Here is a 57350-nt window from a genome sequence, read left to right as displayed (position 1 = left end):
GAACATGCCATTGAACGGCCTGTTTTGAGACCATTTTCCTCCGGGGAATTGCGGGCCGATGACTGCGTTCCTATTTCAGGGCTCCGCCGACCCGCCTTTCCGAGTGGGTTCGACGTTCCCCTTTCCCTCCCCAGCCCGCCGGCCATCATGTCTTCCATCATTTCCGTCGCCAATCTGTCGAAGACCTATGGGTCCGGCTTCAAGGCGCTCAAGAACGTCAATCTCGACATCAAACGTGGCGAGATTTTTGCGCTGCTCGGCCCCAACGGGGCCGGCAAGACCACGCTGATTTCGATCATCTGCGGCATCGCCAACCCGAGCCAAGGCAAGGTCTTGGTGGGCGGCGAGGACATCCAGACCTCCTACCGCAAGGCGCGCTCGCTGATCGGCCTCGTGCCGCAGGAATTGCACACCGACGCCTTCGAGAGCGTGTGGGCGACCGTGAGCTTCTCCCGCGGCCTGTTCGGCAAACCGAAGAACCCCGAACATATCGAGAAGGTGCTGAAGGACCTCTCGCTGTGGGACAAGAAGGACAACAAGATCATCACGCTCTCCGGCGGCATGAAGCGTCGCGTGATGATCGCCAAAGCGCTGTCGCACGAGCCGCAGATCCTGTTCCTGGACGAGCCCACCGCCGGCGTCGACGTCGAGCTGCGCAAGGGCATGTGGGAGGTGGTGCGCGGGCTTCAACAGTCCGGCGTCACCATCATCCTCACCACCCACTACATCGAGGAAGCCGAGGAGATGGCCGACCGCATCGGCGTCATCAACAAGGGCGAGATCGTGCTGATCGAGGACAAGACAACCTTGATGCAGAAGCTCGGCAAGAAGCGCCTGACGCTGCATCTGCAGGGCAAGATCGCCTCGCTGCCGGAGAGCCTTCGCCATTACGAGCTCGAACTCTGCGATAGCGGCGCGACGCTGGTCTACGACTACGACACCAAGGGCGAGCGCACCGGCATCACCAGCCTGCTCGGCGATCTCCGCGCCGCCGGCATCCGCTTCAACGACCTCGACACGACGCAATCGTCGCTCGAGGACATCTTCGTCGACCTCGTGAGGACGTCATGAACCACCGCGCCATCCGCGCCATCTATCTGTTTGAAATGGCGCGCACCTGGCGCACGCTGCTGCAAAGCATCGTCTCGCCGGTGGTCTCGACCTCGCTCTATTTCGTGGTGTTCGGCGCCGCGATCGGCTCGCGCATCAGCCAGGTCGAGGGCGTCAGCTACGGCACCTTCATCGTGCCGGGCCTGATCATGCTCTCGGTGCTGACCCAGAGCATCGCCAACGCCTCCTTCGGCATCTACTTCCCGAAATTCACCGGCACGATCTACGAAATCCTGTCGGCGCCGATCTCCTATTTCGAGATCGTGCTCGGCTATGTCGGCGCCGCCGCGACCAAGTCGATCATCCTGGGCCTCATCATCCTGGCGACGGCCGGCCTGTTCGTGCCGCTGCACATCCAGCACCCGGTCTGGATGCTGACCTTCCTGGTGCTGACCGCGGTGACGTTCAGCCTGTTCGGCTTCATCATCGGCATCTGGGCCGACGGCTTCGAAAAGCTGCAGATGATCCCGATGCTGGTGGTGACGCCGCTGACCTTCCTCGGCGGCAGCTTCTATTCCATCGACATGCTGCCGCCGACCTGGCGCACGGTCGCGCTGCTCAATCCGGTCGTCTATCTGATCTCCGGATTCCGCTGGAGCTTCTACGAGATCGCAGACGTCAGCATGGCCGTCAGCATCGGTATGACGCTGGCGTTCCTGGTGATCTGCCTGGTCGTGATCTGGTGGATTTTCCGCACCGGATACCGGCTGAAGAACTGATTGCCGCCGTCATTCCGGGGTGCGCTTAGCGCGAGCCCGGAATCCCTCGTGCGGCAGAGTTCGTGGACAAATGGATTCCGGGCTCGCCCTTCGGGCGCCCCGGAATGACTACGGTCGACTCACCGATAACAACGGAAACGGTGATGGCTGTCGTAATATCCGCGACAGCGGTGCCGGTAATGGCGGTGGGGAACGCCGAGCACGCCCTCGACTGCACCGACAGCCCCGCCAACGCCGGCACCGACGACACCGCCGACCGCGCCGCCCACGGGCCCGGCGATGCGGTTGCCTTCATAAGAGCCCTCCTGTGCGCCGCGCACGATGCCCTGGGCATGACTGACTTGCGGCAACGACGATAGCGCCAGCAGGATGGCGGCGGCGAACAGCAGGCGGACGGGCAGACTGGCCGGCAATGGCGCAGCGGCGAGACGGGCTTTGTTCATTTTCGGGTCCCCAGGGAAGGTAAAGAGGTAAACGGCGGCAAACGTGCCGCCTGCCGAGAGAGGCCATCACCAACGCGCCGCGCGGCGGAATGGTTGCGCGCCTTTGTGACGAATTGTCGGTGTTGTGAACGCGCCTCCGCTCGCGAAAATGTCAGCGCTGCCGCGCGTGGCGCGGCACGAAGCGGCCTTGCTTAGATCAGGCATCGCGTTAACGATGGGCCGGCAGCTCGCTGGAACGAAAGCCGGATTGCAGGCATATTGCACGCCGGGGACGGAGAGCCGCGGCGCCTAGCGTGAACAGGCCGGAGGCCGAGATTGATATGCGTTTCCAGATGCGTTCGTTTTTCATTGCTTTCACCTCATCGCTGCTGTTGAGCGCGGGCGCCGCGCAGGCCAAGGTCGAGATCACCGTCGACAAGGACAACCAGCAGATGACCGTCGCCGTCGACGGCGTGGCGCGCTATCACTGGCCGGTGTCGACCGGCATCCCCTCGCGCGAGACGCCGAACGGCGCGTTCCGCGCCTTCCGCATGGAAGAGGATCACTACTCCAAGGAATTCGACGATGCGCCGATGCCGCACGCGATCTTCTTCACCAAGGTCGGGCACGCCATCCACGGCACGGACTCGGTCGGCCGGCTCGGCTCGCCCGCCTCCCATGGCTGCGTGCGGCTGTCGCGCCAGAATGCCTCGACGCTCTATGCGCTGGTTCAGCAGCAGGGCGTGCTCAATACCACGGTGACGCTGACCGGCTCGGCGCAGGTGGCGCTGGCCCGCAATCCGCGCGGCCGCAACGCCAATGCGGTGGCCCGTGCACCGCAGCCGGCTGAGGAGCAATACGCGACCGCCGGTGACCCCGTGAACCTGGCGCCGCCGGCGCAGCCCGCGCGCCGCTACATGCCGCAGGACGACAACTACATCTATCCGGCCGACGGCAGCGACACCGGCGCGCGCTATCCGGCGCCGCGCTCGGCCACCCGCCCGCTCTACGACACGCAGGTCTATCAGCAGCAGCCACGGACGTATTACGACCAGGGCTACGGCCAGCAGGGCTACTACTATCAGCCGCAGCCGCGGCAGTATTATCAGCCGCGCGGCTATTACTATCAGAACTGACGCGACCGCCATCAGCCGCCCTCGCCGGCCGAGGCACCATGAAGCCACGTGCCACGACCATTCTGATCGTGCTCTGCGCTCTGATGGCGGGACGGGCCATGGGATCTGATGTGGCCTTCGATCTCGAGGCGCATCGCGGCGGGCGGGCGCTGTTGCCGGAGAACACCCTGCCCGCCTTCGCCAATGCGCTGTCGATGGGCGTGGACACGCTGGAACTCGACGTCGGTGTCACCGCCGACGGCGAAGTCATCCTGTCGCATGAGCGCGGGCTCAATCCCGATCTCGCACGGAGGCCCGATGGAGCCTACATCGCTCCGCCCGGCACGCCTTTCGTGAAGCTGCGGCTCGACGAGGTCAGGACCTATGACGTCGGCCAGATCCGGCCGGACAGTGCCTACGCAAGACAATTCCCCGACCAGCGTGCGCTGCCGGGGACGCGCATTCCCACCTTGAGGGAGCTGTTCGCGCTGGTGCGCAAGTCCGGCAACACGCAGGTGCGCTTCAACATCGAGACCAAGATCGATCCGAACCGTCCGGATGAAGCGCTTGATCCGCAGTCCTTCGTCGCGAAGCTGCTCGGAGTGATCGAGGCCGAAAAACTCTCCGACCGCGTCACGATTCAGTCGTTCGACTGGCGAACCCTGCTTCTCGTCCAGCAGCAGGCGCCGAAGATTCCGACCGTGTACCTGACGCTCCAGCGCGGCTCGAGCCCGACGGTGGCACGCGACAAGGCGACCAACTGGACGGCGGGTTTCAACCCGGCCGATCACGGCGGCTCGCTGCCACGGACGGTCAAGGCGGCGGGCGGCGCGATCTGGTCGCCTTACTTCGGCGATGTGACCGCGTCACTGGTCGCCGAGGCCCACGAACTCGGATTGCGTGTCGTGGTCTGGACGGTCAACAAGCCCGAAGACATGGCGCGCATGATCGAGCTCGGCGTCGATGGGATCATCTCGGACAGGCCGGACCTGTTGCGCCAGATCGCCGGCGGGAAGGGGATCGCGCTGCCGGCAGGGACGCCGGTAGCGCCTTAGGACCGGTCTCGTGTCCCGGACGCGGCGCGGCATGAAATGACGCGACGCAGAGCCAGGACCCAGAATTGTGGGCCCCGGCTCTGCAGCGCACCGCTGAAGATGCGCTGCGTCCGGGGCACGAGACCATTCGTGGCGCGCCCCCTACTCCCCGTCCCGCAAACGCCGATACAGCGCGCCCATGATATTCGAATAGTCGTCGGTCCAGACCCTCACCCTGTCGTCGGCCTCGGTCTGTACCCATTGCTTGGAGGATGCGAGCCTGCCGATGTCGGCCTCCTCGCGCGCGGAGATGACGACGTCGGTCGAGAAGATGTAGTCGGAATCGCGCCCGGAATCCTCGTTGAAGACCCAGCTCGTGAGATCGTTGGCATCCGCAATGCCGACAACGACCGTCTCGAGATCCAGATGCCGGTTAGAGACGTGCATCACCACCGCGCCGTGGGGCGCGAGCTTGTCCTTGTAGATCTTCATCGCCTCTTCGGTGGCGAGATGAATCGGGATCGCATCGGACGAATAGGCATCGACGATGATGAGATCGTAAGCGCCATCGGGCTCCTTCGCGAAGGTGAGGCGCGCATCGCCGATCACGGGCTTCATGTCCGGCATGCAGCTCGAGATATAGCGGAAATTCCTGGGGTCACGCGCCGCGTCGACCATGGACTGGTCGATCTCGAAAAAGGTCCAGCTCTCCCCCGGCTCGGCTGCGCAGGCGAGCGTGCCGGAGCCGACGCCGATCGCGGCGACCTTGAGCGGCGTGCCCTTGCGCTCGCGGATGGCGCTGACGGCCTGACCGATGCCGCCGTCCTTGTGATAATAGGTGATCGGCTCGGGCCGGCCGATGACCGGCGTGCCGTCATTGTTGCGGAAGCGCTCGGCGCCATGAATGGTGGTGCCGTGCATCAGCACATGGAAATAGCCGCCCGGCGTCACCACGATCTTGTGCACGCCGAAGAAGCTGCGCACCGTCGTGACGCGGCCCTCGTCCGCGGGATAAACACGGATCAACGCCAGCGCGAGCGCGACGGTGGCAAAGATCTTCCAGCGGCCGGCATTGAGGATCAGCGCGAGCAGCGCGGCGAGCACGCCGACGGCGCCGGCGACCCAGACGCGGTGATCCTCGAACCAGGTCGAGAGGTCGCCAGTCATATATGACGGCGCAATGAGCGCCACCGCGAGCGCGGCGAGCGCCAGCCAGTACCATTTGACGATGCCGGCGAGACGTTCGTTCGCGGAGGGGCGGCACAGCGCGGCAAACGCGATCAGGATCGGATATTCGGCGATCCATGAGAAGGTGAATGGAGCAACGAGCCCCGCGAACAGGCCGCCGACCATGCCGCCGAACGACAGCGCGACGTAGAAGCCGGTGAGATATCTGGCGGCCGGCCGCGTCCGCGCCAGTTCGCCGTGGCAGGCCATGGCAATGACGAAGAAGCACAATTGATGGCCGCCGAGCGTCAGCAGCAGATTCTGCTCGCCGCCGAACGCCAGCAGCACCACGACGCCAGCGATGGCGACCGGCTGGAGCATCAGCATCCATTTGTGCGGCAGCAGCGGACGCGACTGGAACACGACGACCCAGGTCAGCAGATACAGCGACAGCGGCAGCACCCACAGCAGCGGCGCCGCGGCGACGTCGGTGGAGATGTGTGCGGTCACCGCGATGAGCAGGCCGGACGGCACCGCGGCCAGGAAGATCCAGCGCAGCCGCGTGACAAGCCCGGGCGCCGATGCGTTCACCTCCTCGTCTCGCGCGTCGACGACTGCCAGCCTCGGCGAACGCAACAACAGCACGCCGCAGGCGGCGATGAGAAGGATCAACAGGCCATAGCCTGCCGTCCAGAACCGGTTCTGCAGGTGCAGCGTGAACATCGGCTCCAGCAGGAACGGATAGGACAACAGTGCGAGGAAGCTGCCGATGTTGGAGGAGGCATAGAGGAAATAGGGATCATGCCCGGCGGGGTGGCCGGAGCGGACGAACCAGGCCTGCAGCAGCGGATTGTTGGCGGCGAGCGCGAAGAACGGCAGCCCGATCGAGACCGCGAACAGGCCGAGCAGCCAGAACGCATAGCCGGAAGCAGGCGGCTCGCCATAGGCGGAGGCGATGCCGAGCGGCAGCGTGGCGAAGGACGCGATCAGCAGCACCAGATGCACCGCGACCGGAACGATACGGCTTTTGGCCTGCATCAGCAGATGCGCATAGGCGTAGCCCGCGAGCAGCAGCGACTGGAAGAACACCATGGCCACCGACCACACCGCCGGCGAGCCGCCGAGCCGCGGCAGCACCATCTTCGTGAACAGCGGCTGCACCGAGAACAGCAGCAGCGCGCTGACGAAGATCGCAGCCGTGTAGACGGCCAGCAGCAGCCGGTTGCGCGACGACGAAGGCTGCTCCGTGGCGGCGGGTTGCACGATGGAATCCATGGATGCTCCGGCAAGACTCCGGCGGGCGCCGGACGCGCGCAATGGAGCACAAGGCGCCTGATCGGGCAATAAAGGGGGCGCGTGATGTTGCAGCGTGAATTGCTTGATATAGAGATGTCATTCCGGGGCGATGCGGAGCATCGAACCCGGAACCTCGAGATTCCGGGTTCTCGCTTCGCGAGCCCCGGAATGACGGTAGACTGGGCCTTGCATCTTCATGAGCGAAACGGACATCGTCATCATCGGCGCTGGCCACAACGGCCTCACCTGCGCGGCCTATCTCGCGATGGCGGGTCTGCGCGTGCGCGTGGTCGAACGGCGCAAGGTGGTCGGCGGGGCGGCGGTGACGGAGGAGTTTCACCCCGGCTTCCGCAATTCGGTCGCAGCCTACACCGTGAGCCTGCTCAATCCGCGGGTGATCCGTGACCTCAAGCTCGCCGAACACGGCCTGCGGATCGTCGAACGGCGCGCGCAGAATTTTCTGCCCGCGCCAGATGGCAGCTATCTCCTCACCGGCGAGGGGCGGACGAAAGCGTCAGTCGCCCGTCTCAGCGCGCATGATGCGGAAGCCCTCGACGGCTTCTCGCGCGAGCTGGAAGACATCGCCGACGTGCTCAGGCAGTTCGTGCTGCGCGCGCCGCCGAACCTGCTCGACGGATTCGGCACGAACGCGATCCGCGAGGCCGTGAACGCGCTCCAGAGCGCCAACATCCTGCGCGGCCTCACGCTGGAGCAGAGCCGCAGCCTGCTCGATCTCTTCACCCGTTCCGCCGGCGAGATGCTGGACGAACGTTTCGAACATGAACTGGTCAAGGCGCTGTTCGGCTTCGACGCCATCGTCGGCAATTATGCCAGCCCCTATGCGGCCGGCTCGGCCTATGTGATGCTGCATCACGCCTTCGGCGAGGTAAACGGCAAGAAGGGCGTCTGGGGCCACGCCATCGGCGGCATGGGCGCGATCACGCAGGCGATGGCGCGCGCGGCCCGCGACCACGGCGTTGTCATCGAAACCGATGCCGGCGTCCGCGAGATCATCGTCGAGCGCGACCGCGCCGTCGGCGTCGTGCTGGAGAACGGCTCGGCCATCCGCGCAAGATATGTCGCGGCCAACGTCAATCCGAAGCTGCTCTACACGCAACTGATCGCGGCCGACGCTCTCCCTGCGGACTTCCTCGCCCGCATCCGGCACTGGAAGAACGGCTCCGGCACCTTCCGCATGAACGTGGCGCTGGACCGCCTGCCGTCCTTCACGGCGCTGCCGGGCGAGGGCGATCATCTCTCTTCCGGCATCATCCTGGCGCCGAGCCTTGGCTACATGGACCGCGCCTTTCTCGATGCGCGAGCGGAGGGCTGGAGCCGCGAACCCGTCGTCGAGATGCTGATTCCCTCGACGCTCGACGACACGCTGGCGCCGGCCGGCAAGCATGTCGCGAGCCTGTTCTGCCAGCATGTCGCCCCCGCGCTTCCCGATGGAACGTCGTGGGACGATCATCGCGAAGAGGTCGCCGATCTCATGATCGCGACGGTGGACAAATACGCGCCCGGCTTTGCGGCGAGCGTGCTCGGCCGCCAGATCCTGTCCCCGCTCGATCTCGAACGGCAGTTCGGACTGTTGGGAGGCGACATCTTCCACGGCGCTCTGACGCTGAACCAGCTGTTCTCGGCGCGGCCGATGCTTGGCCATGCCGATTATCGCGGCCCGCTGAAGGGCCTGTACCATTGCGGCTCCGGCGCCCATCCCGGCGGCGGCGTCACCGGAGCCCCCGGCCACAACGCGGCGCAGGCGATCCTGCGGGATCACCGGTCGCTGTTCGGAAGCCGTGGATAGGTCTGTGGATTGCTTGTGGACAGCCTGTCGAAAGGTCTGTGGTCGGGCGGTGGATGCCTGGGGCCAGACCGCCGCGCCGAAGCTGGGGAAGGTCGGTGGAAAATCGCAGGGATAATTGCGGGAAATGCAGTGGATAAGGACCCGGCGAGCCGGCGGATAACCTGTTGAAGATCCGCAGAGCCGACGCCGCGGAAACGACCTCGCCCGCCAGGGAAATCCCTGGCGGGCGGTGATCGAAACAGCCTCTGAAGAAAAACAGCCCCCGCTGGGAAATGCAGGCGGAAATTACTTCAAGGAGGTGCTAATCGAAGTGAACTTCTCATTCATGGCGGTGCCCAGGCCGTTCACCACGGTGATGATCGCCAGGGCGATACCCGCGGCAATCAGACCGTACTCGATCGCGGTTGCACCGGACTCGTCCGACCAGAACTTCTGAATCATGCGCTTCAAGACTCGCCTCCGTTTCAACTCCAAGCTGTGCTAGCTGGATCCAACACTTGAGAATGTATCGGGTGGAACCTTCGTCCCAGTTAACCCGGGAACCGTAACTTGACGGGAAATTGGTACCAAAAGTTCCAAAAATTGAACCCAACGGAACCCTAAATGCAGCCTTCGCCCACCCATCGCGCCAGCTTTTCAATCGGCAGCGAGACCGACGCCAGGCGCGTCGTCGACGTGCTCACCGAGGTGTTTTTCGACGGCGATGCCGCGGTCGCCGCCTTCGAGCGGCCGGACGGACAATGGGACGTCACGCTCCATTTCGCCGAGGCGCCGGATCAGGCATGGCTGCACGAACTCATTGCAACTTCAGCAGGAAATGAGATCGCCGCGACCCTCGCCTTCGACACCGTCGAGGCCAGGGACTGGGTCAAGGCCAGCCTTGAGGATCTCGTGCCGGTCCCGGCCGGGCGCTTCGTCGTGCACGGCAGCCATGACCGTGACCGTGTGGCGCCAAACAAGCTCGCCATCGAGATCGAGGCGGCGCTCGCCTTCGGCACCGGTCACCACGGCACGACGCGCGGCTGTTTACTGCTGCTTGACCATGTCCTGAAGAGTTCCCGACCGCAGAACGTGCTCGACCTCGGCACGGGGACCGGCGTGCTGGCGATCGCAGTGGCGAAGGCGCTGCATCGCGCCGTGCTCGCCTCCGACATCGATCCGCCCTCGGTGCGGGTGGCGGCTGAGAACGCCTCCCTGAACGAAGCCGGCAACCAGGTCCGGGTGATCCGCGCCACCGGGTTTGCGGCGCCGGACTTTGCGCGCGCCGGCCCGTTCGACCTGGTACTCGCGAACATCCTTGCCAATCCCTTGCGGCAATTGGCGGGCCCGATGGCACAGCACCTTGCGCCCGGCGCCCGCGTCGTCCTTTCCGGCCTGCTGACTCACCAAGCCCCCGCCGTGATCGCCGCCTATCGCGCGCGCGGCCTCGTGCCCCTGAAGCATCTGCGGATCGAGGGGTGGAGCAGCCTGTTGCTGCGGAAGGTCGGGTGAACTGGGGCGAGGTGACGACGCCGTCACCGCTGAGGCTACTCTGCCGGCTTCTCGTCGCGGCGCATCGCGCGCTGCTGCTGCAAGGTGCGCCTCGCGCGGCGCTCGGCTAAACGGTCGATCATTTGGCTGATGAGGCCGCGCGGCTTCTTCGGTGGTGTTGCAGCCGGGCCGCGGCGCACTGGCGGCGAAATCTTCTCAAACGTGAACGCTGGCATCGTGTGTCCCCTCGCCGTTGAGATGAACCACTTGCTCGAATTTCCCTGTTATCCGGACGAAGCGCAGCTGCCGCATCCTTACTCCACTCGATTCGAATGGAACTATTTCAAGCACACTCCATGCCACATGCGACGCAAATGCGTCGAGATTGCGGACCGATCCCCATGATCCTAAAGTGATCCACCATGTTCGAAGCACACTTCCAGACATTCGAGGAGCCGGAGGCCGGTGTCGCATTGACGGCACGGCTGGCCGCACTTCGCGAAGAACTCGCCCGTCGCAAGCTGACCGGCTTCGTGATCCCGCGCGCCGATCAGCAGCAGAACGAGTATGTGCCGCCATCGGAAGAGCGGCTGGCCTGGCTGACCGGCTTTACGGGCTCGGCAGGACTGGCGGTGGTGCTGTCCCGGGAAGCTGCGGTGTTCGTCGATGGCCGCTACACGCTTCAGGCCGCCAAGCAGGTCGACGCAAAGGCCTGGACCGTGGAATCGCTGATCGACCCGCCGCCGGAGAGCTGGGTGGCGGCGCATCTGAAAGCCGGTGACCGCCTCGGATTTGATCCGTGGCTGCACACTTTTGCGGCAGCCGAACGCCTGTCCGCAGCCTGCGCCAAGGCCGGCGCCGAGCTGGTGGCCGTCGACCGCAATCCGATCGACGCGATCTGGCAGGACCGGCCGCAACCGCCGCTCGCTCCCGTCGCCGTGCACGGTCTCCAGCATGCCGGCGTCACCGAAGCCGAGAAGCTGACGCAGATCAGGGGCGAGATCGCCAAGCTCGGAACCGATGCGCTGGTGCTGTCCGACAGCCACGCGGTGGCCTGGACCTTCAACATCCGCGGCGCCGACGTCGCGCATACGCCGCTGCCGCTGTCCTACGCGCTGGTGCCGAAGGAGGGACGGCCGACCGTCTTCATCGACCATCGCAAGCTCTCCAACCTGACGCGCGACCATCTCGAGCAGTCCGCCGACGTGCGCGAGCCCGATGCGATGGCGCCGACACTGATGGCGCTCGCCAAAAGCGGCGCGGCGATCGCGCTCGACAATGCCACCGCGGCCGACGCGCTGAGCCGGCTGATCGCGGGCGCCGGCGGCAAGCCGGTGCGCGGCAGCGATCCGGTCGCACTGCTCAAGGCGGTCAAGAACGCAACCGAGATCAAGGGCACCAAGACGGCCCATGTGCGCGACGCCGTGGCGCTGGCGCGCTTCCTCGCATGGATCGATCGCGAGGCGCCAGGCGGCAAGCTGACCGAGATCGACGCGGTGGAGGCGCTGGAAACGTTCCGCCGCGATACCGGCGCGCTCAAGGACGTGTCGTTTCCGACCATCTCCGGCACCGGCCCGAACGGCGCCATCGTGCATTACCGCGTCACCCGCAAGAGCAACCGGCGGATCGTGCCCGGCGATCTCCTGCTGATCGATTCCGGCGCGCAATATGAAGACGGCACCACCGACGTCACGCGCACCATGGCGGTCGGCGAGCCCACGGACGAGATGCGCGACCGCTTCACCCGCGTGCTGCGCGGCCATATCGCGATCGCGCGCGCGGTCTTCCCCGACGGCACCACGGGCGCGCAGCTCGACACGTTGGCGCGGCAATATCTCTGGGCTGCCGGCGTCGATTTCGAGCACGGCACCGGCCACGGCGTCGGCAGCTATCTCTCGGTGCACGAAGGGCCGGCGCGGATCTCGAAGCTCGGCACCACGCCGCTGAAGCGCGGCATGATCCTCTCCAACGAGCCCGGCTACTACAAGACCGACGGTTTCGGCATCCGTATCGAGAACCTCGAGCTGGTCGTCGCCGCCGACATCAAGGGCGCCGAGAAGCCGATGAATGCGTTCGAGACGCTGACCCTGGCGCCGATCGACCGGCGGCTGATCGATGCGGCGATGCTGAGCCGCGATGAGCTCGACTGGCTCAACGCCTATCACGCCCGCGTCCGGGCCGAGGTGCGGCCGGCGCTGGACGAGGCGACGAAGGCCTGGTTCGATCAGGCGACCGCGGAGCTGAAGGCGTAAGGTCGTCGTTCCGCCGCGCATGGCACTACGCGATTTGCGCAATGCTTTTTCCTCCACCACCGCCGTCATGCCCCGCAAAGGCGGGGCATCCAGTACGCCGCAGCGTCTCGATTCAATCACTACCGCCTCTGGAATACCGGATTCCCCGCCTTCGCGGGGAATGACACCTGCTTTTGTGGCACAAACAACGCGCCCAATCGGTCGCCATCGCGCTGTCATTATAACCGTCCCGAAATCCGAATAGCCGCATTCCGAAACGCCGATATCCGTCTTGCGCGAGCAAGCTACAGTCGATTCGGATTTCGACGAGACGGACACTTATGCACGGCATGATCAGCAGGCCGCCGGAAGCGGCAACGAAGACCATCGCGACATCGCGCGTGGTGTTGCTGCTGCTGGTCGTCATGACCGGGATCGCGCCGATCTCGCTCTACATGCTGGTTCCGGCGCTGCCGGTGCTGGCGACGAATTTCAGCAGCGACATCTCGATCGCGCAGATGACGGTCTCGCTCTACATGGTCGGCATCGCGCTGTCGCAGCTGATCATGGGACCGCTGTCGGACCGGTTCGGACGGCGCCCGGTGCTGCTCGGAGGGCTGGCGCTGATGATCGCGGCCAGCATCGCCTGCATCTTCGCGCAGAACCTGCCGCAACTGATCGCCGCGCGCTTCTTCCAGGCGCTGGGCGGCGCCGCCGGCATGGTGGTGAGCCGCGCCATCATCCGCGACATCTACGAGCGCGACCGTGTCGCCTCGATGATCAGTCTCGTTATCGCCGCGCTGATGATCGGACAGATGGTGTCGCCGCTCACCGGCGGCCTGATCGAGACCGCGTTCGGCTGGCGCGCAATCTTCTACGCCATCACCATCGCCGCGATCGTCGTCGCCGTGGGTATCGCGGTGGCGCTGCCCGAGACGCGCCGCAGCCGCGCCGCCGGCAGCGGCTTCCGCGGCGACGTCGGCATGCTGATCCGCAATCGCGCCTTCGTCGGCTATGTCCTGTGCCAGGTGCTGGCCTCGCAGATCATCTTCACCTTCGCCGGCGGCGGCCCCTACATCGTGGTGACGCAGATGGGCCGGACCAGCGCCGAATACGGCGCCTGGTTCGCGACGACGGGCTTTGCCTATCTCGTCGGCAATCTGCTCTGCGTGCGCTTTGCGCCACGGCACTCGCTGGAAAAGCTGATCTGGTTCGGACTCGGCCTGCAACTCTGCGGCAGTCTGCTGAACCTGCTGTGGAGCTTCATGGGCTGGAACGAAGCGCCCGCCTGGCTGTTCGGAACGCAGATGATCGTGATGGTCGGCAATGCGTTCGTGATGGCGAATTCCGCCGCCGGTGCGATCAGCATCCGCCCGGAGGCCGCCGGCACCGCCTCGGGTGCCATGGGCTTCCTCCAGCAGGGCATCGGCGCGCTGATGTCGCAATTCGGTGCCTATCTCGGCGGCCATTCCGCAACGACGCTGCCGCTCACCGCCGCGGTCCTCGCGATCTCGCTGCTCTGCGCCTGCACGATGATCTTCGTCGTGCCCCGCCGCGAGGTGGTGGTGAGCGAGACACTGATCGAGCAGGCGGAAGAGGACGAGGCGGGGATGATGTGACGGGGCGGCACGCGGGTGAGCAACGGCTGCTGCCTTGCTCTCGGTGTCATTCCCCGCGAAGGCGGGGGATCCAGTACGCCGCGGCTTCTCCGCATCCTCGTACTGTCTCTGGAATACTGGATTCCCCGCCTTCGCGGGGAATGACGGCGGAACGTGACGCGCGGGCGCGCCCCCTCACTCCCCGATCAGCTTCAGCCACTCATCCTCGGTCAGCACCTTGACGCCGTGCTTGTTGGCTTCCGCCAGCTTCGAGCCCGCGCCGGGGCCGGCGACGACGAGATCGGTCTTCTTCGACACCGAGCCCGACACCTTTGCCCCCAGACGCTCCGCCGTCGCCTTGGCTTCATCCCGCGTCATCTTCTCCAGCGAGCCCGTGAACACCACGGTCTTGCCGGCGACGGCCGAGTTGCTCTTCGGCTTCTCGGCGTCGACGATCTCGACCTCCTTGGTCAGCCGCTCGACGATGCCGCGATTGTGGCTCTCGCCGAAATAGTCAGCGATGCTCCTGATCACGGTGTCGCCGATCTGGTCGAGCGCGTCCATCTCCGCGATCGCCTCCTCGTCGCCCTTGGCGACCTTGAGGCAGGCATCGTGGAAGGCGTCCCACGAGCCGTAGCCGCGGGCCAGGGCCAGCGCCGTGGTCTCGCCGACATGGCGCATGCCGAGCGCATAGATGAAGCGCTCCAATGCAATTCTGCGCCGGCTCTCGATGGCGCCGAACAGATTGCGGACCGAGGTCGTGCCATAGCCCTCGATCTCCTCGAGCTTGAGCTTCGCGTTACGCTTCTCCAGCGTGAAGATGTCGGCGGGCTCCTTCACCCACCCCTCGTCGAAGAAATACTGAAGCTGCTTCTCGCCGAGACCATCGATGTCGAAGGCGCGCCGCGACACGAACAGCTTGAGATGCTCGATCTTCTGATAGGGACAGGCGAACTCGCCGGTGCAGCGGGCGCGCGAGCCCTCCTCGCCCGTCGCCGTCTCCTCGCGCACGACGTCGGTGTGCAGCGGACACGGGCACTTCTTCGGGAAGTGGAACTCCCTGGCGGATTTCGGCCGCTTGTCCAGGACGACGTCGACCACCTGCGGGATGACGTCGCCGGCGCGCTGGATCACGACGGTGTCGCCGATCCTGATGTCACGGCCCTCGCGCAGCACCTCACCCTTGTTGCCGATGCCCTTGATGTAGTCTTCGTTGTGCAGCGTGACGTTCTGCACGATGACGCCACCGACGCCGACCGGCTCGAGCTTGCCGACCGGCGTGAACGAGCCGGTGCGGCCGACCTGAACCTCGATGTCGCGCAGCACTGTCATGGCGCGCTCGGCCGGGAATTTGTGCGCGATGCCCCAGCGCGGCGTGCGCGAGACGAAGCCGAGCCGCTCCTGCCAGTCGATGCGGTCGACCTTGTAGACGACACCGTCGATGTCGTAGTCGAGCCGTGCGCGCTGCTCCTCGATCGCATGATGAAAGGCGAGCAGTTCCTCGACGGAGTGACAGAGCCTGGTCAGCGGATTGGTCTTGAAGCCGCAGCGCTCGAACCAGTGGATCATGCCGCTCTGGGTCCCTTCCGGCATCGCGCTCATCTCGCCCCACGCATAGGCGAAGAAGCCGAGCGGGCGCGAGGCGGTGATGGCCGGGTCCTTCTGCCGGAGCGAGCCCGCAGCCGAGTTGCGCGGATTGGCGAAGATGGTACCGCCTTCGGCCTTCTGCCGCTCGTTGAGGGCAAGGAATGCCTTCTTGGTCATATAGACTTCGCCGCGGACTTCGCAGATGTCGGGGACGTTGCGGCCCTTCAGCTTCTGCGGCACGTCTTCGAGTGTGCGGATGTTGGCGGTGACGTCCTCGCCGACCGCGCCGTCGCCGCGTGTCGCGGCGGTGACGAGTTCGCCACCCTCGTAGCGCAGCGACATCGAGAGCCCATCGATCTTCGGCTCGGCGGAGAAATCGACCTTGTCGTCGTCGAGCTTCAGGAATCGCACGATACGGCCGACGAAGTCGCGCACGTCCTCCTCGGCAAAGGCGTTGTCGAGCGACAGCATGGGAACGGCATGCCGCACCTTCCTGAAGCGGCCCGACGGCGCCGCGCCGACCTTCTGCGAGGGCGAGTCCGCGGTGACGAACTCGGGAAAGCGCTTCTCGATCGCGTTGAAGCGCTGGCGCAGCGCGTCGTACTCGGCGTCGGTGACGGTGGGCGCGTCCTCTTGATAGTAGCGCTCGTTGTGCCCCTCGATCTCGAGCGCGAGCCGCATGTGCTCGACCTTGGCCTGCGCCTTGGTGAGGTCGGCGACGTCGCGAAGCGGTGTTGCTTTGGATCTTGCTGCTCTGGCCATGGTGCTTGGATACGACGGAGCGGGCGGAAGGGTAAAGGCTTGTGGAAATCTCGTGCCCCGGACGCAGCGCAGCGCCTCTTCGGCGATGCGCTGCAGAGCCGGGGCCCATGCGACGGGAGCTCTGGATCCCGGCTCTGCGGAGCAGCGCTACGCGCTGCACCGCGTCCGGGACACGAGAGTCAAGCCGTCGCCGCCTTGAGCAGCCGTTCCGCAGCGGCCCTCGCCTCGGCCGTGATCTCGGCGCCGGCGAGCATGCGCGCGATCTCCTCGCGGCGGTGGTCGGCGGCGAGCGCATTGACGCGGGTGGCGACGCGCTTGCCCTTGTCGAGGGCGTCCTTGGAGATCAGGAGATGCTGGTCGGCGCGGGCGGCGACCTGTGGGGCGTGGGTCACGGCCATGACCTGGACCTTGCCGGCAAGGCGCGCGAGGCGCCCGCCGATGGCGTCCGCGACCGCACCGCCGACGCCGGTGTCGATCTCGTCGAACACCAGGGTCGGCGCCGAACCGCGGTCGGACAGCACGACCTTGAGCGCAAGGAGGAAGCGCGACAGTTCGCCGCCGGAGGCGACCTTCATCAGCGGGCCCGGCTTGGTGCCCGGATTGGTCTGGACCCAGAACTCGACACGGTCGAAGCCTTGCGGACCGGGTGCGGCCTCGTCGGTCTCGACCTGGGTCATGAATTTGGCCCGTTCGAGCTTGAGCGGGGCGAGCTCGGCATTGACGGCCTTGTTGAGCTTCTCGGCCGATTTCTGCCGCGCCAGGGACAGCTTCTTGGCGGCGGCGGCATAGCGGCCATCTGCCTCGATCGCGGCCTGCTCCAGCTTCTTGAGCCGCGAGGCGCCGGCATCGATCAGCACGACGTCGGCGGCATATTTGGCGGCCAGCGCGGCGAGGCCATCGACCGGCGTCGAATATTTGCGCGAGGCGGCGCGAAGGGCGAACAGCCGTTCTTCGATGCGCTCGAGCTCGGCGGGATCGAAATCGGTCGCGGCCAGCGCCGCCTGGAGATGCTGATCGGCTTCCTCCAGCGCGTTGATCGCAGCGTCGATCGCCTTCACCGCAGGCTCGACCAGCGCCGGCGAGTTGACGCCGCGGCGCTCCAGCCGGCGCACCGCCGCCGATAGCGTAGCGACCGGCGAATGATTGCCGCCGACCGCCTCCTGCGCCTCGCGCAGGTCGGAGGCGATCTTCTCGCCCTGCATCATGGTGGTGCGGCGCGAGGCCAGCGCGGTCTCCTCGCCATCCTTGGGCGCGAGCTGCTTCAGCTCGTCGGAGGCATGGCGGAGATAGTCGGCCTCGCGCGCGGCGCTCTCCATGGCGGCGCGATGCTCCTCCAGCGCGGTATTGGCGGTGCGGCGCGCGTCCCAGAGCGATTCGACCGCCGCGACGTCCTTTTCCAGGCCGGCAAAAGCATCGAGCAGGCGGCGGTGGGTGGCGGCATCGACCAGCGCGCGCTCGTCGTGCTGGCCGTGAATCTCGACCAGGGCGGCACCGACCGCCTTCAGCGTCTGCACGCTGATCGACTGGTCGTTGATGAAGGCGCGGGTGCGACCGTCGGCGAGCTGCACCCGACGGAGAATCATCTCGCAAGACTCTTCAACACTCGTATCGTCGAGGCCGTTCTCGGCGAGGATCTTCGCCGCGGGGTGATTCTTCGGGATATCGAACACAGCGGTGACCTGCCCCTGCTCCGCGCCGTGGCGCACGAGGCCGGCATCGCCCCGGCCACCGAGCGCCAGTGCAAAGGCATCGAGCAGGATGGATTTGCCCGCACCGGTCTCGCCGGTCAAAACCGCGAGGCCCGAGGCGAATTCGATATCGAGCCGTTCGATCAGGACGATGTCACGGATCGACAGACGCGCCAGCATGGAACCCTATTTCCTAGCCGAGACCCATTCTCTTGAAGGTCTTGCTGATCCAGGACCCCTGATTCTCGCTCGGCTCGAGACCGCCGGATTTTACAAGATTATAGGCGTCCTTGTACCAGCGGCTGTCAGGAAAATTGTGCCCAAGCACCGCCGCCGCGGTCTGCGCCTCGCCGACGATGCCGATCGCCATATAGGCCTCAGTGAGCCGGAACAGCGCCTCCTCGACATGGCGGGTGGTCTGGTACTGCGTGACGACGGTCTTGTAGCGGTTGATCGCGGCCGTGTAGTCGCGCTTTTGCGCGTAGTAGCGGCCGACGTTCATTTCCTTGCCGGCGAGCTGGTCGCGCGCACCTTCGATCTTGGCCTTGGCCGAAGTCGCATATTCGGAAGTCGGATATTTGCGCACCACCTCTTCGAGAGCGGCGATCGCCTTCTCGGTGCGGGACTGGTCGCGGCTGATGTCCGGGATCTGGTCGTAATGGGAGGCGGCGATCAGATATTGCGCATAGGCCGCGTCCGGGCTGCCCGGATGCAGCGTGACGTAGCGGGTGGCAGCGCCGATGCAGCCGTCATAGTCGCCGCCCTGATAGGACGCATAGGCCGACATCAGCAGCGATTTGCGGGCCCAGTCGGAATAAGGATGCTGGCGGTCGACCTCTTCGAACTTCTTGGTCGCCGCCTTCATGTCCTTCTTCTCGTTCATGAGGTACAGGCCCTCATTGTAGATCTTGTCGGCGGGCTCCTCGACGAAGGTGTCGTCCTTGGCAGTGAACTTGTCCCAGAGCGAGCCCGTGCCGCAGCCGGCGAGCGGCAGCGCGAGCATGATGAAGGTGACGGCCTGCAGCAGCCCACGGGCTCGCGACGAGACCGAGAAATATCCGCGCGTCATACGCTGTGCCGACATGAGTTTAAGCCCTGACGCCCTGTGATGCGGTGTCCGCCAGCCCACGAACCCCGTCCTGGGCGCGAATTGTAATCGTGGTGCCTGCCATGCGACCACGCCAATGTATCCGACAAACGATCGTTAACCCACCGGATAGGCAGGCATTTCGCCCGGATTAAGGCGAACGTGCCGCAATCCTAGCCGATCTTGGTTACCAGGAGTTTCCCGGGTGGGGTCGCCAACCGAAAGCCGAGGCGACGGGTCTCTTTCAGGACACGTCCGGTCCGAACGCCGCGGCAACCCGGCCACCGACGATACCGCGACCGACTTCGCCCACGGGACGCGCGGTGCGGCGGGCAGCCTCGCCTTCGACCACGCGCCAGGCGGTACGGTCGGCGAGCAGCGCGGTCAGGACAGCGTGGTTGAGCTTGTGGCCGCCACGCACCGAGCGGTAGGCGCCAAGCAGCGGCAGGCCGGCCAGCGACAGGTCGCCGATCACGTCGAGCACCTTGTGGCGGGCGCATTCGTCGGCGTAGCGCAGGCCCTCGGGATTGAGCAGCCGCTCCTCGTCGAACACGACGGTGTTGTCGAAGGAAGCGCCGAGGGCATAGCCCGCGCTCCAGAGCCGCGCGACATCGCACATCAGACCGAACGTCCGGGCCCGGCCGATTTCGCGGCGGAAACCTTCAGGGTTGAGGTCGAAGACGTAGTTCTGCTGGCCGATGACGGGATTGGTGAAGTCGATCTCGACCTCGACGCGGAACCCGCTGGCGTGTGGCCTGATCTCGCCGAAGGAGTCGCCGAGCTTGACCGAGATCGGCTTCAAAACCTGAATGAGACGGCGCTGCGCCGGCTGGGTGACGATGCCGGCCTGGTCGATCGCCGCAATGAAGGCCGCGGCGCTGCCGTCCATGATCGGCACTTCGGGACCATCGATCTCGATGGTAGCGTTGTCGACGCCCATGCCCCGCAGTGCGGCAAGCACGTGCTCGGCAGTGGATACCAGCGGCCCGCTGCGGTCGCCAAGAACGGTCGCGAAGTCGGTCGCCACCACCTGCTCGGCGGTCGCCTGAACTTCACGGTCGCTTCCCTCGAGGCCCGTACGGATAAAAATAAAACCTGCGTCGACAGGCGCAGGCCCGAGGGTGAGAGTGACGGGAAGACCGGAATGAACGCCTACGCCTGCCACAGAGGCTTGCGCACGAAGCGTTGTTTGCCGGTTGAGTTTCATCAGGAACCGCCCCACTACGACCATCGCGACTTATACAAACCCGCTTCGCCGGCCAGTGCCGGCGCCCCGCGAATCCGTATCCCCAAGTCACGGCAAACCATAGTCACTGCCTCAAACAGCGCCAACTCACGCTTTTTTACCGATTGTTACCCCAAACCCGCCGTATTCGCGCCAAGGCTTAACCAAATTGAGCCCCGGCTCGGGGCGGTTATCGGCAGTTTTACTGAACCACCGAATGTGTAATTAATGATTTAAAATCAGTTGCTTGGCAGAAAAATACGGGTCTGGGCGAGAGAAAAGGAAAGGTCCCGGCAAGCTTGCTGCCGGGACCTTTTTCCGTCTGCCTTATTGTAACAATCCTCAGGTCGCCTGCCGCCGCAGGAAGGCCGGGATATCAAGATGATCGTCACCCTGTGGCGCCGGCGCAACAGGCGCGGGGCGGCCGTGCATATCCAGGCCCTGCGGCGCGGGACGACGGGCATACTCAGATACCGGCTCGCTGGCTGCGATCTGCTGCGCCACGGTCTTCTGCTGGCGCCGCTCGGGCAGCGGCGGCATGGCGGGGCCGGCGGCGCGGGCGGCGACCGGCGGCTCGCTCTCCTCGTCGCGACGGCCGAGGCCGACATTGGCGAGGCGCTGCAGCAGCGACAGGCGGGTCTTCTGCGGGGTCTCTTCCTCGGCCTCGCCGCGGGCCTGACGAATCTCGGCCTGGGCCGGCATCGGCAGTTCCTCGATACGTGGCATCCGCGGCGCGCGGACCGGCGGACGTTCCGCCTGCGGCGGAATGAAGTTTTCGGGCGTCATCGGCTCCTGCATCGCGACCGGAGCCATGTCAGGCTCCGGAAACAGGGTCGGTTTCTGCGCGATCGGCCGCACGGTGACGTCGCCATAGGTCTGCGTCGGCGCCGGCGCCTGCGGGGCTTCGGCAACGGCAGCGGCGATGGCGGCGAGCGCAGCGCGCTCGACGTTGGGACGGGGCGCGGCAGCACCCGGAGCCGGCGCGGCGGCCGGGCTCTGCGCATCCAGCTTCTGGGCGCGTTCGGCCAGACGCTGGTTGTCGGCACGGAGCCGCGCGGTCAGGTCGGCGAGACGGCTCTCGGCAACGGCGGCAGGTGCGGCGGCCTGCTGCGCCTGCGGTGCCGGATTTGCGACGGGCGCGGAGGTCGCCTGGCTGTTGCGGGCGATCGCGGCCTGCTCGATGCCGGTGGCGACCACCGAGACGCGGATCAGGCCGTCGAGCGCTTCGTCGAAGGTCGCGCCGACGATGATGTTGGCGTCCTGGTCGACTTCTTCGCGGATGCGGGTCGCGGCCTCGTCGACCTCGAACAGAGTGAGGTCCTTGCCGCCGGTGATGGAGATGAGGAGGCCCTTGGCGCCCTTCATCGAGCTGTCGTCGATCAGGGGGTTGGCGATCGCGGCTTCCGCGGCGGTCAGCGCGCGCTTGTCGCCGGAGGCTTCGCCGGTGCCCATCATCGCCTTGCCCATCTCGCGCATGACGGCGCGGACGTCGGCGAAGTCGAGGTTGATCAGGCCTTCCTTGACCATCAGGTCGGTGATGCAGGCGACGCCCGAATAGAGCACCTGGTCGGCCATGGCGAAGGCGTCGGCGAAGGTGGTCTTCTCGTTGGCGACCCGGAACAGGTTCTGGTTCGGGATGATCAGGAGCGTATCCACGACCTTGTGAAGCTCGTTGATGCCGGCTTCGGCGGTGCGCATGCGGCGGCCGCCTTCGAAGTGGAACGGCTTGGTCACGACGCCGACGGTGAGGATGCCCATGTCGCGCGCGGTCTTGGCGATGACGGGAGCGGCGCCGGTGCCGGTGCCGCCGCCCATGCCGGCGGTGACGAACACCATGTTGGCACCCGAGAGATGGTCGCGCAGCTCGTCGATCACCTCTTCCGCCGCGGCGGCGCCGACGTTCGGCTGCGAGCCGGCACCAAGGCCTTGCGTGACCGCCGTGCCCATCTGCACGATGCGCTGCGCCTTCGACATCGTCAGCGCCTGCGCGTCGGTGTTGGCGACAACGAAATCGACGCCCTGCAGGCCCGCCGTGATCATGTTGTTGACGGCGTTGCCACCGGCGCCGCCGACGCCGAACACGGTGATCCGGGGCTTCAGTTCGTGAATATCAGGAACATTGATGCTGATGGTCATGGTTGCCTCTCGATCACGCGCGCGTGGGTTCGCCCCGGCCGGCGGCCGCGGGAGTTGGTGAAAATCGAAGATTGCGGAAAGCCGTCATCAGAAGCCCTCGCGTAGCCATCGTCCGACCTTTCCGAAATATCCGCCGGTCCCTGTCCTGACCTGCTGCCGCGTATGCCGCGGTTCGACATGTTCGAGGTGAACATATTGCGGGTAGACGAGGAGTCCGGCCGGCACCGCGAACGCGGCGTTCTTCGCCTCGTTGGGCAGCCGGCCGAAACCGAGCGGACGGCCGACCCGCACGGGCCGGCCGAGAATCTGGGTGCCGAGCTCGACGAGGCCGGTGAGCTGCGAGGCGCCGCCCGACAGCACGACGCGGCCGTTGGGCTCTGCGGCGAAGGGCGAATCCTTCAGCTTGTCCCGAACCATTTCGAAGACTTCCTCGGCACGGTGCTTGACGATGTTCGCGATGGTGGCGCGGGAGACGATCTGCGGCAGATCCTGCTCGTCACCGGCTGTCGGCACAGACATCAGCTCACGCGAGTCCGATCCGCCGGTGATGACGGTGCCGTATAACGTCTTGATTCGCTCGGCATCGGCAATGGTCGCGGAGAGTCCGCGCGCCAGATCCATCGTGATGTGTTGCCCGCCGACCGCAAAACCCGCCGCATGCACGAAACGGCCGCCGGCATAGACCGCGATCGTGGTGGTGCCCGCGCCCATCTCGACGACGGCGGCGCCGAGATCGGCCTCGTCGTCGGTCAGCACCGACAGGCCGGCCACATAGGGGCTCGCCGCCATGGCTTCGACATTGATGTGGCAGCGTTCCACCGCCAGCATCAGGTTCCGCGCCACGGTGGCATCGCAGGTGACGACGTTCATGTCGACCCCGAACTGGTGCGCGACCATGCCGCGGGGATCGCGGATGCCCTTGACGCCATCGAGCGTGTAGCCGACCGGCAGCGCGTGCAGCACGGTGCGGCCCTCGCCGGTGGCGTGGCGCATGCCGGTGGAGGTGACGCGGTTGACATCGGCCGGCGTCACGGCGCCGCCACGGATGTCCGCGGCGGCTTCGACCAGCTGGCCGGAGAGCCGGCCGCCGGAGACCGAGAGCAGTACCGACTCGACCCGCACCTTGGCCATCTTCTCCGCGAGCCCGACCGCCTGGCGCACCGCCTGCTCGCATTCGCCGAGATCGATCACCGCGCCGGCCTTCATCCCGCGCGACTGGATCTGGCTGTATCCGATCAGTTCCACCGCATGGGTACGGCCGCGCAGCGCATCGCTCGGGGGCGACGGCTTCAGCCGCGCGATCATGCAGGCGATCTTGCTGGTGCCGATGTCGAGGCAGGCGACGATGCCGCCGCGCTTGTGCGGCATCGGGCGCGTCTTCGGCGTCTGGGTGCGATCGAGACCGGTCATGCGGAATCCCCGGCCTTCTTTTTCTTCTTGTCCTTGAACTGATCTTCGCGCGCCTTGGCAGCGTCCTCGGACAGCTGCACCACCAGCCGATCGGGCAGGCGCATGTCGACGGCGACGATGTCGCGGGAGAACAGCCTGTCGTCCTTGTCGAGCTTCGACAGCATCGCAAGCGCGTTGCCGACGTCCTGCTCGGGCAGGCGGATGTCGAGACCGTCCTTGAGCCGCAGATTCCAGCGCCGCTCGCCGACGAAGATCGCCGCCTTCATCACCGAATTGACCTGCGGATAGCGCGCCAGCAGCGCGAGGAAATCGCGCGCCTGCGTATCGGCCCCCTTGCCGACCACGAGCGGCAGCGACAGGAAGCGGCGCGAGACGTAGGGTTCGAGCACGGCGCCGTCATCGGCGATGACGGAGAGCCGGCCGGCCTCCTGCCACAGCGCGAACGCCTTGCGCTCGGTGAGCTCGATCATGAGCTGGCCCGGATACAGCTTCAGCACGGTCGCATCCGCGATCCAGGGATTGGCCTTGAGCTTGTCGCGCACCGCTTCGGCGTCGAGGAACAGCAGCGAGGAGCGGCCACTGATGCCGCCGATGGCGAGGATCTCGTCCTGGGTGAGCTGCTTGCGGCCGTTGATCACGACCGAGGTGATGCGGAAGCCGGCGGAATTGGCCAGCGCGTTGCGGGCGTCGCTGACAGCGGTGACGAAGTCCTGGAGATGGCCGCCCTTGACGATGCCGAAGCCGCAGCTCCCGATCAGCAGCAGCACGGTCATGCCGAGTCCGACCCGGTGCGGCAGATAGCGCTCGACCAGCGCCACGACGCGCGGTGTCGGCTCACGCTCGACGACGGCCTTGGCCCTGCTCTTGATCTTGTCCTTGGCGGCGGTGCGCGCGGCCTGGAGTCTTTGCTGGCGCTTGTCCTGCACCCACTCGCGCAGAAGCACGACCGCTCCGACAGCGGCCGCCTTCAGGTCAGCTTGGGGCCTCAGCGATCTGAAAAGCGATCGGGTGAGGCTTCCTGCTCCATCCATTGCACGAGCTCGTCAACAGTTTCGCCGCGACAGCGCGCGGATCCTGGCGAACATGACGTCTCGGACCTGCCGGGCCGGGTGCTGGTCTTCAGCAGAAGAAAACCTCTCCCCTTCAAAGCGTTCGCTGGAGGTGACATCACCCGCGACAGCTCACGCGCCGGCAGCCAAAGCGCCATATGCGCCGCCAGCGTTAACCTTCGGACGTCCTGGTAAACAAAAGGTAAAATTCGTTAACGACATGCGCATTTTGCCCGGCGATATCCGGCATTTGTGGCGCGATGTCCGGCATTTTACCGATTTTGGCCGCCAAACCGGGCGATTTCGCCGATCCGGCCGTTAACCAGTTCCGATTATTTCCGCACGCGCTGCCCGGCGAGCTCGACCAGGCCGCGCAGGAAGTCGACGAACTCTATGCCCGCCGCTTTCAGCGCCTTTGGGTAGAGCGAGGACTTGGTCAGCCCGGGGAGCGTGTTGGTCTCGAGATAGACGAGGCCCTTGTCCGAGACGATGAAGTCCGAGCGGGAATAGCCGGTGCAGGACATCGCGCGATGCGCCAGCATCGCCTGCTCCTCGAGCGCGGCGGTGATCTCGGGGGCGAAGCGGCCGGGACAGATCTCCTGGGTCGACTTCAGGAGATATTTCGCGGCATAGTCGAAATTGCCCTCGCCCGGGATAATCTCGATCGGCGGCAGCGAGACGATCGAGCCATCGGTGCGCTCCAGCACGCCGCAGGTCGCCTCGACGCCGGCGATATAGGGCTCGATCACGTACTCTTCGTGCTTGGCCGCATTGCGGACGGCGACGAGGTCCTGCTTGGCGTTGACGAAGATCAGCCCGTAGCTCGAGCCGTCGCGCGCCGGCTTCGCGATCAGCCGTCCGTATTCGGCGAAGGCCTCGTCGATGTGATCAAGCGCAACGTTCGATGGCGGCGTCACGCCGCCGAGGGCGGCGAACCGCTTGGCCGCGAGCTTGTCGAAGGCGAGGTGCGAGGAGGCCGAGCCCGAGCCGGTGAAGGGCACGCCGCGCGTCTCGCACATCACCTGCAATTCGCCGTTCTCGGCCCGCCCGCCATGCAGGCCGAGCACCAGCACGCGGTTCTCAGCCTTGGCCTGGTCCAATGCCTGATCCAGCGGAATGCCACGCGTGCCGGGCTTGAACTCGTCCTCGAAGGGACGGGCGTGTTCGAGCAGTTGCTTGGACTGCACGACATGCACCTTGTCCTCGACGTCCCACCACCAGAGATCGGCCTCGGGCAAGGCCTGATGCAGGGCCTGGGCCGAGGCGACCGAAACCAGACGCTCCCGGTTGGAGCCGCCGAAAAGAATGGTGATGCGCATTCGCTGCCTCTGTTTCTTTGTCATTCCGGGGCGCGCAAAGCGCGAACCATAGTGCGCAAGTGCGCCCCAGAGAATCTCGAGGTTCCGGGTTCGGTGCTTCGCACCGCCCCGGAACGACACTCACGCGGACACCCCGATCCGCTTGATTTCCCAGTGTAGCTCGATTCCGGAATTTGCCTTCACCCGTTCGCGCACGGTCTCGCCGAGCGTCTCGATATCGTGCGCGGAGGCATCGCCGGTGTTGATCAGGAAATTGCAGTGCATCTCGGAGACCTGCGCGCCGCCAACGCGCAGGCCGCGGCACCCGGCGGCGTCGATCAGCTTCCAGGCGGAGTGTCCTGGCGGGTTCTTGAAGGTCGAGCCGCCGGTCTTTTCCCGGATCGGCTGCGCAGTCTCGCGATGGCTTTGCACCTCCGCCATGCGCGCACGGATTGCTTCCGAATCCCTGATCTCGCCGCGGAAGCGGGCGGAGGTGAAGATGATGGAGGGATCGACGCCGCTGTTGCGGTAGACGAACTTCATGTCGGCATTGGAGAAGACATGCTTCGTGCCGTCGCGCCCCACCCCCCTCGCCTCGATCAGCACATCCTTGGTCTCGCCGCCATTGGCGCCCGCATTCATGCGCAGCGCGCCGCCGATCGTGCCGGGAATGCCGAAGTAGAATTCGAGCCCGCCGATATTCGCGGACGCCGCCACCTCCGCCACGCGCTTGTCGAGCGCGGCCGCGCCGGCGGTAACGATGTCTCCGCTCGCGCTGGCATCGCCGAAGGCGCGCGGCGCCAGGCGGATCACGATTCCCGCGATGCCGCCGTCGCGCACGATCAGGTTGGAGCCGACGCCGACGACATAGACCGGAATGTCGGGAGAAAGATGCGCGAGGAAGTAGGCGAGATCGTCCTCGTCCGCCGGCGTGAACAGCGCCTGCGCCGGGCCGCCGACGCGAAACCAGGTGAGCTCGGCGAGCGACTGGTTGGCGAGCAGCCGGCCGCGCAAGTCTGGCATCGCGGCTTTGAGTGAGGGGATGATGTCGGGGAAGCTCATACCGCATCCTCAAGTGAGGAGAGCACGCTTTGACCGTTCCCTCCCCCCTTGTGGGGGAGGGTCAGGGAGGGGGGTAGCCCCAAGCGAGAACGGAGTTTGTGGCTACCCCTCTCCCCCGCCCTCCCCCACAAGGGGGGAGGGAGCGCGGTGTGCCGCGTGGCGGCATAGGAGCTGCACAAGCGCATGCTCACCCCAGCGCCTTCAATCCGCCGGGCAATGCATACGCCCATTGCGTGATGTTGCCGGCCCCCAGGCACACGACGAGATCGCCGGGCTTCGCGAGCCCCTTGACGATGCCCGCCAGCTCCGATGCCGCCGGCAGCGGGATCACCTCGCGATGGCCGTGGGCGCGCAGGCCGGCGACGAAGTGATCGCGGTCGATGCCCTCGATCGGCGCTTCGCCTGCGGAATAGACATCGGCCACGATCACCGCATCGGCATCGTTGAAGCAGGTGCAGAATTCCTCGAACAGCGATTGCAGGCGGGTGTAGCGATGCGGCTGCACCACGGCGATGACCTTGCCGGTGTAGGAATCGCGCGCCGCTTTCAGCACCGCCGCGATCTCCACGGGGTGATGGCCGTAATCGTCGATGATGGTGACGCCGTTCCATTCGCCGGTCTTGGTGAAGCGGCGCTTGACACCACCGAAACCTGCGATGGCACTGCGGATCTCGTCGTCGGACACACCGAGCGCGTGAGCGACCGCAATCGCCGCCGTCGCGTTGGAGGCGTTGTGCCGGCCCGGCATCGGCAGCGCGAGGTCGGGGATCTCGTGCGTGGTGCCTTCCTTGCGGTCGCGGATCACGACCTTGAACTTCGAGCCGCCGCCGCCCGCGGTGAGATCGACCAGGCGCGCATCGGCCTGCGGATTTTCCCCGTAGGTGATGATGCGGCGGTCCTCGATCTTGCCGACGAGGCTCTGCACAACCGGATGATCGATGCACATCACGGCAAAGCCGTAGAACGGCAGATTTTCGACGAAGTGACGGAAGGCGTCCTGCACGGCCTCGAAGGTCTTGAAATGATCGAGATGCTCGGGGTCGACATTGGTGACGATCGCGACATCGGTCGGCAGCTTCAGGAACGTGCCGTCGCTCTCGTCGGCCTCCACCACCATCCAGTCGCCGGCCCCCAGCCGCGCGTTGGAGCCGTAGGCATTGATGATGCCGCCGTTGATCACGGTGGGATCGAGCCCGCCGGCGTCGAGCAGCGTTGCGACCATCGTGGTCGTCGTGGTCTTGCCGTGGGTGCCGGCGATGGCGACGCAGCTCTTCAGGCGCATCAGCTCGGCCAGCATCTCGGCGCGGCGCACCACGGGAATGCGCCTCTCGCGCGCTGCCATCAATTCCGGATTGTCGCGCTTGATCGCGGAGGACACGACCACGACCTCGGCCCCATCGACATTCTCGGCCTTGTGGCCGACCGAAACCTTCGCGCCCTTCTTGCGCAGACGGTCGAGATTGTAGTTGTCGGAGGCGTCCGAGCCCTGCACGGCATAGCCGAGATTGACCAGCACCTCGGCGATGCCGCTCATGCCGATCCCGCCGATCCCGACGAAGTGGATGGGTCCGATCTCGCGCGGCAGTCTCATGGCTGTATCTCTGTCTAGTCCGGCTGCGGCCGCGGCATTACCCCCGTCGTGGCCGGCCAGCGGCGAATCTCCTCCACTTCATGCAAGACCGGACGGATCGGGACAAGCCCGGTACGGCCTCCAAACGAGGTAATTTCCCGGTTGGATGCCCCATTTTGGCCGGTTTCGCGGATCGCGAGGCTCGCACTCGGATCACGGGGACCATGTCGCCGCTGCGGTCAGAGGGAGCCGGTTCGCGCGGCCGCCGCATCCTGGAGATCGAGCACGCGAAGATAGTTGCGCAGGCGATTGGCCTCGAGTGCGCCGAGAAGCTTGTTCTGATGATACGGCAACAGGAGATCGGCGAGCGGCGCGCTCCAGGGCGCGTCCAGATCGAAGATCACGCCGAGCCCGAATACGGCCGGGATCTCGGCAAAGCCGAGCTCGCGGCCGCCCCTGAGCGCGTCGGCCAGAAAGTCGTCGATCGCCGTCATCACGCCGTTGCGCGCACCGCCGGAGACCTCGGCAAACGCGAACTGGCCCATGCCGCGAAAGCCGCGCCCTTTGACGAGGGCTGCCTGACCGGGAACCGCACCGGCGTCAAAGCTGTAGGCGTGGCGATACTCGGCTGGAATTCGCTCGGGCGCATAGTAGAAATCGCGTCGACCACACGGCCAGCCGATGTCGTGCACGAAGACCAGAAGCGGCTTGCCGGCGCGACGGCTGATCGCATCGATGTGGCCGAGCTCGTTGTAGACCGTGTACCAATTGTGATCGCCATCGACGACCCAGGCATCGGCCTCGTCGACATCGGCGAACGCCTCCAGGCTCGTTTTTGCGAGATGGCGAACGTCCGGGCTGATCTTCAGCCACTCCATGAATTCGTGCTTCGGCGCGGGATCGACGGCGGTGAGATGTCCGCCGCGCTCACGACAATGAGCGGCAAGGAAAGGCGACATGCCACCATATTCCGAGCCGATCTCGACGATCTCGCGCGCATCCGCGAGCCTGAGTGCCTCGAGGACCAGATCGGAAAACTCCGCGAGGGAGTGAATCAGCAGGCCTGCCACCAACAAATCCTCCACCGGGCACGATTGAACCTGCCGCGCGTGCGACCATCGAGCCGAGCGACCCATGTGCAAGCTTGAACGGCGCGGAGGCTAAATTCCGGCGGTCTTCACCACGAGATCCGCCAGCCTCTCGGCCGCATCGAGCCGCCCTGCCCCCTTCGCGGCCGCGGCCATGGCGGCGAGGCGCGCGGGCTCGGCGGCAAGGCCGGAGATTTCGGCGGCAAGGCGGTCGGAGGTGAACTCGGTCTGCGGGATGCGGATCGCGCCGTCGACCTTGGCCAGCACGCCGGCATTGGCGAACTGGTCCTGGTCGATCGAGCCGGGCAGCGGCACCAGGATGGAGGGCCGGCCGATCGCCGCGAGCTCGGCGACGGTGCCGGCGCCGGAGCGCGACACCACGAGATGGTTGGAGGCGAGCCGCGCCGGCAGATCCGTGAAGAACGGCGCGAGCTCCGCCTTGATCTTGAGCTTGTCATAGATCGCGCGCACGCGGCTCATGTCCTCTTCGCGCACCTGCTGGGTGAGAACGAGGCGGCTCCATAACGCAGGCTCGAGCCGCTCGATCGCGCCGGGTACGATGTCGGCCATGATGCGCGCGCCTTGGCTGCCGCCGACGACGAGCAGGCGCAGCGGACCATTCACTTCGGGGGGGCTATACTTTACCGCAGCGGCGGCGAGAACCGCCGGCCGCATCGGGGTGCCGACAGTCGTGGTCTTGCTCGCCAGCGCCGGATCGCGGTCGAGCACGCCGGGCAAGGACGTTGCGATGGCGCGGACCCGGCCCGACAGAAACCGGTTGGCGCGGCCGAGCACGGCATTGGCGTCGTGAATGATGCCGGGCACGCCGGCGTATTTCGCTGCGACCAGCGGCGGCAACGTCGGGTAGCCGCCAAAGCCGACGACGGCGACCGGCTTGAGCCGCTTGATCAGGCGGTAGGCCGAGAGCGTGCCCGCGGCGAGCGTGAGGCCGGCATAGGCGAGCTGCAACGGATTGCGGCCGCGCGCGGTCTCGCTTGCCACGACGTCGATCATGTCCTTGCTGAACAACCCGCTATAGCGCAGCGCGCGCTCGTCGGTGACGAGGCGGACGCGAAAGCCGCGCCGGATCAATTCGACGCCGAGCGCCTCGGCCGGAAACAGATGGCCGCCGGTGCCGCCCGCGGCGAGAAGAATCAGGGGGGACGTGTCCATGGCGGGCAGTTTTACAGCGGTTCATCCAACATGGCGAGACGGTGTGCGTACCCGGGCGCAGCGCAACGCGCCGCTCTTCGCAGCGTGGTGCGCTGCTGAACCGGGCCCATGCGCGCGGCATTCTGGGTCCCGGATCTGCGCTTCGCTTGTCCGGGACACGAGAGTGGTTATGCATAACTCCGCATCGCCTCGGCGTGGCCGCTGGCTTCGACCTCGGTGCGTGGGCGCAGCCGCGTCAGAGCCAGCATCATGCCGACACCATAGGCCAGCGACACGATCGAGGAGCCGCCATAGGAGATGAACGGCAGCGTCATGCCCTTGGCTGGAATCAACTGCAGGTTCACCGACATGTTGATCGCGGCCTGCACGCCGAACAGGATCGCAAGTCCCGAGGCCGCGAAGCGCGAGAACATGTCCTCGTTGGCGTAGGCCCGCGACAGCGTGCGGATCACGACAAAGGCGAACAGCGCCAGCATGGCGAGGCACAGGATGATGCCGAACTCCTCGGCGGCGACCGCGAACACGAAGTCGGTGTGGCTGTCCGGCAAGCTGCGCTTGGCGATGCCCTCGCCCGGTCCGAGGCCGAACCAGCCGCCGTTGTAGAAGGCTTCCATGGCGGTATCGACCTGGAAAGTGTCGCCGGAGGCCGGATTCATGAAACGCCTGATGCGGCCGGCGACGTGCGGGACGAACAGATAGGCGCTGAACAGGCCCGCGGCGCCGAGACCTGCGAGACCGAATACCCAGATCATCCGCATGCCCGCGATGAAGAACAGCGAGCCCCACACCATCAGGACCAGCATGGTCTGGCCGAAATCGGGCTCCATCACCAGCAGCGCGACCAGCATCAGGAGCAGCACCACCGCCATCGAGGTCGCTGGCATCTCCGGCCGCCTGGTCGATTCCGCGAACAGCCATGCCGCGATCACGACGAACGACGGCTTGGCAATCTCTGAGGCCTGGATGTTGACGCCGAGCAGCGTGATCCAGCGCCGCGAGCCCTTCACCTCAGGACCGATCGCGAGCGTGAGCACGATCAGGATGATGCTGATCGCGAAGATGATGAGCGCGCTGCGGCGGATGGCGCGCGGCGACAGGAAGGACACGCCGACGAGCACGATGCAGGACGGCACCAGGAACAGCACGTGGCGGCTGAAGAAATGGAAGGGATCGAGCCCGATGCGGGTCGCAACCGGCGGACTCGCCGCCAGCGACAGGATCACGCCGGTCAGCATCAAGGCCAGGATGGCGCCCATCAGCGGCTTGTCGACGGTCCACCACCACTCGGAAAAGGGGGTGCGTTCTTCACGGGAGAGCATGGGCGGCCGCTTTCGGACGGAGGTCGGTCCATTGGTCGCCGAGGTTGGTTACCGGAGGGTTAACATGATGGATCAAGTTGTGGAGAGTCTCGTGCCCCGGACGCAGCGCACCGCGCCGCCCCTTTGCGGCGTGTGCGCTGCAGAGCCGGGGCCCATATCGCGGCAGTGTATCGTGTAGCGGCCTGGGTCCCGGCTCTGCGGAGCGTCACTTCGTGCCGCGCCGCGTCCGGGACACGAGAGCCCCTATTCGTAGTTGATCGCAACGTCCCCCGCGCGCTGATCGCGCTTGTAGATCTGATCTGGCCCGGGAATGAAACCGATCCTCACCGCCCGCTCACTGCTCCAGGCGACGACAGGATCAAGATGCCCACGCACGCTGAGAAAGGTCGGCCGCGCGCGATGATGCTGGCTTGCGTGCTGTCGGAGACCGTCGCGCCGCATGACTTCCAGACCACGACAACCAGCTTGCTGCCGCTAGGCGAGGCGAATGCGCGCTGGCGAACGACGCGGCACGCACCGAAGCCGCTCATGAGATTGTCGACGACAACAACGAAGACAAAACCCGCGGCGACTGGAACAGCAAGAGCAGCGACGACAATTCCGATCCAGCGTCGGCGCGACATAACTCACACCACCGGCTTCACGCCCGGCAGCGCCTGCACCAGTTCGCGGAACTTGGTGCCGCGGATCTCGAAATTGCGGTACTGGTCGAACGATGCGCAGGCCGGCGACAGCAGCACGACGGCATCCGTGAGGCCCGAGGCTTCCGCATCGCGCGCGGCGTGCTCGACCGCGACGTCGAGGGTCTGGCTGATCTCGTGCGGGACGGAGCCCAGCGTGCCCGAAAATTCCTGCGCGGCCTCGCCGATCAGATAGGCCTTGCGGATCCGCGGGAAGAAGCCGGTCAGGCCAGTGATGCCGCCTGCCTTCGGCTTGCCGCCGGCGATCCAGAAGATGTCGGCAAACGACGACAGCGCATGCGCGGTCGCGTCGGCGTTGGTGCCCTTGGAATCATTGACGAACAGCACGTTGCCGCAGCGGCCGACCTGCTCCATGCGGTGCGCAAGGCCGGGAAAGCTGCGCAGGCCGTTCTGCAGCACGTCGAGACTGATGCCCATGGCGAGCGCAGCGGCGGCGGCGCAGGCCGCGTTCTGCGCATTGTGCAGGCCGCGCAGCGAGCCGATGCCGCCGAGCGCGGCGACCTCGCTGCGGGCGCCGCCCGCGGCGCGCACGATGGTGCCGTGCTCGACGTAAATGCCCGACGCGAGCGGGTTCTTGACCGAGATGCGCACCACGTTCTTGCCGGCGCGGTCGAGCCGGTCGGCGATGTCGCGGCAATAGCCGTCATCGACGCCCACGATCGCGGTGCCGCCGCCTTGCACGTCGGCGACGAGGCGCTCCTTCACCGCGGCGTAGTGCTCGATCGTACCATGCCGGTCGATATGGTCCTCGCTGACATTGAGCAGGATGCCGACGGAGGGATCGAGCGAGGGCGTGAGGTCGATCTGGTAGGACGACATCTCGATGACGTGGACGCGCCCCATGCGCGGCGGCTCCAGCGACAGGATCGCGGTGCCGATATTGCCGCCCATCTGCGTGTCATAGCCGGCGACTTTCGTGAGGTGCGCAATCAGCGCCGTCGTGGTCGACTTGCCATTGGTGCCGGTGATGGCGACGAACGGCGCGTCCGGCGCGTGCCGGCGCCGCTCGCGGCAGAACAGCTCGATATCGCCGATCACCTCGACCCCGGCCTCGCGCGCCTTCAGCACGCTCCAGTGCGGCACGGGATGAGTGAGCGGCACGCCGGGCGCGAGCACGAGCGCGGCGAGATTGGTCCAGGAAACGTTGCGCAAATCCGCACTGATGAAACCCGCCTGCACCGCCTTGGCGACGTTCTCGGCATTGTCGTCGGCGGCGATCACCTCGGCACCCCCCGCCTTCAAGGCATGGCAGGAGGCGAGCCCCGAGCCGCCGAGGCCGAACACCGCGACCGTCTTGCCGGCGAAGGATGTGACAGGGATCATCGCGTGACCGTCAGCGCAGCTTCAGGGTGGAGAGGCCGGCGAGCGCCAGCATCACCGAAATGATCCAGAACCGGATCACGATCTGCGGCTCGGTCCAGCCGAGCTGCTCGAAATGGTGATGGATCGGCGCCATCCGGAAGATGCGCTTGCCCGTCAGCTTGAACGACACCACCTGCACGATGACGGAGACCGCTTCCAGCACGAACAGGCCGCCGATCACGGCGAGCACGATCTCGTGCTTCACCGCGACCGCGATGGCGCCGAGCATGCCGCCAAGCGCGAGCGAGCCGGTGTCGCCCATGAAGATCGAGGCCGGCGGGGCGTTGAACCAGAGGAAGCCGAGACCGGCGCCCAGCAGTGCGCCGCAGAGCACCGCGAGCTCGCCGGTACCCGCGACGTATTTGATCTGGAGATATTCGGCGAACACCGCGTTGCCGGCGAGATAGGCGATCATCGCAAAGCTCGCGGTCGCGATCATCACCGGCACGATGGCGAGGCCGTCGAGACCGTCGGTAAGATTCACCGCGTTGCCGGAGCCGACGATGACGAAGGCGCCGAAGATAACGAAGAACCAGCCGAAATGCAGCACGGTGTCCTTGAGGAACGGGATCGTCAGCGCGGTCGAGGCCGGATCGCGGTTCAGCCGCACCAGCGCGTAGCAGGCAACCAGCGCGATCACCGCCTCGATCAGCAGGCGAAGCTTGCTGCCGAACCCGGTCGTGGTCTGCTTGGTCACCTTGAGGTAATCGTCATAGAAGCCGACGAAGCCGAAGCCGAGCGTCACCGCCAGCACGATCCAGACATAGGGGTTGAGCGGATTGGCCCACAGCACCGTGCCGACGGTGAGGCCGGACAGGATCATCAGCCCGCCCATCGTGGGCGTGCCCTTCTTGGCGAGATGCGATTGCGGACCGTCGAGGCGGATCGGCTGGCCCTTGCCCTGACGGATGCGCAGATGGTCGATGATCCAGGGCCCGAACAGGAACACGAATAGCGCGCCGGTCACGACTGCGCCGCCGGTGCGGAAGGTGATGTAGCGGAAGACGTTGAAGAAGGTGCGAACGGCACCGAAGCCCGGAAATGTGTTGGAAAGCTCGATCAACCAGTAAAACATTCAGACGGTCCTATGGCGCCTTTGCACACGCAGCCTTGGCCTTGTTCCTAGCCTTTATCTTGGCCTCAACGTGCCTCACGGGCATTCGCTGGTTTTCGTCATGGGTCGCGCGACCTCTGGGAAAACGGACGGCTTAGCGCCACAAAGGGTGGGATTCGGGAACAGCGCCTTCCAAGCAGTTTACGCCTTCGCCTGCAAGGCGGTCATCAGGCCCGGCACGAACTTGTTGACCCAGAACATCTTTTTGCTGCCCTTGACAACCACGACATCCCCTGCCTTCAGCAGGCTCGCAACCTCGCCCGGTTTCAGCGTGGCCGGATCATTGTGCCAGCCGAGGCCCTTGCCTGATGGCAGCACATCGTAGAGGTGGCGCATCAGAGGACCGACGCAGTAGACGCCGTCGATGCCTTCGAGATATTTGGCGAGGCCGGTATGATAGCTGGGTGCGTCCTCGCCCAGTTCGAGCATGTCGCCGAGAACCGCGATGCGGCGGCCTTCGCTCACGTGGCGCGCCTGGAGGCTTTGCAGCGCAGCCGCCACGCTGGCCGGATTGCCGTTGAAGCTGTCGTCGATCACGGTGATATCGCCGACCGCCTGCTCGACGCCGCGGCCGGTCATGATGCCGACGCGGTCGAGCTTGATCGCCAGCGTCGCGACGTCGAGATGCGCAGCATGAATGGCGGCAAGCGCTGCCAGCGCATTGTGCACCCGGTGCGGCGCGCCAGGGGTGAGGCTGAAGGCGATCTCCTTCCTGCCGATCGCGGCCACGACCTGCCAGCTCTCGCCGTGCGGCGCGTGCGCGACCTCGTGCACCTCGGCATGCTCGCCGCCGAAGCGCACGACCTTGCCCTTCCACTCGGGCGCCTTGATCCCGGCCGGCAGCACCAGCACACCATTCTCGGGCAGGCCGAGCGCGATCGACACCTTCTCGCGCCGGATGGCTTCCAGCGAGCCGAGCTTCTCCAGATGCACGGGCTGCACGTTGACAACGAGCGCGACCGTCGGCTGGGTCAATTCGCTGAGCCGCGCGATCTCGCCCTGCTGGTTCATGCCCATCTCGACGACCCAGAGGCTGGCATCTCGCCTTGCATTGCAAAGCGTCAGCGGCACGCCCCAGAAATTGTTGAAGCTCGACGGGCTCGCATAGGCGTTGGGATAGGCGGCGAGAAATTCCTTGGTGCTGGTCTTGCCCGCGCTTCCGGTGAGCCCGATCACCGGTCCGGCAAAGCGCGCGCGTGCGGCACGTGCAAGGCCCCAGAGACCGTCGATCAGCGTGTCCCTGACGACGATCTGCGGAATGCGGATGCCGGCGATCTCGTGCGGCACGATCATCGCGACCGCGCCCGAAGCTTCCGCCTTGTCCGCGAACTCCCAGCCGTCGCGCGCGCTGGCGAAGGCCGAGACGAAGCCGCCGCTCGGCGTGCCGCTGAGCGCGACGAACAGGCTGCCCGGTTTCACCAGCCGGCTGTCCTGCGTGATGAAGTCGATTCCCGTGTCCGGGAATGATCCGGTGACACCCAGCGCACGCGCGACCTCGGCAACTGTCCATATTGGCGCGCTCATGCAACCCTCGACGCTAGTGCAGCGGCAACCGCCTCGTGATCACTGAAGGGCAGAACTTCTCCGCCGACGATCTGCCCGGTCTCATGGCCCTTGCCGGCGATGAGCAGCGCATCGCCTTCTTCCAATTGCTCGATCGCGGCGCGGATCGCGGCGGCGCGGTCGCCGATCTCCCGGGCGCCCTTCGCGGTGGCGAGGATCGCGGCGCGGATCGCTTCCGGCTTCTCGCTGCGCGGATTGTCGTCGGTGATGATGACGTCGTCGGCGTTCTCGGCCGCGATCTCGCCCATGATCGGTCGCTTGCCGGCATCGCGGTCGCCGCCGGCGCCGAACACGACGACGAGCCTGCGCTTGGCGTAAGGCCGCAGCGCCTGCAGCGCCTTCGCGAGCGCATCGGGCTTGTGCGCGTAATCGACGAAGATCGGCGCACCGTTGCGCTCGCCGACACGCTCGAGCCGGCCCTTGGCGCCTTCGAGATGCTCCAGGCTCGCGAACACGTCGGCTGCATCGCTGCCGGTGCCGATCGCAAGACCGGCCGACACCAGTGCGTTCTCGATCTGGAATTCGCCGACCAGCGGCAGCCGGATGGCGAAGCGCTTGCCGCGATGTTCGAGCGTGAGCTTTTGCGCGAAACCTTCGACCACGGCCTCCGTCAGGCGGATGCCCTCGCCCGCACCGTCGCCGTTGCGGCCGACCGCCATGACGCGCAGGCCACGCCCCTTGGCGGCGTCGATCGCTTCGGCCGAGCAATCATGATCGGCCGAGATCACCGCGGCGCCACCCGGCGGCACCAACTCGCGGAACAGGCGGAGCTTCGCCGCGAGATAATGCGCAACGCTCGGATGATAGTCCATGTGGTCGCGCGAGAGGTTGGTGAAGCCGCCGGCGGAGACGCGCACGCCGTCGAGTCGATACTGGTCGAGCCCGTGCGAGGAGGCCTCGAAGGCGAGATGGGTGACGCCCTCGCGCGCGATCTCGTCGATCTGCCGGTGCAGCGCGATCGGATCGGGCGTCGTCAGCGAGCCATAGACGGTGCGTTTGGGCGAGACGAGACCGATGGTGCCGATGCTGGCGGAGGCATGCCCCAGCCGCTCCCAGATCTGACGTGTGAAGGCCGCGACCGAGGTCTTGCCGCTGGTTCCGGTCACGGCGGCGATCGTGGCGGGCTGCGCGGGAAAGAACTTTGCCGCGGCCAGCGCCAGTGTGCGGCGCGGATTGGCCACAGAGACAAACGGCGCCCTGGTCGCCGCAGGCGCATGGTCGCCAACGATTGCGATCGCGCCCGCGGCAATTGCCGCATCGATGAAGCGCGCGCCGTCGGTCTTGCTGCCCGCGATTGCGACGAAGAGATCGCCCGGCTTGACCACGCGGCTGTCGAGCGCAATGCCGCTCACGTCGAGCGCCGCAACAGCAGGCTCGATCGCGGCATCATTGCCCAGAACATCCTGACCCAAGAGGTCGCGCAGCTTCATGGTCTTCCAGTCGACATGCCTGCCGGAAAGCCGAATCCCTTTGAAAACCCGACTCAGCACCGGCGATGGCGCACCCGATTGATTACTGGGTTGTCCTGGATGCTGCAAGAATAAGGCGGTCGGACGGCGGCAGGTCGAACCGCGGCTCGACGCCCAGGAGCGGCGCGATCCGCTCGATCACCTTGCCGCCGGTCGGCACCGCGTTCCAGCCGGAGGTGATGAAACCATGCGTTTCGGGCAGCGCCTGCGGCTCGTCCAGCATGATCAGGACGTGATATTTGGGATCGTCGCAGGGCAGGATGGCGGTGAAGGAGTTGAGCACTCGCTTCTTGGCGTAGCGGCCGTTGATGACCTTCTCGGACGTGCCGGTCTTGCCGCCGACGTAATAGCCCTTGACGTCCGCCTTTCTCGCCGAGCCGACTTCGGCATTGAGCCGCATCAGGAACCGCATCTTGTCGCTGGTCTCCGTCTTGATGACGCGCTTGGCCATCGCCATCGCTTCGGATTCGCTGCGCTTCATGAATGTCGGCGGAATCAGATAGCCGCCATTCACCAGCGCGTTGATGCCCATCACGGCTTGCAGCGGTGCCACCGACAGGCCCTGGCCGAACGCAGCGGTGACCGTATTCAACTCGCTCCAGCGCCGCGGGATCAGCGGCGCCGCGCTCTCCGGCAGCTCGGTGCGCAGCCGCGTCATCTGGCCCATCTTGGCGAGGAACGCCTTGTGCGCCTCGACGCCCTGGTTAAGCGCAATGCGCGCGGCGCCGATGTTGGACGAGTAGGTGAACACTTCCTTGGTGTTGATGAAACGCCCGAGCGGATGACTGTCATGGATGGTGAACTTGCCGTAGTGCAGGTTGCCGCGTGCGTCCCACATCGAATTCAGGTTGATCTTGCCGGAATCGAGCCCCATCGCCAGCGTGAACGCCTTGAAGGTCGAGCCCATCTCGTAGACGCCGGTGGTCAGGCGGTTGATGCGATCGGGGTCGTGCGCTTCCTTCGGATTGTTGGGATCGAAATCCGGCAGCGAGACCATCGCCACGATCTCGCCGGTCTTGACGTTGGAGACGATGCCGGAAGCGGCCTTGGCGTGGAACTTGTCCTTGGCCTTGAGGAGTTCGTCACGCAGCGCATGCTCGACGCGCAGATCGACCGAGAGCTCGATCGGCTTCTGCAGCCGGTCGGTTGCGAAGCCGGCGCGGTGGAGATCGGCGAGCCCCTGGTTGTCGAGCCACTTCTCCAGGCCGGCGATGCCCTGATTGTCGATGTTGACGAGACCGATGATGTGCGCGACCTCGTTGCCCGTCGGATAGACGCGCTTGTTCTCGCGCAGGAAGCCGATGCCGGGAAGGCCGAGCTTGTGGATGGCCTGCTGCTGCGACGGCGTGACCTCGCGCTTGAGCCAGGCGAAGCCCTTGCGCGACTTCAGGCGCTCGCGCACCTCGGCCTCGTCGAGGTCTGGAATGGTTGCCGTCAGGAGCTCGATCGCCTCATCCTTGTCGATGATGCGGCGCGGCTCGCTGAACAGGCTCGCGGCCTTGACGTCGGTCGCGAGGATCGCGCCGTTGCGGTCGACGATGTCGGGCCGCGCGGTCGCAACCACCTCCTGCGCCGCGGCGCGGCGCGCCCCGTGGGCGTCCGCGCCGATCGCGAACATCACGAGCCGCCCGCCGATCAGGGCATAGACCGAAGCGAAGGCGAGTATCGCAAGCCCCACGCGCGCTCGTGCCTTCACGGCGCGATCGACATTGCGCCCGTAGAGCAGGCTGCGGATCAGCCGCTGCCGCCACGGTTCAGCCGGCTTCTCGGTCGGTTTTGCAGGCATTGCCGCGCTCATTGCTTGTCCTCGGGCTGAGGCACGGAGCCCGTCACGGTATCGGGATCGCTCGCGGCTTCGATGGCGTTCAGCATGGCCCCGATCGGATCGGGATCGCCCGGCCTGAACATCCGCGGCGGGCGCTCCGGCAGATTCTTCAGCGAGTCATATTGCGTGCCGTTGACCGGCTTGAGGTGCAGATGCCGGTCGGACAGGCCTTGCAGCCGCAGCGGGGCATCGAGCTTGGCCCACTCGGCCCGCAGCGCCGCGATCGCGTCGCGCTCCTCGCGGATCTCTGCACGCAGCCGCAGCACCTTCTCGGTGCGCGCCGTGGAGTCCATCTTGATCCGGTAGACATGGGCCGCCGCGAAGATCAGCGCGCCGATGACGAGGAGGTGGATGATGCGCATGCGCTAGCCGCCCCTCATCACGTCGGAGAGTTTCGGCCAGGGCGATGCCTCGTCGGTCTCGTGCGCCGGCGCCGCGGTGCGCTCGGCGGCGCGCAGCTTTGCGGAGCGTGCGCGCGGATTATGCGCAACTTCGTCTTCGCCGGCGACGACGGGCCGCCGCGTCAGAACCCGGAAGCTCGGCGTCACTTGCGCCACTTCCGGCAGATGCCGCGAACCGCCGCCGGTCCTGGAGCGCTCAGTGAGAAAATTCTTGACGATGCGGTCTTCCAGCGAATGGAACGAGACCACGACGAGGCGGCCGCCGGGCTTGAGCATGCGCTCGGCCGCAGCGAGCGCGGCCTGGAGCTCGTCGAGTTCCTCGTTGACGAAGATGCGCAGCGCCTGGAACGTCCGTGTTGCCGGATGAATGTCCCCCGGCTTTGAGCGGACCACCCTTCCGACGAGATCGGCAAGCGCGCGCGTGGTGGTGAACGGGGTCTCCTGGCGGTCCGCGACAATGGCGCGTGCGATGCGGCGCGAATGCCGCTCCTCGCCGAGGAGATAGATGATGTCGGCGAGATCGCCTTCCGACGCATGCGCGACCACGTCGGCCGCGGTCGGGCCCGTCTGCCCCATCCGCATGTCGAGCGGACCGTCGAGGCGGAACGAGAAGCCGCGGCCGGCCTGGTCGAGCTGCATCGAGGACACGCCGACATCCATCACGACGCCGTCGATCGCCTCGACGCCTTGCGCCGCGCAGACCTCGGCAAGATCGGAGAAGCGGCCCTCGACCAGCATCAGCCGGCCTGCGGAACGTTCGACCAGCCCGGCGCCGCCGGCAATCGCCGTGCGGTCGCGATCAATGGCGATGAGTCGGGTTCCCGACACCTCCAGGATCGCGCGGCTATAGCCGCCGGCACCAAAAGTGGCGTCGACATAGACGCCGCCCTCGCGCGGAGCGAGATGCGCGACGGCCTCCCGACCAAGGACGGGGATGTGCGGAACCGAACTCATGCGAAACGCCTGCCGACCGACCGGCCTGACATCCAAGCAAGATCGGGGACGAACAAGCCCATAACGCCTCGAATCATTACGCGTCGCGGCGGTTCCACGACAAAGCCCTCGTCCAGCATGGTTACCGGGCCCGGTCGTCCCAGGCCACAAACCCAGTGTTCCCAGTGGAATTTGTCGGGCAGCCATGGGATTTCGAGCCAAAATACGCTTTGGCCGCCTCCGGACGCGGGTCGGCACTTCATCCCTCAGTAACGGCCCTTAGCGTTAAGAAAGCGTTGCTCGACTCGATACAAGTCGTAAAGGTGACGAGCGGGGTGATGCCTCTTCCACACACACCGCCGAAATGCATCCGTTAACCGCGCCGCGCGATTGCGCGCCGTGGACGGTAAAGGAATAGTAAAGAGAAGGGCTTGCCCTACTCTCCGTTCGTTCGAGCTGCTCATGCCCTCCGGTTCGTCCACACCGTCTGGATCTGATTCGAAGCGCCAACGCGTTCTCCCGGTTCCCAAGACCGTGGCGAGCCTGCGGACGTTCGAGCCCGACTCGTCGATCGTCTCGGACATCATCCCCTCGCCCAATCATGGCGAGCGCAACAAGGGACGGCAGCCGGACATGATCGTGCTGCACTACACCGGCATGCCCGATGTCGAGGGCGCACTGGCACGGCTATGCACGGCCGGCAGCGAAGTGTCGGCACATTATGTCGTGCTGGAGGACGGCCGCATCGTGCAATGCGTGCCCGAGGCCAAGCGCGCCTGGCACGCGGGCGTCTCTTCCTGGGCCGGCGAGGACGACATCAATTCCTGCTCGATCGGCATCGAGATCATCAATCGCGGCCACGACTGGGGCTATCCCGAGTTTCCGCTGCGCCAGATCGCCGCCGTGATCGCGCTGTGCCGCGGCATCATGCTCCGGCGCAAGGTGCCGGCCCACCGGGTGCTCGGCCATTCCGACGTCGCGCCCGCGCGCAAGAAGGATCCCGGCGAAAAATTTCCATGGCATTCGCTGGCCAATTCCGGCGTCGGTCACTGGGTCACGCCCGCTCCGATCGTGCGCGGCGAGACTCTGATGCTCGGCACCATCAGCGACGCCGTGCTGAGCATGCAGCAGGCGCTCGCAAGGTACGGCTACGGCGTGCCGCTGACCGGCAAATACGACGCCGCGACGCTGGAAGTCGTCACCGCCTTCCAGCGCCATTTCCGTCCGGCGCGGCTCGATGGCGTTGCGGATCATTCGACGCTGTCGACATTGCAGGCACTGCTGGCGAGCCTGCCGGCGGAAGCGACGACGGTGGCGTCGAAGTGACGGCGTAGGCCATGCGGTTCACTCTCGTGCCCCGGACGCGCGAAGCGCGAGCCGGGACCAATCGGCGAGGGCAGCCCGTTGCGACGAGATGGGCCTCGGCTCTGCAGCGCATCGCCATAGAGGCGCTGCGCTGCGTTCCGGGGCACTAGAGCATCACTCCATCTCCCTCATCCTTCGCGCATAGAGCCTCCGCAACGGCTCGAGCTGCGTCGCTTCCATCGCCGCATGATAGGCCTCGCGCGCCTGCTCCGTCCTGCCGAGCCTCCGCAGCAGATCCGCGCGCACTGCCGGCAAGAGCTCGTAGCCGCGAAGCCCGCCGCGCGCGGTGATCGCATCGACGAGATCGAGCGCACGTGCCGGCCCATCGACCATCGAGACCGCCGCGGCGTGGTTCAGCTCGATCACCGGCGACGGGTTGATGCGCAGCAAAACCTCGTAGAGTCCCGCAATCTGCGGCCAATCGGTTTCCTCAAAGCTCGCCGCACGCGCATGCAGAGCGGCGATGGCGGCCTGCACCGCATAGGGCTGCGGCCGGCCGGGCACGCGCAGCGCATCGTCGACCAGACGCAGGCCCTCATCGATCTGCGCGCGGTCCCACAGCGAGCGGTCCTGCTCTTCGAGCAGCACGATGTCGCCGGCCGGCGTCTCGCGTCCAGCGCGGCGGGCGTCGTGCAGCAGCATCAGGGCCAGCAACCCCTTGATGCCGGCGCGATCGGGCATCAGCCGATCGAGCAAGCGGCCGAGCCGGATGGCCTCGGCCGCAAGATCGGGCCGCATCAGGTCCGCGCCCTCGGTCGCGACATAGCCTTCGGTGAAGACCAGATAGATCACGGCGAGCACACCATCGAGCCGCGGCGCCAGCGCGTCGCGCTCGGGCACTTCATAGGGGATGCCGGCAAGCCTGATCTTCTGCTTGGCGCGGACCAGCCGCTGTGCCATTGCCTCCTCGCCCACGAGGAACGCGCGCGCGACCTGCGCTGTCGAGAGCCCGCAGACGGTGCGGAGCGTCAGCGCGACCTGGACCTCGGGCGCGAACGCGGGATGGCAGCAGGTAAAGATCAACCGCAGCATGTCGTCGTCGAGCGTTGTCGGCGGCTCGTCGGAGCCCAGCGCGTTCAGCTCGAGCTCATGCACCAGCGCCTGCTGCTTGCCGCGGAAGACGGCCTGGCGGCGGATGCGGTCGATCGCCTTGTGCTTGGCGACATTGACCAGCCAGGCGCGCGGATTGCCGGGGACCTCAGACCCCGCCCAGCGTTCCAGCGCGACGGCAAAGGCATCCTGGAGCGCGTCCTCGGCGAGATCGAAATCGCCGACGAGACGGATCAGCGTGGCCAGCGCCCGCCCCGCCTCGTCGCGGAAGATTTTGTCGATCTCGCCAAGGGCCATTGAACGCGATCACTCCCCTCTCGTCATTCCAGGGCGCGGCAAAGCCGCGAGCCCGGAATCCATAACCACGATTCGGGGATATGGATTCCGGGCCTGCGCCTTGCGGCGCATCCCGGAATGACGAAGGTGAGAGTTGTCACTTCTCATACACCCAGATCGGCCGCACCTCGATCGAGCCGATGCGCGCGCTGGGAATCCGCGCCGCGATCTCGATCGCCGCATTCAGATCCTTCGCCTCGACGAGATAGTAACCGCCGAGCTGCTCGCGCGTTTCCGCGAACGGACCATCGGTCGTCAGCGTCTTGCCCTCGCGCACACGCACGGTCGTTGCAGTCGTGGTCGGCTGCAGGCGGTCGCCGGCCTTGAAATTGCCGCCCTGGATGATGGATTGCGTGAAGGCCTGGTATTCGGCCAGCATCTTCTGGCTGGTCGCCGCGTCGTTCTTCGCGTACTCGACCTCGTTCTGGTAGATCATCAGCAGATATTGCATTGCTTCACTCCTGTTGCCCGGCTGTGTTGCCGACATCCAGTCGAACGGGACACGCACCAAACGACATCTTCAGGATAAATTATTCGCCGGCGAGGCGCGCGTCGCGATATCGGCTTGACGAAACCGTCACAAATGCCCCATGCGTAATCCGTCAGTCGGCCGGACGGCCGCTCCGGCACGTGCCGAAAGGCCGCCGGGGAGGAAAGTCCGGGCTCCCTTGACATGCGGTGCCGGATAACGTCCGGCGGGGGTGACCCCAGGGAAAGTGCCACAGAGAACGAACCGCTTCCTCCTCGGAGGAAGTAAGGGTGAAAAGGTGCGGTAAGAGCGCACCGCGGTTCCGGCAACGGAGCCGGCATGGCAAACCCCACCGGGAGCAAAACCGAATAGGGACGGCTTAAGCGGGCTGTTCGCTTTGAGCGATAACGCCGCGGGGCGATGTCAGGCCCGCCGTCCGGGTAGGTTGCTCGAGGCCATGTGCAAACACGGTCCCAGAGGAATGGTCGTCACGTATCGTTCGCGCAAGCGGACGGTGCCCTACAGAACCCGGCTTACAGGCCGGCTGATACTCTAAAGCGTTTTCGAGCGAAGTGGGTTTCCGGTTCGCGTGAAGAAAACGCGTCTTGCTAAAGTGACGAGGGGTTCGGTGCTAGCGCATCGGACCCCTCACCATTTTGGCCGGGCGCCCTGTCGTTCAACCGGTGTCATTCCGGGGCTCGCGAAGCGAGAACCCGGAATCCATCGAGCGGCGGAGACGGAGGAGAAATGGATTCCGGGCTCGTGCTGCGCACGCCCCGGAATGACGAGCGGGAGTCAGGCGACGATCTTCTCCAGCACGCCCATCAGCGCCTCCGGCGCCGTCACATTCGGCGCGTGACTGGCGTCGAGCTCGACATGGCGCCAGCCGTCCTCGCTCTTCGTCCGCTTGGCGAACTGCCCGAACACGTCGCCCGGCGGGATGCGCGTGCAATAGATGTAGCTGCGCGGCATCGCCGGCTCGCCGTGCTCGAGCCTCAGCCTGGTCTCGAAGCACTTGATCGGCATTGGGACGCGGCGTGCATTGAGCCAGTCGAGATCGGCTTGGGGCGTGTCCGGCGGCGGCGGATTCGGCGGGATGCGATAGCCGTCGCCCGAGCTTGCCGCCCTTCGCATCGGCTCGCGGCCGCCCTCATTGAGATCGAACAGCGATTGGCCATCGCGCGGCACAAAGGCGTCGAGATAGATCAGCTGCGTCACGCGCTCGCGCGCGCGATCGGCGACGCCGGTCGCGACCATGCCGCCATAGCTATGGCCAAGCAGCACGATGTCGCCGAGATCCTCGAAGGCGATGACGTTGAGGATATCCTGGATGTGCGTCTCCACATCGATCGTGGGGCTTGCGAGATGCGCGCGCTCGCCGAGCCCGGTGTAGGTCGGCGCCACCAGGCGATGGCCGGCCTGCGCCATCAGCGGATGCATCTTCTTCCAGGCCCATCCGCCGGACCAGGCGCCATGACAAAGCAGGAAGGTCTTCGCGCGTGCGGGCATCGGCGTTTCCATCGTTCTTGTTGGTGCGACGGAGTGTACTGGCCGGCCGCGCGATGTAAACGCCGCTCAGGCCGCGCGCGTATCCGCCTTTACCAGGACCGGTGCAAGCTCGGCGGCCTCGCGCCGCAGCTTGCTCGCCTCGAAACCGTGCATGCCCAGCTGCCATTGCAGCCCGACGATGGCGCCCTTGGTCGGTTGCAGCAGCGCGAGCGAGGCGAACAGCGTCACCGGCAGCCACACCGCGAGTTGCAACCATTCCGGCGGCGCATAGGCGGTCTCGACCGCGAGGATCGCCGGAACCACGAGATGGCCGACCACGACCATCACGAGATAGGCGGGAAAGTCGTCTGCGCGCTGGTGAAACAGCTCCTCGCCGCAATGGTCGCAAGCGACTGCCACTTTCAGGAAACGGCCGAACATGTGCCCTTCCCCGCAACTCGGACACTTGCCGCTGAAACCGCGCCACATCGCCTTAGCCAGAGAGACCGGCGCCAGAGAGACCGACATGACCACACCTCTTCCTTTTCGACGATCCATACAATAATATCTCGTATCCATACATTCAAAGGATATGGCGCTAAATTGCATGGATTGGACCCCTACAATCTCGGAGCTGAGCGGCCCGCGCTATCAGCGCATCGTCGATGCGATGGAGGCCGACATTGCTGCGGGCAGGCTGGTGCGCGGCCAGCAATTGCCGACGCAGCGCGCGCTCGCAAAAGCCCTCGGCATCGACCTGACCACGGTGACGCGCGCCTATACCGAGGCGAGGCGCCGCGGCATCATGGAAGCCCGCGTCGGACAGGGCTCGTTCGTGTCGGAGACCAGCGCACGCCGCGCGGTCGACCTGCCGCATCCCGTCGCGATCGATCTCTCGATGAACGTGCCGCCGCATCCGCTGGAGGCGCAGCTCGACGAGCGCATCATCGCCGGCATGGAAGCCATCCGCGCGCAATCGGGACTGACGGCGTATCTCAACTATCAGCCGCCCGGCGGCAGCGCGCATGAGCGCGAGATCGCCGCGCGTTGGATGCGCGCACGCGTTCCGCATGCGCAGGCCGACAGGCTCCTGATCTTCCCCGGCGCGCAAACCATCCTGTTCAACCTGCTCGCCCATCTCGCGCGGCCCGGCGACATCGTTCTGACGGAAGCGCTCACCTTCCCCGGCATCAAGGCCGCCGCCACGCGGCTCGGCGTCAAGCTCGTCGGCGTCGCCATGGATGACGGCGGCATCCTGCCCGATGCGCTGGCGAAGGCGTGCCGCGCGCACCGGCCACGGGCCGTCTATCTCATTCCGACGCTGCACAATCCGACCACCGCGACGCTGTCCGCCGAGCGGCGCAATGCCGTCGCAAAGATCATTCGCGATGCCGACACGACACTGATCGAGGACGACGCCTACGGCCTGCTCGACCGCTCGGCATCGCCGATCGCGAGCCTCATTCCGGAGCGGACTTATCTCGCGACCACACTGTCAAAATGCATCGCGCCCGCGCTGCGCGTCGCCTACCTGGTGACGCCCGACAGCAGCGCGCAACGGGACATGCGCACGTATTTGCAGGCGACCGTGCAGATGCCGGCGCCATTGATGGTCGCGCTGGTGACGCATTGGATCGAAAGCGGCATTGCCGATCGCATCATCGCCGCCATCCGCAGCGAGGCGGTCGGCCGCCAGCAGCTCGCGCAGCGCACGCTCAAGGGTTTTCAATTCCTGGCCAGGCCCGCCGCCCATCATCTGTGGTTGCGGCTGCCGGAAGGCCGGCCCGATATCGCGGCACATCTTCTGCGGAACGGACTTGCGGTCGTCGCCGGCGATGCCTTCACGGTCGACGGGGCGCCGCCGCATGCGGCACGTGTCTCACTGGGGGCGGCGCGGAACAGATCGGAATTGGCAGAGGCGCTACGCATCCTGGTCGGCGCGCTGCAGAAGCCTGCCGACACCAGGCAGATCGTTTAAAGCTCGATGAGATTTGGATCAATCGTCATCGCGCTTTGGGTTGTTGTCTACGCATGATCTTTCCGGAAAACCGCTTCGCACTTTTCCGGATCATGCTTTGGATCATCGGCGATGACGGCGATGGCCGGAGCGCACGGCCGGTACCACGGGTCGCGGATAGGCCTGCGATGCATACGCATCATCAGGCATTCCCCGCTGACCGAGAGCCGCACGCCCTGCGGGCGTGAGCTGGCCGCCGTTCAGCACATCACGATCAGGATGAGCGGCCTGATAGGCCGCTGGCTCGGAAAACTGTGCCTGGGCCATTGTCGGCGTCAACGCGACCGTCAGCAGCGCGGCTGCAACGGCAATCTTGGTGCGGGTCATGGTCATTCCCCATCATCGCATTCAGGACTGGCCGGTCCGGGCGCATGATCGCGTCGGGCGGCCCCGGGATTGAAGTACGGCCATCATGTAGGCGTGTCTTCCGCGAAAGCCCGACACGGCAGATCACGCTTGCGTGCAGCATGGATTGACCGGAACGGCGGCAAGCATGTTATGCGAGCGATGGCGGTCGACAATCCGGGATCGCCCCCTTGCGACAAGGCTAATCTGTTGGAAACGCTCACCTACGTCCTGCTGCTGTTCGGCGCGCTGGCCGGCGGCTTCGTCTCGGGACTGGCCGGGTTCGGCACGGCGCTGATGGCGCTCGGCATCTGGCTCTACGTCCTGCCGCCCTCGCTCGCGGTACCGCTGGTGCTGATCTGCTCGGTGATCGCACAGACCTCGACGCTGCCCTCGATGTGGAAAAGCTTCGACCTCTCGCTGGTCTGGCCGTTCCTGATCGGAGGCCTGATCGGTGTCCCGCTGGGAACCATGATGGTCGCCACGGCCGATCCGAAGGTATTCAAGCTGAGCGTCGGTGTGTTGCTCCTGATCTTTTCGAGCGCGCTCTACCTCAACAAGAGGCCCCTCGCCTTCAAGTTCGGCGGCAGGATCGCCGACGGAGCGATCGGCTTTGCCGGCGGCATTCTCGGCGGCCTTGCCGGACTCTCGGGGCCGCTGCCGATCCTCTGGGCCAACATCCGCGGCTGGAACAAGCATGAGCGGCGCGGCATCTTCCAGCTCTTCAATTTCACGGTGCTCGCCACCGCGCTTGTGCTGCAGACGGTATCAGGCCTGGTCGAGCTGAAAGTGGTCTGGCTCGCACTGGTCGCGTTTCCGGGCACGCTGATCGGCGCATGGGCCGGCGCCCGGGTCTATCACGCCCTGAGCGACAAGCATTTCGGCGACGTCGTGCTCGGCCTGTTGTTCCTGTCGGGCCTTGGCCTCGTCTGGAACAGTGTTGGCACGCATTAGAGCGTGATGAGATCAAGTTTGACTGCTACAATGGAGGTGCGCCCATGGCAATCGATTCAACCTAAGGCCATTCCGCTTTAGCCCGACGGCGCCGCAAATTGGCGGGAGCCGTGGGGAGCAGGTCAACCGCTACGCGGGCGCACGCGCAGGAGGCGCGACAGGCTCAGCTTCCACTCGCTCCGCAGCCTCGTCCTGCGGCAACGGCGCGAAGCGCTTCCTGAATTCGCGACGCAACAGCCACAAGCTCAGCACAGCCTGGAGCGTCGTCGCCGCGACCGACAAATACCAGACGTGCTCCATCCGGAAGCCTGGCCGCGTCGACAGCCAGATCGCCGGCAGCGAATAGGTGAAGACGCGCGTCGCCGAGCTCAGCAGCACCGGCTTGGTGTTGCCGAGGCCCTGAAACATGCTCGAGCAGGTGAAGATGAGACCCTGCGCCACCATGTTGAGCGAGATGATCCGCAGGAACAGGTAGGCGATCTCCATCGTCTCCCGGTCGTTCGAGAATCCGGCGAGCAGCAGCTCCGGCTTCAACTGCGCCAGCATCATGAAGCCGACCATCACGGCGCTGGTGATCAGCGCCGACTTGACGAAGGTTTCCCGGACGCGCGCGCCGTTGCCGGCGCCGACATTCTGGCCAGCAATTGGCCCGGCCGCCAGCGCCACCGCAAGCGCCGGCATCTGGATCAGGCCGAGCACCCGCTGCCCGATGCCGAATCCGGCCTGCGCCGCCGCGCCGAAATCGCGCAGCACGTAGTAGACCACCGCCATGAAGATGAACATCATCGCGAACTCGCCGCCGGCCGGCAGGCCGACAGTGAGGATGCGCTTCAAGTGGCGCGGCCGCGGACGCCACTGCGCCGGATTGAAGGCGACGTAGCGCTCGACCTTGCGAAAATACGCCAGCAGCATCAGGACGCCGGCACCCACTGCGATCGTGCTCGCCAGCCCGGCGCCGGCAACGCCGAGCGGATAGCCGGTGCCCCAGCCCGAGATCAGCACCGGCGCCAGCGCGATGTTGATGATGACCGCAAGGACCCGCACCAACATGGCGGGACGCACGATGCCGGTCGCGCTTAGCGCGGAGGCAATCACTTGCATGACGAATTCCAGCGCGAGCGCCGGCATGAACCACAGCAGATAAGTGGTCCCCGCCTCGATCGTGGCCCGGTCCGCGGCAATCGAACGCATATAGAGGCGCGACAGCACCGCTCCCGCGGCCAGGGTCACCAGGCCGAACAGCACCGACAGCGCGACTGCCTGATTGAAGATCAGATTGGCGTCCGGCCGGTCCTTGCGTCCCACCGCATGCGCGATCAGCGCCACCGTCCCGACGCCGAGCACCTGTATCAGGCCGTTGACGAGAAAGCCGGCATTCCCAGCCGCCGCCACGCCTGCCACGGCGGCGTCGCCGAGGCCCGAGACGAAGTAGAGGTCGACCAGCTGGCAGATCATGATTGAGATCATGCCGGCCATAATCGGCGGTGCCATGCCCAGGATGTGGCTCACGATGGAGCCGCGCGTCAGGTCTTTCATCTCATTCCATCCTCGGCGGGTGACGGCGGGACATTCGCCCCGCCGCCGTGCGCCTCACTCCGCTGCGATCTGTCCGAGCTCCACCACCTGGCGCTCGAACAGGCCGCGATAGACGCCGTCTTGCTTGGCCGCGAGCATCGCATGCGTGCCTTGCTCGACGATCTCGCCGCGGTCGAACACCAGGATGCGATCGAGGCTCCTCACCGTCGACAGGCGATGCGCGATCACGATCGAGGTACGACCCTTCATCAGCCGCTCCATCGCCTGCTGGATCAGCGCCTCCGATTCCGAATCGAGGCTCGACGTCGCCTCGTCCAGGATCAGCACCGGCGCGTCCGCCAGGAAGGCGCGCGCCAGCGCCACGCGCTGCCGCTCGCCGCCCGACAGTTTCACGCCGCGCTCGCCGACCAGCGTGCCGTAGCCCTTCGGCAGGCGAAGGATGAAATCGTGTGCGTTGGCAAGCCGCGCCGCCTGCTCGATCGCTTCAAAGCTGGCGCCGGGCCGGCCATAGGCGATGTTCTCCGCAAGCGTGCGGTGGAACAGGATCGGCTCCTGCTGCACGATCGCGATCTGGCTACGCAGCGATTGCTGCGTGGCGTGCGCGATGTCCTGCCCGTCGATCAGCACGCGGCCACCGGTGACGTCGTAGAGCCGCTGCACCAGCTTGACGAAGGTGGTCTTGCCGGAGCCGGAGCGTCCGACCAGGCCGACGCGTTCGCCGGCGCCGATCTTGACAGACAAGCCGTCGTACAGCGGCGCGCGATGGCCGCCATAATGGAACGTGACGTCGTCGAACACGATCTCGCCGCCCTCGATCGCGATCGGCCGTGCGTCGGAAGCATCCGCGATGCCGATCGGCTCGTCATGGATCGCCACCAGCTCGTCCATGTCGTTGACCGAGCGCTGGAGGTTGTTGATGTGCATGCCGACGTCGCGCAGATAGGCGTGAATGACGTAGTAGCTCGTCAGCACATAGGTGACGTCGCCGGGCGAGGCGTGACCTGACATCCACAGCAGCACCGATCCGCCGATCACGGACGCGCGCAGGCACAGCAGCAGGGCCAGCTGCGACATGGCGGTGTAGTTGTAGCGATACCAGGTCCGCCGCACGCGCACGCGCCAGCGGTTGATGACCCGGGCGAGCCGCGTGTCCTCGCGCGCTTCCGCGCCGAACGATTTCACCACCGCATTGCAGGTCAGCGCGTCCGCCAGCGTGCCCCCGACCTTGGTGTCCCAGGCGTTGGAGATGCGCGCCGCCGGTGCGATGTAGCGCGTCGAGAACACCACCGTGATCGTGACGTAGAAGATCGCCCCGACCGCGATCACCAGGCCGAGCGAGGTCCAGTGCGCGCCGATCAGGATCATCGAGCCGACCAGCACCAGCAGCGACGGCGCCAGTGCCATCAGGATGGTGTCGTTGAGCAGGTCGAGCGCCCACATGCCGCGGGTGATCTTGCGGACCGTTGAGCCGGCGAAAGAATTCGCGTGCCAGTCGGTCGAGAAACGCTGTACGCGCGTGAACGCGTCCTGCGCGACTTCGGACATGATTTTCAGAGTGAAGGGCACGATCGCCTGGAGACCGACGAGACGCAGCACCATCGAGGCCGCGCCGAGCGCCACGATGGCGCCGAACGCGACCAGCGCCGCGTGGCGCGCATCCGGATCGGACGGACCGCGGGTCAGCGCATCGACCAGATGTCCCGAGAATACCGGCATGAACAGGTCGGCAACGGTCGCACCCAGCAGCCCGCCGGCCACGATGAGGCCGCGCCCCGGCTGCTTCAGCCAGTGCCGGAACACGAAGGGCAGCACCACGCGAATCGCGGCGGGCTTCTTTGACAGAGCGGTCATGGCATCATCCGGCCGCACGCGCGGGCCGGCTCCATCGATGGACGCAAGCCGGCCGCGAAGGCCGGAACGGCGTCACTCAAAACTGATTTTGACTTGGGAAGCGGAGCGATCGGGACACCGGGTCGAAACCTTGGCCCAATCGAAGCTGGCGGAAGAGGCCTCTAACAGGCCGCGTACATACCGAGCCAGAACGTGATCGAGGTCATCATCGAGCGCGGGCGTACGATCTGCGAATGCGACGAAATCATGCAAATCCCTCCCGGTTCGAATGAATGAGGTGCGCTTTATAGATGTGTCGTTTGCGATTTGCAACGGGGCTCACGCGAGATCACGGACGAGTGTTGCAATTTGGTGCGCGGCCGCCATCGCTTCGCTCTCCGCCGTCATGCTCCGCGAAGGCGGAGCATCCAGTACGCCGCGGCTTCTCGGTTCTAGCCGCGCTGTCTCGGAGGAGTGGGTCGCCCGGTCGAAGGCCGGGCAATCGCATATGGAAGCAATCTCGCCTGTGGCCATCCTTCGAGACGCCCGCAATTGGCGGGCCCTCTCCATGAACCACCTGTGAGCCGACGTCTGGCAGGTGGTTCATGGTCCCGTGTGCAGCGTCCGCTTTCGGCGCTGGCGACTCAGGATGAGGACCGAGTGTGTTGCGCTAGTGTCAACGAGCACCGATGCTGCCTAGCCTCATCCTGAGGGCCCGCCGGAGGCGGGCGTCTCGAAGGACGAGGCGCGCGCTCAGCTCGCGCAAAGCGCCATATGCGATTGCCCTTCGCTCGAAGGCCGGACGATGACACCGAGCATGTGGCCCGATCAATGCGCGTCGCCGCCGGCGCCGAACGGCGAGGCCGGCTTGTTCAGCAGCGCGACCAGCAGGCTGAGGCCGAGATAGAACAGCGTCAGCATGAGGAAGGCGTCGCCGAAGCTCATCACCACGGCCTGGCGATGCACGAGCTGGGAGAGCTGCTTCATCGCCATCAGCGTGGAATCGCCGAGCCCCTGGAATTTCTGCATGAACATGCTCAGGGTTTCGGTCGCGGTCGCGTTGCCCCAGGTCACGCTCTCCTGCAGGCGGGCGATGTGCAGGTCGGTGCGGTCGTTGAGCACGGTGTTGATGACGGCAAGACCCACTGCGCCGCCGAGGTTGCGCATCAGGTTGAACAGGCCGCTCGCGTTCTTCACCCGGTCAGGCGGCAGCGTGCCGAGCGCGACGTTGTTGGTCGGCACCATCGCGAACATCATGCCGACCCCGCGCAGGATCTGCGGCACCAGCAGCTCGTAGAAATCGTATTCGCGGGTGATCCAGGTCATCTGGTAGGAGCCGATCGCGAACACGATGAGGCCGAACGCGATCATGTAGCGCATGTCGAGCGTGGCCATCAGCCGGCCGACCAGCGGCGCGACCAGGAACATGGTGATGCCGGAGACGAACATGGTCTCGCCGATCATCAGCGCGCTGTAGCCCCGCACCTGGGCGAGATAGAGCGGATAGATATAGGTCAGGCCGTAGAGGCCGATGCCGATGCAGAATTGCAGCGTGCAGCCGACGGCGAAATTGCGATCGGAGAAGGTGCGCAGATTGACGATCGGCTCGTCCGCCGTGAACACGCGCCAGAAGAAGGCGATCGCCGAAATCGCGCAGATCCAGGCGCAGATCGCGACCGACGTATCCTGCATCCATTCATATTGCGGGCCTTCCTCCAGCACATATTCCAGCGTCCCGAGGAAGCTGGCCATGAACAGCAGGCCCCACCAGTCGAAACGGTCGAGCAGTTCGAACTGCGGCTCGTCGAAATCGACCAGCGCCAGGACGCCGATGGTGATGCCGATGCCGGGCACGACGTTGATGAAGAACAGCCAGTTCCACGACATCAGGTCGGTGATGTAGCCGCCGACTGTCGGCCCGATGGTCGGCGCCAGCGTCGCAACGAGGCCGATGATGGGCCCGACGATGTGGAATTTCGTCCGCGGGAAGACGGTGTAGGCCGAGGCGAACACCGTCGGAATCATGCCTGCGCCGAGAAAGCCCTGAAGCGCGCGCCAGACGATCATCTCCTCGATGGTGGTGGCGAAGCCGCAGAGCAGGCTCGAGGCGGTGAAGCCGGCCGCCGAGATCGCGAACAGCAGCCGCGTGCCGAAGGCGCGCGACAGAAAACCGGACAGCGGGATCGCGATGACTTCGGCGATCAGATAGGCGGTCTGAACCCAGGAGACCTCGCTGGAGCTCGCCGACAGTCCGGCCTGGATCTCGCTGAGGGAAGCCGAGACGATCTGGATGTCCAGGATCGACATGAACATCCCGAACACCATGATGATGAACGCGAACAGCCGCTTCGGCGCAATGCGCTCCGAAGCGGGATCCGCGATCATGGCAGGGGAAGCGGTGGTGGCGTCGGCCATGGTGTCAGCTTGGACTGGAGCAAGCTGCGAGTTGGATACACCTCTCCCGCTTGCGGGAGAGGTCGGCGCGTCTGGGCGATGCGAAGCATCGTCCCACGCGCCGGGTGAGGGCTTTGTCCTCTGGGGGAGTCTCCCTGGAGGAGACACCCTCTCCCCAACCCTCTCCCGCAAGCGGGAGAGGGAGCGCACCTGCATCTGGAGCAGCGGCGCGGCTCATGTCACCACCCCTACTGCGGATGGACCGCGGGATCGTCGAGATCGACCTCGCTGTCGGCGTCGGCCGCGCCCTTGTTGGTGTCGACGGTCGCGTAGACCGACATGCCGGCACGGAGCAGGTTCTGCTTCGCCACCGATTTCGGCACGCGGATGCGGACCGGCACGCGCTGCACGATCTTGGTGAAATTGCCGGTGGCGTTGTCCGGCGGCAGCAGCGTGAACACCGAGCCCGCACCCGCCGCGATGCTGTCGACGACGCCGGAGAACTTGCGCATGCCGTAGGCGTCGACCTTGATCGTCACCGGCTGGCCGGGGCGGATGCGCTTCAGCTGCGTCTCCTTGAAATTGGCGTCGACATAGACGTCGTCGAGCGGCACGATGTTGCCGAGGCGCTGGCCGACCGCAACGAAGTCGCCGGTGTTGACCAGGCGGTTGGAGAACGTGCCGTTGACCGGCGCGCGCACCGCGGTGAAGCTAAGGTCGCGCTCGGCCTTGGCCAGCGTGGTCTTGAGCTCGGCGAGCTGGGCCTGGGCTTCGGCCTGCTGGGCCTTGGCGACATCGACATTGCTGACGGCAACGTCGTAGGCGGCCTGCGCGGCCTTGACCGCGGCGGCGCCCTGATCGCGACCGGCTTCCGAGCTCTCGAAGGTGGCGCGCGAGGCAAAGCCCTTGCTGCTCAGCGCCTGCTGGCGCTCATAATCGAGGTCGGCGCGCTTGAGGCCCGCCTCCGCGGAGACGAGCTGCGCCTTGGCCTGCGCGACCTGGCTGTCGAGCGCGGCGACCTGGCGGCCGATGCGGTCGATGGTGGCCTGCTGGGTCGCGATCCTGGTCGCGGCGGCTTCGACCGCGATCTTGTAGTCGCCGTCGTCGATGCGGAAGACGATGTCACCTGCCCGCACCGGCGTGTTGTCGCCGGCGAGGATCGCGGCAATATGGCCGGCAACGCGCGCGCCGAGCATGGTGTTGTTGGCGCGCACATAGGCGTCGTCGGTGGAAACATAGAAGCGGCCGACCAGCGTGTAATAGCCGGCGTAGCTCGCGGCCGCGAGCGCGAGGACGAGGCCGACGCCCATCAGGACGAATTTGCGCTTGCCGGATTTGGGCGCACCGGCGGCGGGCGCGCCTGGCGCGGGTGCGGCCGGCTTGTCGGTCACGGGCTTTGGCGCCTCCGGGGGCGGACGTTTCGCTTCCTCGGCCACATGAGCGCGCGACTGCTCGGCATGGGGTGCGGCTGTCTCGGACGCAGCATCATCGCCCGACTGCTGCTCCACCGTGTCCTGGCGAAGGACGCGAGCAGTCTGGTCTCTCGATACGGCCATAAAGGCCTCCCCCAAATATTCGCGATCGAGGGTGGCCGCTGCGCGGCCGGTTCCCTCTCGCTGATCTCAAGTATCATTGACCGAACCGTTCGGTCAATATAGACAATCTTCACGGACAGACCATACGACCTTGAAGGCTTTATTCGGGTTTCATGGAACTGATCCGGTCCAAAAATCTTCCGAGACACTAAACCAATGGTTGTAGTTGCCAACGAACAT

General features: G+C 65.8%; 46 protein-coding genes and 1 other RNA gene (1 of these 47 only partly in view). 13 read left to right on the top strand and 34 right to left on the bottom strand.

What is annotated here, in order from left to right; translation table 11 throughout:
* Positions 1-147: 147 nt before the first annotated feature.
* Positions 148-1071 carry an ABC transporter ATP-binding protein gene (locus EDE08_RS15980; RefSeq protein ID WP_131869751.1) on the top strand — a complete coding sequence of 308 codons (924 nt, stop codon included), beginning with the start codon at positions 148-150 and terminating at the stop codon, positions 1069-1071.
* Positions 1068-1829, top strand: a complete 762-nt coding sequence (locus tag EDE08_RS15975; protein ID WP_131869750.1) for an ABC transporter permease — start codon at positions 1068-1070, stop codon at positions 1827-1829. The genes EDE08_RS15980 and EDE08_RS15975 overlap by 4 nt, the downstream gene beginning before the upstream one ends.
* A gap of 119 nt (positions 1830-1948) precedes the next feature.
* On the opposite strand, the gene EDE08_RS15970 is transcribed toward EDE08_RS15975, so the two are convergent.
* On the bottom strand, positions 1949-2272 hold the full coding sequence (locus tag EDE08_RS15970) for a hypothetical protein (RefSeq protein ID WP_131869749.1): 324 nt from the start codon (positions 2270-2272) through the stop codon (positions 1949-1951).
* Between the two features lie 320 nt (positions 2273-2592).
* Between EDE08_RS15970 and EDE08_RS15960 the strand changes: the two genes are divergently transcribed.
* Both EDE08_RS15960 and EDE08_RS15955 read left to right on the top strand, forming a co-directional pair.
* The gene (locus tag EDE08_RS15960) at positions 2593-3387 is read left to right on the top strand and encodes a L,D-transpeptidase (RefSeq protein WP_207913008.1); all 795 of its coding nucleotides are present in this window, start codon (positions 2593-2595) and stop codon (positions 3385-3387) included.
* A 38-nt stretch (positions 3388-3425) separates the two neighbouring features.
* On the top strand, positions 3426-4421 hold the full coding sequence (locus EDE08_RS15955; RefSeq protein WP_131869746.1) for a glycerophosphodiester phosphodiesterase: 996 nt from the start codon (positions 3426-3428) through the stop codon (positions 4419-4421).
* A 141-nt stretch (positions 4422-4562) separates the two neighbouring features.
* Here EDE08_RS15955 and EDE08_RS15950 read toward each other — a convergent pair whose 3' ends face one another.
* On the bottom strand, positions 4563-6842 hold the full coding sequence (locus EDE08_RS15950) for a fused MFS/spermidine synthase (protein WP_131869745.1): 2280 nt from the start codon (positions 6840-6842) through the stop codon (positions 4563-4565).
* Between the two features lie 217 nt (positions 6843-7059).
* Here EDE08_RS15950 and EDE08_RS15945 point away from each other — a divergent pair, with 217 nt between their 5' ends.
* A complete protein-coding gene (locus EDE08_RS15945) occupies positions 7060-8670 on the top strand; it encodes a phytoene desaturase family protein (RefSeq protein WP_131869744.1) in 1611 nt (536 codons plus the stop codon).
* A 285-nt stretch (positions 8671-8955) separates the two neighbouring features.
* Here the strand turns inward: EDE08_RS15945 and EDE08_RS15940 are convergent, their stop codons facing one another.
* Positions 8956-9111, bottom strand: a complete 156-nt coding sequence (locus EDE08_RS15940; protein ID WP_085973554.1) for a Flp family type IVb pilin — start codon at positions 9109-9111, stop codon at positions 8956-8958.
* Positions 9112-9273: 162 nt separating this feature from the next.
* Between EDE08_RS15940 and EDE08_RS15935 the strand changes: the two genes are divergently transcribed.
* Positions 9274-10161 (top strand): 50S ribosomal protein L11 methyltransferase, encoded by an 888-nt coding sequence (locus EDE08_RS15935; RefSeq protein ID WP_131869743.1) that lies wholly within the window; start codon positions 9274-9276, stop codon positions 10159-10161.
* Positions 10162-10196: 35 nt separating this feature from the next.
* On the opposite strand, the gene EDE08_RS15930 is transcribed toward EDE08_RS15935, so the two are convergent.
* Positions 10197-10376: a hypothetical protein gene (locus tag EDE08_RS15930; RefSeq protein WP_082821949.1), complete on the bottom strand. Its 180-nt coding sequence runs from the start codon at positions 10374-10376 to the stop codon at positions 10197-10199.
* A gap of 186 nt (positions 10377-10562) precedes the next feature.
* Between EDE08_RS15930 and EDE08_RS15925 the strand changes: the two genes are divergently transcribed.
* Complete coding sequence (locus tag EDE08_RS15925; RefSeq protein ID WP_131869742.1) at positions 10563-12392, top strand: aminopeptidase P family protein; 1830 nt, start codon at positions 10563-10565, stop codon at positions 12390-12392.
* A 320-nt stretch (positions 12393-12712) separates the two neighbouring features.
* Complete coding sequence (locus EDE08_RS15920; RefSeq protein ID WP_131869741.1) at positions 12713-13990, top strand: multidrug effflux MFS transporter; 1278 nt, start codon at positions 12713-12715, stop codon at positions 13988-13990.
* A gap of 174 nt (positions 13991-14164) precedes the next feature.
* On the opposite strand, the gene ligA is transcribed toward EDE08_RS15920, so the two are convergent.
* The 21 genes from ligA to rsmH all read right to left on the bottom strand — a co-directional run bounded on the left by ligA (position 14165) and on the right by rsmH (position 41812).
* Positions 14165-16318 carry an NAD-dependent DNA ligase LigA gene (gene ligA, locus EDE08_RS15915; RefSeq protein WP_131869740.1) on the bottom strand — a complete coding sequence of 718 codons (2154 nt, stop codon included), beginning with the start codon at positions 16316-16318 and terminating at the stop codon, positions 14165-14167.
* Positions 16319-16497: 179 nt separating this feature from the next.
* The gene (gene recN, locus EDE08_RS15910; RefSeq protein ID WP_131869739.1) at positions 16498-18186 is read right to left on the bottom strand and encodes a DNA repair protein RecN; all 1689 of its coding nucleotides are present in this window, start codon (positions 18184-18186) and stop codon (positions 16498-16500) included.
* Positions 18187-18199: 13 nt separating this feature from the next.
* Positions 18200-19090 (bottom strand): outer membrane protein assembly factor BamD, encoded by an 891-nt coding sequence (locus EDE08_RS15905; RefSeq protein WP_061877579.1) that lies wholly within the window; start codon positions 19088-19090, stop codon positions 18200-18202.
* Positions 19091-19337: 247 nt separating this feature from the next.
* Positions 19338-20300, bottom strand: coding sequence for a UDP-3-O-acyl-N-acetylglucosamine deacetylase (gene lpxC, locus EDE08_RS15900; protein ID WP_131869738.1), 963 nt, complete (start codon positions 20298-20300; stop codon positions 19338-19340).
* A gap of 360 nt (positions 20301-20660) precedes the next feature.
* Positions 20661-22454: a cell division protein FtsZ gene (ftsZ, locus tag EDE08_RS15895; protein ID WP_131869737.1), complete on the bottom strand. Its 1794-nt coding sequence runs from the start codon at positions 22452-22454 to the stop codon at positions 20661-20663.
* A gap of 87 nt (positions 22455-22541) precedes the next feature.
* Entirely contained in the window at positions 22542-23864 is a 1323-nt protein-coding gene (ftsA, locus tag EDE08_RS15890) for a cell division protein FtsA (protein WP_131869736.1), read from the bottom strand.
* Positions 23861-24895 (bottom strand): cell division protein FtsQ/DivIB, encoded by a 1035-nt coding sequence (locus EDE08_RS15885; protein ID WP_131869735.1) that lies wholly within the window; start codon positions 24893-24895, stop codon positions 23861-23863. Before EDE08_RS15885 ends, ftsA begins: the two co-directional genes overlap by 4 nt.
* A 350-nt stretch (positions 24896-25245) precedes the next feature.
* Positions 25246-26232: a D-alanine--D-alanine ligase family protein gene (locus EDE08_RS15880; RefSeq protein WP_131869734.1), complete on the bottom strand. Its 987-nt coding sequence runs from the start codon at positions 26230-26232 to the stop codon at positions 25246-25248.
* A gap of 120 nt (positions 26233-26352) precedes the next feature.
* A complete protein-coding gene (gene murB / locus EDE08_RS15870; protein WP_131869732.1) occupies positions 26353-27273 on the bottom strand; it encodes a UDP-N-acetylmuramate dehydrogenase in 921 nt (306 codons plus the stop codon).
* Positions 27274-27460: 187 nt separating this feature from the next.
* Positions 27461-28864, bottom strand: coding sequence for a UDP-N-acetylmuramate--L-alanine ligase (gene murC / locus EDE08_RS15865; RefSeq protein ID WP_131869731.1), 1404 nt, complete (start codon positions 28862-28864; stop codon positions 27461-27463).
* Positions 28865-29082: 218 nt separating this feature from the next.
* The gene (locus EDE08_RS15860) at positions 29083-29913 is read right to left on the bottom strand and encodes a class I SAM-dependent methyltransferase (RefSeq protein ID WP_131869730.1); all 831 of its coding nucleotides are present in this window, start codon (positions 29911-29913) and stop codon (positions 29083-29085) included.
* A gap of 90 nt (positions 29914-30003) precedes the next feature.
* Positions 30004-31104 carry an undecaprenyldiphospho-muramoylpentapeptide beta-N-acetylglucosaminyltransferase gene (gene murG / locus EDE08_RS15855; RefSeq protein ID WP_131869729.1) on the bottom strand — a complete coding sequence of 367 codons (1101 nt, stop codon included), beginning with the start codon at positions 31102-31104 and terminating at the stop codon, positions 30004-30006.
* Between the two features lie 167 nt (positions 31105-31271).
* Complete coding sequence (gene ftsW / locus EDE08_RS15850; RefSeq protein ID WP_061877570.1) at positions 31272-32423, bottom strand: putative lipid II flippase FtsW; 1152 nt, start codon at positions 32421-32423, stop codon at positions 31272-31274.
* Between the two features lie 323 nt (positions 32424-32746).
* Positions 32747-33046, bottom strand: a complete 300-nt coding sequence (locus EDE08_RS15845; protein WP_131869728.1) for a hypothetical protein — start codon at positions 33044-33046, stop codon at positions 32747-32749.
* A 3-nt stretch (positions 33047-33049) separates the two neighbouring features.
* Positions 33050-34447, bottom strand: a complete 1398-nt coding sequence (murD, locus tag EDE08_RS15840; RefSeq protein ID WP_131869727.1) for a UDP-N-acetylmuramoyl-L-alanine--D-glutamate ligase — start codon at positions 34445-34447, stop codon at positions 33050-33052.
* A 10-nt stretch (positions 34448-34457) separates the two neighbouring features.
* Positions 34458-35561: a phospho-N-acetylmuramoyl-pentapeptide-transferase gene (mraY, locus tag EDE08_RS15835; RefSeq protein ID WP_131869726.1), complete on the bottom strand. Its 1104-nt coding sequence runs from the start codon at positions 35559-35561 to the stop codon at positions 34458-34460.
* Positions 35562-35741: 180 nt separating this feature from the next.
* Positions 35742-37124, bottom strand: a complete 1383-nt coding sequence (locus tag EDE08_RS15830) for a UDP-N-acetylmuramoyl-tripeptide--D-alanyl-D-alanine ligase (RefSeq protein WP_131869725.1) — start codon at positions 37122-37124, stop codon at positions 35742-35744.
* Positions 37121-38593, bottom strand: a complete 1473-nt coding sequence (locus EDE08_RS15825) for a UDP-N-acetylmuramoyl-L-alanyl-D-glutamate--2,6-diaminopimelate ligase (RefSeq protein ID WP_131869724.1) — start codon at positions 38591-38593, stop codon at positions 37121-37123. Before EDE08_RS15825 ends, EDE08_RS15830 begins: the two co-directional genes overlap by 4 nt.
* Positions 38594-38675: 82 nt before the next feature.
* Positions 38676-40430, bottom strand: a complete 1755-nt coding sequence (locus tag EDE08_RS15820) for a peptidoglycan D,D-transpeptidase FtsI family protein (RefSeq protein WP_131869723.1) — start codon at positions 40428-40430, stop codon at positions 38676-38678.
* Positions 40427-40819 carry a cell division protein FtsL gene (gene ftsL / locus EDE08_RS15815; protein ID WP_131869722.1) on the bottom strand — a complete coding sequence of 131 codons (393 nt, stop codon included), beginning with the start codon at positions 40817-40819 and terminating at the stop codon, positions 40427-40429. The genes EDE08_RS15820 and ftsL overlap by 4 nt, the downstream gene beginning before the upstream one ends.
* 3 nt (positions 40820-40822) lie before the next feature.
* Positions 40823-41812 carry a 16S rRNA (cytosine(1402)-N(4))-methyltransferase RsmH gene (gene rsmH / locus EDE08_RS15810; RefSeq protein ID WP_165935937.1) on the bottom strand — a complete coding sequence of 330 codons (990 nt, stop codon included), beginning with the start codon at positions 41810-41812 and terminating at the stop codon, positions 40823-40825.
* A 441-nt stretch (positions 41813-42253) separates the two neighbouring features.
* Between rsmH and EDE08_RS15805 the strand changes: the two genes are divergently transcribed.
* A complete protein-coding gene (locus EDE08_RS15805; protein WP_207913010.1) occupies positions 42254-43117 on the top strand; it encodes an N-acetylmuramoyl-L-alanine amidase in 864 nt (287 codons plus the stop codon).
* Positions 43118-43270: 153 nt separating this feature from the next.
* Here EDE08_RS15805 and EDE08_RS15800 read toward each other — a convergent pair whose 3' ends face one another.
* A complete protein-coding gene (locus tag EDE08_RS15800) occupies positions 43271-44503 on the bottom strand; it encodes an RNA polymerase sigma factor (RefSeq protein ID WP_131869720.1) in 1233 nt (410 codons plus the stop codon).
* 136 nt (positions 44504-44639) lie between these two features.
* On the bottom strand, positions 44640-44993 hold the full coding sequence (locus EDE08_RS15795; RefSeq protein ID WP_131869719.1) for a YciI family protein: 354 nt from the start codon (positions 44991-44993) through the stop codon (positions 44640-44642).
* Between the two features lie 151 nt (positions 44994-45144).
* Here EDE08_RS15795 and rnpB point away from each other — a divergent pair.
* An RNA gene (gene rnpB, locus EDE08_RS15790) (RNase P RNA component class A) lies at positions 45145-45563 on the top strand.
* A gap of 243 nt (positions 45564-45806) precedes the next feature.
* Here rnpB and EDE08_RS15785 read toward each other — a convergent pair.
* Positions 45807-46520 carry an alpha/beta fold hydrolase gene (locus EDE08_RS15785; RefSeq protein ID WP_165935938.1) on the bottom strand — a complete coding sequence of 238 codons (714 nt, stop codon included), beginning with the start codon at positions 46518-46520 and terminating at the stop codon, positions 45807-45809.
* A gap of 66 nt (positions 46521-46586) precedes the next feature.
* Positions 46587-47027 (bottom strand): DUF983 domain-containing protein, encoded by a 441-nt coding sequence (locus tag EDE08_RS15780; RefSeq protein ID WP_502700604.1) that lies wholly within the window; start codon positions 47025-47027, stop codon positions 46587-46589.
* A gap of 79 nt (positions 47028-47106) precedes the next feature.
* On the opposite strand from EDE08_RS15780, the gene EDE08_RS15775 reads away from it, so the two are divergent.
* A complete protein-coding gene (locus tag EDE08_RS15775; RefSeq protein WP_165935940.1) occupies positions 47107-48477 on the top strand; it encodes an aminotransferase-like domain-containing protein in 1371 nt (456 codons plus the stop codon).
* A 102-nt stretch (positions 48478-48579) separates the two neighbouring features.
* On the opposite strand, the gene EDE08_RS15770 is transcribed toward EDE08_RS15775, so the two are convergent.
* Positions 48580-48843 (bottom strand): hypothetical protein, encoded by a 264-nt coding sequence (locus EDE08_RS15770; RefSeq protein WP_131869715.1) that lies wholly within the window; start codon positions 48841-48843, stop codon positions 48580-48582.
* Positions 48844-49071: 228 nt separating this feature from the next.
* Between EDE08_RS15770 and EDE08_RS15765 the strand changes: the two genes are divergently transcribed.
* Positions 49072-49815 carry a sulfite exporter TauE/SafE family protein gene (locus EDE08_RS15765; protein ID WP_131869714.1) on the top strand — a complete coding sequence of 248 codons (744 nt, stop codon included), beginning with the start codon at positions 49072-49074 and terminating at the stop codon, positions 49813-49815.
* Between the two features lie 129 nt (positions 49816-49944).
* On the opposite strand, the gene EDE08_RS15760 is transcribed toward EDE08_RS15765, so the two are convergent.
* The 4 genes from EDE08_RS15760 to EDE08_RS15745 form a co-directional block, all read right to left on the bottom strand.
* Positions 49945-51351, bottom strand: a complete 1407-nt coding sequence (locus EDE08_RS15760; RefSeq protein WP_131869713.1) for an MATE family efflux transporter — start codon at positions 51349-51351, stop codon at positions 49945-49947.
* 54 nt (positions 51352-51405) lie between these two features.
* Entirely contained in the window at positions 51406-53202 is a 1797-nt protein-coding gene (locus EDE08_RS15755) for an ABC transporter ATP-binding protein (RefSeq protein WP_165935941.1), read from the bottom strand.
* An 807-nt stretch (positions 53203-54009) separates the two neighbouring features.
* Entirely contained in the window at positions 54010-55596 is a 1587-nt protein-coding gene (locus EDE08_RS15750; protein ID WP_131869711.1) for a DHA2 family efflux MFS transporter permease subunit, read from the bottom strand.
* A gap of 227 nt (positions 55597-55823) precedes the next feature.
* The gene (locus EDE08_RS15745) at positions 55824-57131 is read right to left on the bottom strand and encodes an HlyD family secretion protein (protein WP_131869710.1); all 1308 of its coding nucleotides are present in this window, start codon (positions 57129-57131) and stop codon (positions 55824-55826) included.
* 195 nt (positions 57132-57326) lie between these two features.
* On the opposite strand from EDE08_RS15745, the gene EDE08_RS15740 reads away from it, so the two are divergent.
* Positions 57327-57350, top strand: partial view of a TetR/AcrR family transcriptional regulator gene (locus EDE08_RS15740; protein ID WP_131869709.1) — the 5' portion only. Its footprint extends 612 nt past the window's final position; only the first 24 of its 636 coding nucleotides appear in the window; the start codon lies at positions 57327-57329; the stop codon falls past the right edge of the window.

Source organism: Bradyrhizobium sp. R2.2-H, assembly GCF_004346455.1.
GTDB classification, from domain to species: Bacteria; Pseudomonadota; Alphaproteobacteria; order Rhizobiales; family Xanthobacteraceae; genus Bradyrhizobium; species Bradyrhizobium diversitatis.
Note: the sequence above shows the minus strand (reverse complement) of the source record. Positions and strands in the feature narration are given on the sequence as shown.

What these genes read in the sequence shown, in the direction of transcription:
- EDE08_RS15980 (WP_131869751.1), top strand. Translation starts at nt 148, where the DNA reads ATGTCTTCCATCATTTCCGTCGCCAATCTGTCGAAGACCTATGGGTCC.
- EDE08_RS15975 (WP_131869750.1), top strand. Translation starts at nt 1,068, where the DNA reads ATGAACCACCGCGCCATCCGCGCCATCTATCTGTTTGAAATGGCGCGC.
- EDE08_RS15970 (WP_131869749.1), bottom strand. Translation starts at nt 2,272, where the DNA reads ATGAACAAAGCCCGTCTCGCCGCTGCGCCATTGCCGGCCAGTCTGCCC.
- EDE08_RS15960 (WP_207913008.1), top strand. Translation starts at nt 2,593, where the DNA reads ATGCGTTTCCAGATGCGTTCGTTTTTCATTGCTTTCACCTCATCGCTG.
- EDE08_RS15955 (WP_131869746.1), top strand. Translation starts at nt 3,426, where the DNA reads ATGAAGCCACGTGCCACGACCATTCTGATCGTGCTCTGCGCTCTGATG.
- EDE08_RS15950 (WP_131869745.1), bottom strand. Translation starts at nt 6,842, where the DNA reads ATGGATTCCATCGTGCAACCCGCCGCCACGGAGCAGCCTTCGTCGTCG.
- EDE08_RS15945 (WP_131869744.1), top strand. Translation starts at nt 7,060, where the DNA reads ATGAGCGAAACGGACATCGTCATCATCGGCGCTGGCCACAACGGCCTC.
- EDE08_RS15940 (WP_085973554.1), bottom strand. Translation starts at nt 9,111, where the DNA reads ATGATTCAGAAGTTCTGGTCGGACGAGTCCGGTGCAACCGCGATCGAG.
- EDE08_RS15935 (WP_131869743.1), top strand. Translation starts at nt 9,274, where the DNA reads ATGCAGCCTTCGCCCACCCATCGCGCCAGCTTTTCAATCGGCAGCGAG.
- EDE08_RS15930 (WP_082821949.1), bottom strand. Translation starts at nt 10,376, where the DNA reads ATGCCAGCGTTCACGTTTGAGAAGATTTCGCCGCCAGTGCGCCGCGGC.
- EDE08_RS15925 (WP_131869742.1), top strand. Translation starts at nt 10,563, where the DNA reads ATGTTCGAAGCACACTTCCAGACATTCGAGGAGCCGGAGGCCGGTGTC.
- EDE08_RS15920 (WP_131869741.1), top strand. Translation starts at nt 12,713, where the DNA reads ATGCACGGCATGATCAGCAGGCCGCCGGAAGCGGCAACGAAGACCATC.
- ligA (WP_131869740.1), bottom strand. Translation starts at nt 16,318, where the DNA reads ATGGCCAGAGCAGCAAGATCCAAAGCAACACCGCTTCGCGACGTCGCC.
- recN (WP_131869739.1), bottom strand. Translation starts at nt 18,186, where the DNA reads ATGCTGGCGCGTCTGTCGATCCGTGACATCGTCCTGATCGAACGGCTC.
- EDE08_RS15905 (WP_061877579.1), bottom strand. Translation starts at nt 19,090, where the DNA reads ATGTCGGCACAGCGTATGACGCGCGGATATTTCTCGGTCTCGTCGCGA.
- lpxC (WP_131869738.1), bottom strand. Translation starts at nt 20,300, where the DNA reads ATGAAACTCAACCGGCAAACAACGCTTCGTGCGCAAGCCTCTGTGGCA.
- ftsZ (WP_131869737.1), bottom strand. Translation starts at nt 22,454, where the DNA reads ATGACCATCAGCATCAATGTTCCTGATATTCACGAACTGAAGCCCCGG.
- ftsA (WP_131869736.1), bottom strand. Translation starts at nt 23,864, where the DNA reads ATGACCGGTCTCGATCGCACCCAGACGCCGAAGACGCGCCCGATGCCG.
- EDE08_RS15885 (WP_131869735.1), bottom strand. Translation starts at nt 24,895, where the DNA reads ATGGATGGAGCAGGAAGCCTCACCCGATCGCTTTTCAGATCGCTGAGG.
- EDE08_RS15880 (WP_131869734.1), bottom strand. Translation starts at nt 26,232, where the DNA reads ATGCGCATCACCATTCTTTTCGGCGGCTCCAACCGGGAGCGTCTGGTT.
- murB (WP_131869732.1), bottom strand. Translation starts at nt 27,273, where the DNA reads ATGAGCTTCCCCGACATCATCCCCTCACTCAAAGCCGCGATGCCAGAC.
- murC (WP_131869731.1), bottom strand. Translation starts at nt 28,864, where the DNA reads ATGAGACTGCCGCGCGAGATCGGACCCATCCACTTCGTCGGGATCGGC.
- murG (WP_131869729.1), bottom strand. Translation starts at nt 31,104, where the DNA reads ATGGACACGTCCCCCCTGATTCTTCTCGCCGCGGGCGGCACCGGCGGC.
- ftsW (WP_061877570.1), bottom strand. Translation starts at nt 32,423, where the DNA reads ATGCTCTCCCGTGAAGAACGCACCCCCTTTTCCGAGTGGTGGTGGACC.
- EDE08_RS15845 (WP_131869728.1), bottom strand. Translation starts at nt 33,046, where the DNA reads ATGTCGCGCCGACGCTGGATCGGAATTGTCGTCGCTGCTCTTGCTGTT.
- murD (WP_131869727.1), bottom strand. Translation starts at nt 34,447, where the DNA reads ATGATCCCTGTCACATCCTTCGCCGGCAAGACGGTCGCGGTGTTCGGC.
- mraY (WP_131869726.1), bottom strand. Translation starts at nt 35,561, where the DNA reads ATGTTTTACTGGTTGATCGAGCTTTCCAACACATTTCCGGGCTTCGGT.
- EDE08_RS15830 (WP_131869725.1), bottom strand. Translation starts at nt 37,124, where the DNA reads ATGAGCGCGCCAATATGGACAGTTGCCGAGGTCGCGCGTGCGCTGGGT.
- EDE08_RS15825 (WP_131869724.1), bottom strand. Translation starts at nt 38,593, where the DNA reads ATGAAGCTGCGCGACCTCTTGGGTCAGGATGTTCTGGGCAATGATGCC.
- EDE08_RS15820 (WP_131869723.1), bottom strand. Translation starts at nt 40,430, where the DNA reads ATGAGCGCGGCAATGCCTGCAAAACCGACCGAGAAGCCGGCTGAACCG.
- ftsL (WP_131869722.1), bottom strand. Translation starts at nt 40,819, where the DNA reads ATGCGCATCATCCACCTCCTCGTCATCGGCGCGCTGATCTTCGCGGCG.
- rsmH (WP_165935937.1), bottom strand. Translation starts at nt 41,812, where the DNA reads ATGAGTTCGGTTCCGCACATCCCCGTCCTTGGTCGGGAGGCCGTCGCG.
- EDE08_RS15805 (WP_207913010.1), top strand. Translation starts at nt 42,254, where the DNA reads ATGCCCTCCGGTTCGTCCACACCGTCTGGATCTGATTCGAAGCGCCAA.
- EDE08_RS15800 (WP_131869720.1), bottom strand. Translation starts at nt 44,503, where the DNA reads ATGGCCCTTGGCGAGATCGACAAAATCTTCCGCGACGAGGCGGGGCGG.
- EDE08_RS15795 (WP_131869719.1), bottom strand. Translation starts at nt 44,993, where the DNA reads ATGCAATATCTGCTGATGATCTACCAGAACGAGGTCGAGTACGCGAAG.
- EDE08_RS15785 (WP_165935938.1), bottom strand. Translation starts at nt 46,520, where the DNA reads ATGCCCGCACGCGCGAAGACCTTCCTGCTTTGTCATGGCGCCTGGTCC.
- EDE08_RS15780 (WP_502700604.1), bottom strand. Translation starts at nt 47,027, where the DNA reads ATGTCGGTCTCTCTGGCGCCGGTCTCTCTGGCTAAGGCGATGTGGCGC.
- EDE08_RS15775 (WP_165935940.1), top strand. Translation starts at nt 47,107, where the DNA reads ATGGATTGGACCCCTACAATCTCGGAGCTGAGCGGCCCGCGCTATCAG.
- EDE08_RS15770 (WP_131869715.1), bottom strand. Translation starts at nt 48,843, where the DNA reads ATGACCCGCACCAAGATTGCCGTTGCAGCCGCGCTGCTGACGGTCGCG.
- EDE08_RS15760 (WP_131869713.1), bottom strand. Translation starts at nt 51,351, where the DNA reads ATGAAAGACCTGACGCGCGGCTCCATCGTGAGCCACATCCTGGGCATG.
- EDE08_RS15755 (WP_165935941.1), bottom strand. Translation starts at nt 53,202, where the DNA reads ATGACCGCTCTGTCAAAGAAGCCCGCCGCGATTCGCGTGGTGCTGCCC.
- EDE08_RS15750 (WP_131869711.1), bottom strand. Translation starts at nt 55,596, where the DNA reads ATGGCCGACGCCACCACCGCTTCCCCTGCCATGATCGCGGATCCCGCT.
- EDE08_RS15745 (WP_131869710.1), bottom strand. Translation starts at nt 57,131, where the DNA reads ATGGCCGTATCGAGAGACCAGACTGCTCGCGTCCTTCGCCAGGACACG.